The organism is Streptomyces umbrinus (genome assembly GCF_030817415.1).
GTDB classification, from domain to species: Bacteria; Actinomycetota; Actinomycetes; order Streptomycetales; family Streptomycetaceae; genus Streptomyces; species Streptomyces umbrinus_A.
The window spans coordinates 1-54,108 of sequence record NZ_JAUSZI010000002.1 but is presented as its reverse complement, the minus strand read 5'-3'; the positions used below and the strand labels follow the sequence as shown (position 1 = coordinate 54,108).

Here is a 54,108-nt window from a genome sequence, read left to right as displayed (position 1 = left end):
GAGGACGTGGCGACGTAGCCCTTGCGGCTGTCGTACATGTTGACCACGAAGCCCAGCATCGCGATGAGGACGTTCAAGTCCTCGGTGAGGTCCTGGATCTGCTCATAGAGCATGTCGTAGGCGTCGGCGGAGGAGTCCTCGGCCAGGACCGGGATCACGATGCCGGACGTGCTGGCTTCCTCGTTCTCGCGGGTGCGGCAGTAGTACAGCGCGGTGTCCATGGCGTAGCCAAGGCTCGGGGGGCAGTCGACGACGATGTAGTCGAAGTCCTGTTCCAGTGGTTCGAGGGCCTTCTCCAGCGCTGTTTCCTTGATGCGTACGGACCGGCTGGTCGCGAGCTTCGCATCGAGGAGGAACGCGTCCTTGCAGGCCGGCAGGAGCCAGAGATGCTCCTCGAAGTCACCGCCCTTTATCGGCACGAGCAACTCGTCCAGCTCTCCCTTGGCCTCTCCCAGCATGTGCTTGGCCAGGCTCGCGCTGTCGATGTCGAGCAGGGGATAACGGATCGGTACGCGACTCGGTTCGTTGAGACAGAACATCCGAGCAGTCTCAGGGATCTCCGGGCTTCTCACACACGTTCGGGCACGCCCGAAGAGATCCTCGCGTTCGATCGAGCAGTCGCCGCTTCAGGGACTGGCCGCCGCGGCGACGCGCGGCCGGCCCGTACCCCCGGCGAACTCGCCGGGGGTACGGGCCATTTGTGCACTCAGGGGGCCGGATCGACCAGCAGTCCAGGATTCAAGGCCAGCACCGGGGGAGGGGGCGCAACTGATGGCCGGTTTTGCCCACACCTTGCCAAGATCATTCTTGCTCGATTGGGTAAGCGGGAAGATGCCCTGCATGACGAACCCTCAAGACCTTCGGCGGAAGCGCTGGCTCTATTCCCCTATCACGTCGTGGCAGGCTCGCCGCCTCGCTAAGACGACGGGCATGGACCACGACACTGCATGGGAGGAGATCCGCACTGCCACACACCCGGAAGAGGCCGTCTACGTGCAGAGGAAGCGTTCGAGCGGGTCCTGACAGCCAACACCAGAGGACTAAGGGTTGTCCCGTAATTGATCTTTGGGTCGGGCTGAACGTGACTGGTCACTGTGTGTCTGGCCTGCTATCCGACGAGGCTGAGGTTGTGCAGGCGGGCAATGCCGAGCATCGCGTGGTGAACGCCGTCGCCTTTGAGGCGGCAGTCGCGGAGGACCTTCCAGGTCTTCATGCGAGCGAAGACATGCTCGACGCGGGCGCGAACCTGTTTGTGCGAGCGGTTGTGCTCCTGCTTCCACTCGGACAACTCCTCGCCTGGGGTGCGGCGGTGAGGCATGAGAAGTCCGGTGCCTGGATAGCCGCCGTCGGCCATCGTCAGGGTCTTGCCCACGGCGGCTCGCGCGCCGGATTCCTCCCACGCCTTGCAGTCGTTACGGTTGCCGGGCAGGGGCTCGCCGACCACGACGACCCGACGGGTGTCGGCATCGATGACGACCTGGTGGTTGGTGGAGTACCGGTAATTTTTGGACTGTTCGGCGATCGTGTGGTCGCGGGTAGGGACGAGGGTGCCGTCCACGATGAGCACCGTGCCCTTGCGGAACCGTCTGCGGGCCCGGAGTGCGAGCGACGGCCCGAGATGGTCGATGATGCGGTCGGCCGCGGACTTCGAGATGCCGAACAGCGGGGCCAGCTGGCGCAGCGTCAAGTTCGTGCGCCAGTAAGTGGTCACCAGTAGCACGCGGTTCTCCAGGGATAGGCCCCACGGCCGCCCCCGCCGCACCTTGTCGACACCTTCGCGGCGCAGCGCGGTCACCAACTTCCCGAAGCAGCGCGGGCTCAGCCCTGCGAACGGCGCTATCCAGGACGGCTCCGACGCCGTGATCACACCAGCCATGCCAAGATCATCCCACCCGTTGATTGTGTCGGTGGGAAGCAGCAACGTCTGACGGTGAATTCTGGGAACGCTTGAGCGTGCTTGGCGGCCGAAATGTCGGCGCGTTTCAGCAGCATCGTGGATCGGCTGAGGGCTGCGCGGGGCCGGATGTCAGACCCGCCGCATACGATGCCCGGTTATGGCCGATGACGCGCTCGACTACTCCCAGCCCGGACCCTTCACGAGCCTGGACGCGACGCAGCTCCAGCTCATCGAGAGCCTGCCGGAAGACCCCGTTGGCATCTGCGCCGCCGCGCAAGGTCTGGTCATTCAGCCTGTGGACGCCGCCGCGTTAGGGATCGGTGAGGCGCGGCTCGCGGAGAAGAACATCCGGCCGGTCAGCGAGCTGATCGCCGCCCTGATCGCCCTCGATCCGTCCCCGCTGCAGCGAGCTCGCACCCCTGAGACACGGGTGATCGGAACCTGCCGGCACTTCGCCACCATCGCCTCCTCATTCCTGCGAGCGAGGGGCATACCCTCGCGGGCTCGGTGCGGTTTCGGGACCTACTTCCTGGAGGGCTGCGGCGTTGATCACTGGATCACCGAGTACTGGGACGCCGACCAGCGGCGCTGGGTGCGCGTCGACACCGAACACCTCGGCAAGACGTATGTCGAGCGTCCCGAGAATCTCGCTGTTGGCGAGTTCCTGACCGGGGGCGAGGCGTGGGTTCAGTATCGCCAAGGTTCGGTCGACGGTCAGAAGTTCGGGGTGGCCGGTGTCGATTTCGCCTGGGGACCGGCCGAGATCAGCGGCAACGCTGTCCGCGACCTCGCGGCGCTCTGCAAGATGGAAATGCTGCCCTGGGACGAATGGGGCCTCATGACCAACGCTTATCAGGGCAAGACGGGGCCCGACTACGACCAGCTCATCGACGAGGTCGCCGATGCCTGCGCCAAAGACGATCCGCTGGACCTGACCAGCCTGTTCGCCCGGGAAGTCTTGGCCGTGCCCCACGACATGGTCGGATGACCAGATCCGGGGACTGACAGCGGAGCGCCGGCCACCGCGCCAGTCCCCACCTGCTCAGGTCGTGGCAGCCTCTGCCTTGGCCCTGGTCTGGGCCAGGCGGTAGGAGTCGGTGCCGGTCTCGATGATCGTGCCGTTGAAGGTGAGCCGGTCGACGATGGCGGTGCAGAGCCGGGGATCTGTGAACGTCTTGGTCCATCCACCGAAGGCTTCGTTGGAGGCGATGGCGACGCTGTTCTTCTCCTCTCGTTCGGTCAGCACCTGGAACAGCAACTCGGCGCCGTGTTTGTCGAGTTCCATGTAGCCGAGTTCGTCGATGCACAAAAGATCGACGCGTCCGTAGCGGGCGATGGTCTTGGTCAGCTGCTTCTCGTCCGCGGCCTCGACGAGTTCGTTGACGAGTTTGGTCGCCAGGGTGTACTTCACCCGGAATCCGGCCATCGCCGCCTCGGTCCCAAGCGCGATGAGCAGGTGGGATTTGCCGGTGCCGGAGTCGCCGATCAGACAGAGCGGCTGTCCCTTCTTCACCCACTCGCAGGTCGCCAGCGTGTGGACGACGGCGGCGTCGATGTTGAAATTGGCGTCGAAGTCGAACTCCCGCACCGACTTTTGCCTCGGGAAGGCCGCGGCTTTGATGCGGCGTTCGGAGCGGCGCCGTGCCCGGTCGTCGCATTCGGCCAGCAGCAGTTCGGCGAGGAAGGTGAGGTAGGACATCTGCTCGCGGGCGGCCTGCTCGGCCAGGTCCGGGAACTTCAAGCGGATGGTTGGCAGGCGGAGCATCCGGCAGGCGCCGACGACGGCGGTTTCGGCCGCTTGTTCGCTCATCCGGCGGTGGCTGGTGGCGTTCATGGCATCTGGTCTCCCGTGCTGGTGTGATTGGTGCGGCGGCCAAGAAGCTGGCCGTAGGGGGCGGGCGAAGGCAGGGGGCGGGTGTCGGGCGGCAGATGAGCCAGCCGGCGCGCGGTCAGGAAGGTCACCGTCGGCTCCCGCCGCAGAGGCAGCTTCGGTTCGGCGAGGGCTGTGTCGGCGTCGTCGGCTTCCTGGGCCTTGCGGGCCTCCAGGGCAACGGCGTCTGCGGTCAGCGCACCCACCCGCAGCGTGGCCGCGAGCCCGGTCACCAGGTCCTCGTGCGGGATGCGTCGGCCCAGCAGCAATACCTCGATGAGGGCCCGGGTGCCGTCCCGATCACCATGGGCCTTGCAGGCCGCAGCCCACCACGCGTCGTGGACGGGAGTGAACTTCCCTGCGGCTTTGGCCTGTTCGAGGGCGGTCGCCCCGGGCAGGGCGCCGGGCTTGCGCACCAGGGCTTCCAGGTAGTGGTCCAGCACCAGCCGTTCTCCGCCTTTGGCGATTAGCCGTTCGTGCCGGGCGATCTCCGTGCTTCCGTCGTAGACGATCAGATCGTTGGCGTGCAGCACGGCCCGCTTCGTCATCCCAGCACGGCAATCCCGACGGATCGCCGCGTACAGCTCGACCCTCGATCTCGGCGCCATCGACGCCCCCTCGCAGCACGGAGCACACCCATGCTCCCACCGCAAGCCCCCTGGTGTTGCCGAAACTCACCGACACCCACACGCCTCAATCCGACGCGTTCTCGGCGCTGAGCGACACCTGTTCCCCAAACTCACCGACATACCCACACCCGTGGTCTACAGGCTGGAGATGGTTGTCACTTGTGCCCAGTGTCCAAGAGTGCGTCACTTTCCGAGCGGATCCAGCACTGCTCGGCCAACATCTCAGCTGCGTCACCGCGGGCGAGAAAGGTCGCCCATGGCTCGGTGCCCTGTCTGCCGAGGCGTTCGATACGTGCGGCCTCGCGGGACTGAAGGGCGTCCAGCGCCTCGATCACAGCGACAGGCTGTTCACCGTAAGTAGTACAGAGCGCATGAAGCCGGGCCTGCAGGGTGCTGGAGCCAGTGACCGACGCCCGTCGCTGCTGCTCCATGGACCGCAGCGGGACGGCGTACCAGGCGAGTTGGGCCAAGTCGTCGATGGCGTGGCCGGGCGCGGCGAAGTCCCAATCGATGAAGCCAGCGAGCTGGCCACCATCCCAGATCGAGTTCCACGGCCCGAGGTCTCCGTGTCGGATCACCATGCCTGGCCGCCACTCTTCTTCCTGGCCCTGCCAGTGGGCATCGGCCGGCGGCCGGAAGGTCCGAACGGCATCGTGGTAGCCCCGCAGCCAGCGGCCCAGCTCACCGACTCCATGTGAGGAGCGCAAACCTTCTGGCCAGGGCGTGAATGCGGGCTCGCCGTAGAGCAACGACAGCACTTCGTCGGCGCCGTCAGTGCCCAACGCGCGGGGAGCCCTGCCGAACCCCACCTCCTCCAGGTGGCTCAGCAGGGCGTGTACGGCAGGTGTCCACGCGCCTGTCGGCCTACGGATCGTCGCGCCGATCCGTCGCACTGTCGTGACACTGCCGCGGTCAGTGGAGCCGTCCTCAATCACTCGGCCAGCGTAGTCCGGCTACCTCAGGCGGCGCCTTGAATATCAGTGCGCCAGACCCGCATCCCACGTCCGGCTGACAACACATGTGGTCATGCCGCCAGTTACGGGACAGCCCTTAGGTAGCGGCGCTCTCCTGAGCATTTGGCCTCAGCGCTCTGCAAGGAATGCGCGCCGGCTGCGGGCGTTTGGAGCCCGAGGAAGATATCGGGACGGCACGAACTTGCCGTCAGTCCCGATCATCCGGGTGGAGATCACGCCAAAGGACGCCGAAGCCCGGTGGATCTTCCTGGATCAGCTCGGCGAGTTGGCGGACGAAGGCCCGTTCGGCTTCGATGAGGGCAAGCTCGTATTCGTGTTCGATGAGGAAGAGGCGGTCCACCTGCTTGGTGCGCGCGGCGTCGATCCGGGTGCGGATCTCCTCACTCTGCTCGGCCAGTGTCTCCCGGCGCCGGCCAAGTAGTTCGGGCACCTCGCTGGGGGCCAGCACCACGATGAGTGCCAGCGCGGCCTGAAACTGGGGGTACTCCTTGACGGGGGCGGAGACGAGGTCGCGCATCCGGTCGCGGAGTTCAGCCCTCCCGGCCTCCGTGAGCGTGTAGGTGGTGCGCTCGGGGCGGCGGCCTTCGCGAGAGGTCTGTTGCGGGGCGATGTAGCCGTCCCGGTCCAGCTGTTCGACGACCATGTAGAGCGAGCTGTTGCGGTACTTGATGCTTTGCTGCAGGTTTCGCTCCTTCAGCAGCCGTCCCATCTCGTAGGGGTGCATCGGCCGCTGGACCAGGAACGCCAGTACGGCGAGCGCGAGCGGGTTGCTGACCTTGCGGCGTTCCTGGTCCATGACGCTCCTCGTTCTTGCCGGAGAGTCCGATTGAATCACCGTGGGCCGGCGGACCGGATCGACCGGTCCCTCAAATCCGCCTGCCGTCACTCGCCTTCAGGCAGGGTCAAGCCGAACCGGGTGGCCTTGATCTCGACGTCGACCGTGAGCAGGACGTTGCCCTCCAGGTCGATGCCCTTGCCAACGCCGTGAGTGGTGAGGGTGTCCCCGGCCAGCTCTGCCTCGTGCCGGGCCCGTACTTCCCCCTGGTACCGGTGGGGGCGGCCGTACAGGTCGACGGGCAGAACCTGCCACAGCCCGAAGGTGACCTGTGTGTCGCCGTGGTCTTCCCACCGTCCGATGGCGACGTGAAAGCCGTCAGTGAAGGCGGTGAACATCCCGCCGGGATGGAAGGCGAGCAGGGTCTGCTCGATCTCACCGTCGGAGCGGCTGACCGTCCCCCGCCAGGTGCCCAGTACAGGGTGTGTGAACAGGCGGAGCAGGTATTCGCCACCGTGGCCGGGGCGGGCCGTCGCGGCTTCGGCGTCGCCGGGCACGGCGGCACCGACGGCGGTCAGTCCCGCAGCCGCGGCTGTGGCTCGTCCCAGCAGCTTGCGCCGGTTGAGGTCGTTATTCATGGTCGTCTCTCCTGTCTGGGGTGCAGACGGTGCATTGCATCCGGCGGATCCCCGGCCGCGGCTCGGGCAACGTCGGGGGTTTCAGGCGTCGAGCACGATCCGGTCGCCGCGGGCACGGGAGACGCAGGGGTAGATGATGTCGCGCCGGTCGCGCTCGTCGGGCTGTAGTACGTCGTCGCGGTGTTCGGGGTCGCCGTCAAGCACACGGGTCGCACAGCTGCCGCAGATCCCGTCCTCACAGGAGCGGTCGATCGTGGGGTCGACCTCTTGGATGGCGCTGAGCAGCGTCCGGCCGACGGGTACGCGAACGGTCCGGCCGCTGCGTGCGAGTTCGGCCTCGAAGGGTGTGTCGGCCTTGCCGGTCGCCCGGTCGCCGGCGGCGAACCGTTCGACGCGGAGCGTGCCGTGCGGGAGCGCCTCGGGCATGGCCGCCCGAACCGCGTCGATGAGACCCTCCGGTCCGCAGCAGTACACCGCGGCCTGCGCAGGCGCGCCCCGCAGGATTGCGTCCAGGTCCGGTCGCGGCCGGGTGTCGGACGGCATGAGGTCCACGTGGCCGGGATACTGTTGGGCGAGTGCGTCGGCGAAGGCCATCCGGCGCAGGGACCGGCCGCGGTGGACGAGCCGCCAGTCGGCACCCGCCTCGGCCAGTCGGCGGATCATCGGAAGGAAGGGCACAATGCCGATGCCGCCGGCGATGAAGAGGTGAGCGGGAGCGCCGACGAGGGGGAAGTTGTTACGAGGCCCGCGGATCGCGATCCGCGCGCCGACAGCCAGCTGATGGACCTCGGCCGAACCGCCCCGCCCGTGTTCTTCGCGCAGTACGGCGATCCGGTACGTGTCCGCGTCAGCGGGGTTGGCCGGGTCGCCGTAGAGCGAGTACTGGCGCACCCGCCCCGACGGCAGCATCAGATCGACATGGGCGCCCGGCTCCCACTCGGGCAGCCGCTCCGTCCCCGCCGGCCGCAGGGTCAGCGCCACGGTGTCCTGCGCCACCTCGCGTACGTCGGTGACGGTGACCGGGATCTCCTGGGACCTCGTGCCCCGCTGAGCAGCCAGGACGCGGCGGCCCCGCCTGGTCCTGCCGCCCGGCTTGTACAGCGACAGCAGGGTGGCCAGCACCAGCAACAGGAAGGCGAAGCCGAACCCGGAGGCCACCACGACCGGCCCGCTGCCGAGCTGCGCGGCCGAGCCACCGGTCTCGGCGAGCCGCTCGGCTTCTACGACGGCCTCTTCCAACGTGCCGTGGATCCAGCTGAACGCCGAGAAGAGGATCACCAGAGAGATCGCGAGTTTGGCCGCGACCCAGTAGTACCGCACCACTCCCCACTGGGACGTGACGGCAAGTCCGATACCCGACAGGGTGGCGGCGAAGTTCAACCAGCCCAGCAGACTGACATCGAACGTCTCCATCAGCGCGTACGCCCCGGCGATGTACTCGACATCGTCGCTGGCCAGTGTGGTGATGCCGATCGCCGCCATCATCAGCGCGACGCCGGCCCAGCAGCCGGCGGCGATTACATGCACGGCCAGCAGGGCTTTGCGTGGCCGCCCGGCGAGTCGGCCGGCCAGCGATGCCAGCACGGGCGCGACGGCGTAGAGGCCGAGCAGAGCCGGCAGTTCCGCGATCACGAACGCCTGCGCCGTGGTCAGCGCCAGCAGCAGCCATCCCGGGACAAGCACGGCTCGGCGGGACGGGCGGGGACGGAAGGTCAACAGCAGGGCGAGCCCACCGGAGACCGCGGAACAGACGATCCATACCGGGGTACGCGCCTCCGCGAACCGGAGCGCGCCTGCCACCAGCGGCGGCAACAGGCCCGCGGCGAGCGCGAGTACGGCGTAGGAGTACAGCGTGATCAGTGCACCGCGGCTACCCATGGGCGGCCGCCGCTTCTGGACGGGGAGGTGGTCTGGCATCTGGTTCTCCCTCACTGGCTAGATAGTCGACATCGACTAGCCGACATCGACTATCAGGGTGAGGTCCACATCTCCCGCCGATCCATAGGGGATCCCCCTGACGCACCCCTGACTCGGCCCTGACGCACCCCTGATGCACCTCGGAGCCGGACGAGGCGGCTCAATTGGAGCTCACTGGCCCGTCAACTGCCGATGGCCAAGCGGTCGGACCGTCGCGGGCGCAGCGTACGAACGGTGTCGGGTGGCCTGCCGACGCTCGGCAAGCGCGGGTAGCCGAAGAACCAAGGGACAAGATCGTGAGACAGAAGTGCTGTGTCCTCTAAATGAGACAGCCGGAAAAGCCCAGGCCATCACAACGGAACAGGACATTCCGAATGCGGGCCTACACACGGGATTCGCCCCGCCGGGCCTGCAGAGCGTGCCGGTATCGGGGATCCACTGCACGCTCCTGCACGCCGTCGGCCTGAGCGTCACCGATGTCGACATGGACGCGCTCCTCGATGACGTCCGGGCCTACGCGCAGACGGTGCAGCCCTTCACCCTGACGTTCGACCGGCCCGCAGTGGGCAACGTCGCCGTGGAGATCAGCGGATGGCCGGGACGTGTGTTCACCGAGATTGTGGAAGCCCTCAGCCAGTCGATGACCCGCACCGGAGCCGCCTTCAAGGCCGCTCCGAGCCGCTATCCCCATGCAACCGTCGCCTACGCCGCAGACGGCGCTGAGGACGTCGACGCGACTACGCTCAAGGCCGCCCTGGCAGACATCGAGCACCCGGTGTCCACGACCGTGGTCGCGGACCGGCTGCACCTCGTTGAGCAGTGGCACGACGGTGCGCACATCAGGTGGGACCCGATCGCCGAAGTGCCTCTCGCGGGGGTAGCGGTATGAGCACGTTCCCCTCGGGTTAGATCGGCGGCGCCCGGCGTCTTCGCGGGCCGTCACCACTGAGCGCGGCCGGGCTCTCGCCGTAAGCTAAGGCGGCATTGCGCAGGCTGCCCCGCACTCGCCAGGTCGCGCGTGCGGGGCAGCCGGTCAGCGTGGGGTGAAGGTGTCGACCGTGAGGGCGCCGTCGTCGTTCATGCGGACCTGGTCGGCGAGTTGGGCGAGGACCTGCTCCGGCTCAAGGCCGGTGCGGGCGGCAATCGCGCGCAGCCGGCGGCTCACGTCGGCGGACAGCCACACCTGCGTCTTCAGCTCATCGCGGGCGTCCTGCTGTTCCATCTGCCATGCGGCACGACGGGCGAGGGCGCCCTCTCGCTGTGCGTCGCGCTCGCGTGCCCATGTACTGCCCTGGACGTCCTGCTCCGGGCTGTAGACGGGCCAGCCCTGAGCGTCCATCAGGGCGGTGATACGGCGCCATTCGGTATGCCGCGCCACCCGCTGCTCGGCGAGGTCCTCCGGGTCCCATTCGTACGGGCCACGATCACCGGGGGAGTCCAGCTGCCGCCGGACCGTAGCCCGGGCCACATCCTTAGCACTCCACATCACGCGCTCCCCTCCTGCGCCGCCCACTCCAGACCGAGACCGGCCAACTGGCCACGACGCTCCGCACTCAACTTCGCGGCCCTCTTGCGGGCGTTATCCAAAAATGCCCCGAGTTTGATCAACTCGCCGTTCACGTTTTCGACGTGCTTGCGTGCCGGACGCAGGTGGCCCTCGCGTGCGTGGAACTGGCGGGCGGCGGCCACGTTGGTGTTCCACCGCTCATCCTGCGACCGCCGCATCGGCCCGATCGCCTCGCCCTCAGCCGCGGGCTCGATGCCGAGCGTCTCCAGCAGGTACTGCTGCGCGGGCATCAGCCTGTCCCACTGCCTGTTCACAACGGCGGGCGGCATCCCTCACTGGGGTGCCGCCCGCCGTGGCTAGGGCGTCTTCTTTTGGGCTCTGGCACAGATCTTGGGGACCGGTCGCGGAGGGTCACCGCGGTGTTCGATTGCGAGGGATTGGTCTCGCGTGAGACCGCGTACGCCTCCGCGTCTGACAGGCGGTAGTGACGCTCCATCAGGTCTATGCGGACCCCCGCGGTCGTCGACCGGGGCCGGTGACGGTTTTGGTCATGCAGGCCGACTCATCGTTCTGGGACTCGCTGGTGTTCGACGGGATCGACGACGTGGACGTCGAGGCGGTGACCGCCGTTTTCGGCACGGTCGACATCGTGGCGAGAGGCCGGGCGGTGGGCGCAGCCTGTCCGGACTGCGGTCGGTTCTCGGAACGGGTGCACGACTCCTACCAGCGCAGGTTGAAGGACCTCCCGCTCGGTGGGCAGGGCGTCGTCATCCTGCTGCGGGTCCGGCGCTTCATCTGCTGCGACACGAACTGTCCGCGCCGCACCTTTGCCGAGCCGTTCGCGCAGCTGACCGCCCCGTACGCGCGCTTCACCACGCGGTTGAACCGCATGCTGGAGCGCGTCGGGCTCGCACTGGCAGGACGGGCCGGCGCCCGGCTGGCTGCCCAACTGGGCCTCGGCGCTGGGCGGATGACACTGCTGCGCAGGGTCATGGCGTTACCGGACCCGCAGTTCACCACGCCGCGTGTACTCGGGGTGGACGACTTCGCCACCCGGCGTGGCCACTCGTACGCCACCGTGATCACGGACGGCGAACGCCACCGGCCCTTCGACGTCCTGCCAGGCCGCGAAGCGGCACCCTTGGCAACGTGGCTGGCGGCCCACCCGGGAGTTGAGGTGATCTGCCGTGATCGCGCCGGCGCCTACGCCGAGGGCGCTGCGCTCGGCGCCCCGCACGCACTCCAGATCGCAGACAGGTATCACTTGCTGCAGAACCTCGGCCAGGCCGTCGAGAAGTGCGTCGCCGCGCACCGCGACTGCCTGCGTTCCATCGCACCGCAGCCGGACCAGGCAGCCACCGAGAGAAACGCTGACGCGGCCTTTGCCGTCGAGCGGCACTCGCTCCCTTTGCCCACCGGCCGGCGGGCCGAGCGGATGCGCGCCCATCACGCCCTGGTCCACGGCCTGTTGAGCGAGGGGATGGGTCTCCGCGCCATCGCCCGCCACCTGGGCTGGGGACGGCACACCGTCCAGCGGTATGCCCGCGCCGCCCGCTGGCAGGACATGGTCACCGGACGCCACACCCGCACCAGCCGCCTCGACATGCACCAGCCCTACCTGCAACGGCGCATCGACGAAACTGACGGCAAGATCACCATCATCGAGTTACGCAAGGAACTCGCCCACCGCGGTCATCCGGTGCCCTACAGCAGCCTGCGAGACTGGGCCCGCAGCCGCCTGCAGTGGCCCGACGCACCCGCCCCGGCCGCCGCTGCGCCCTCGGTCCGCACCGTCGTCGGCTGGATCACCCGGCACCCCGAAACCCTCACCGAGGACGAGAACCGGCTGCTCAAGGCGGTGCTTGACGCCTGCCCGGAGCTGGAGCAAACCCATGAACTCGTGCGCGACTTCGCCCAGATGCTCACCCAGCGCACCGGCGCTGACCTGCCGGACTGGATCAGCACCGCCCGCGCCGCGCAGTTGCCCGGGATCACCGGCTTCGCCCGCGGACTGACCTCCGACCTCGAAGCCGTGATCGCCGGACTGACCCTGCACTGGAGCTCCGGCGGCACCGAGGGCGCCGTGACACGCGTGAAAAAGATCAAGAGGCAGCTCTACGGCCGAGCCGGATTCGAACTACTCCGCAAGATGATCCTTCTCCAGTGACCCTCCGCGACCGGTCCCCAAGATCTGTGCCAGAGCCCGAATGAAGCCGCCGTAGCCACCCGCCGCTTGTCTTGTGGCATGCCTGAAGGGTGGAGACGACAAGCGACAAGCGACAAGACAAGCGGCGGAACCCCTGGCCGCCGCCGTGAGCGCCTTTCGGCGGCTCGTCGTGCCCGGGAAGAAGGGATCGGCACGCACGGGTGGCTTCGTTCACTCCCCGCCGCCAGGCGTTGCTGCTTCTCTGGGACCGGCCGAGATCAGCGGCAACGCTGTCCGCGACCTCGCGGCGCTCTGCAAGCAGGAAATGCTGAACTGGGACGAATGGGGCCGCATGCCGGAACACTTGGCCGTCCTACGGCACGGCCGGATGAGCCCATCCGGGGACTGGCAGCGGAGCGTCGGCAACCGCGCCAGTCCCTGTCGGCTCAGGTCGTGACAGCCGGTTCTGCCTTGGCCTGGGTGGTGGCGAGCCGGTAGGAGTCGGTGCCGGTCTTGATGATGGTGCCGTTGAAGGTCAAGTGGTAACGGCTGAGAAGCGGGCCTCGCGGCAAGAGGCGCGAGACCCTCCTCTTCACGGGGCAGGCGCTTACAGGGCGGGGGCGGGTACCACTGGCACGCCGAAGGCGGTGCCGGCGTCGAAGTCCTGGTTGCACTGCAAGGCCTGCAGGTTGACGCCAGTGGCGTCAGACGATTTCGCCGCGCAGAAGTTACCGATCGACTGGGTGTTGTCGTCGGCGTGCGCGACCCCGCCGCTGAGAGCCATGCCACCGACCATGACCGCTAGGGCTGCGGTCTTCTTGAGCTTGTTCATCACTTCTCCGATTTCCTTACAAGCACGATCATCTTTACCAAACGTGCCCAACTGGTCACAGATATAGCATAGACCCCCTTAATTCCCCCACTCCCGACTCACCTACTTAAAAAGAGAAATAGCTAATCAAATGCATATAAGTGGGCCCGGGTGGTCACGGCCCGGGTCGACGTCGACGAGCACCAGGAGCAGCCCGAGCGGAGCACCGGCCCCGTGAAGGACTGGGAGCGGCCCGGCCTCCCGGCCGACTGCGCCCCCGGCCGCGCGCCCGAGCTGCTCACCGACACCCAGGTGAACGCCCGCATCGACTACGGCTTCACCCAGGAATGGACCCAGCGCCGTATCGGTGAATTCGCCGGACGATCTGCCACGGTCGTTAATCGGCGGAAGAAGGAGTGGGAGCGGGTGGCGTAAATCTCCGATTCACCGAAACACCCTCGGGCGGTTTTTCGTCCGGGGGTGTTTCGTGTTTACGGCTGGATTCCGTTCGGGTTGTCAACGGTGTTCCGGTCGACCGATCGAATTCGCGCGGGACGGGTGACGGGACGTCAGATCGGGCCCGCGCACGGTGTGCGGGCTCCGGCCTGCCACGGGCAGGTCCCGGCGGGGCTCGTCCGGGTGGTGCGCAACATGGTCCAGGGTCCGCCTGTTTCGCGTGTACGCGCTGCTCACAGCGCGGCGATCCGATCACGGTGGGGGCGGGACCGCCTTCGCGGGGCGATGCGTCAGGAGGTGGGAGGCGTGGCCTTTGCGTAGGCCGCATCGACATCCGTGTACCTCGACCTAGTGTCTCGTGATTCCGTCGGCGTTACGTGATCTTGCGTGTCTCGTTGGTGCTGGCATGGAGCTTTCCGTGGAACAGGCCGCCGAGTTGCGGGAGTTGGTGAACAGCCGGGATGTTCCTGCGGATTTGGCCACGCGAGCCCGGATCGTGCTGTGGTCGGGCGAGGGGCGGCGACGCAAGGACATTGCCGAGTTGCTCGGGGTGTCGCTGCCGACCGTGGACCGCTGGAAGACCCGATATTCCCAGCGCGGGCTGGCCGGGCTGGAAGGTGATCGCCCCGGTGGGGCCCGGGACCAGGTACCGGCACGGGTACGGGCACGGGTGATTGCTCTGACGCGTATGACGCCGCCGGCCTGCACCGGACTGTCGCACTGGTCGACGCGCGAGTTGGCGAAGTACCTGAAGCGGACCGAGAACGTCAGCGTGTCCTGGCACTACATCGCGCGGATCTGGCGTGAGGAGCAACTCAAGCCGCACCGTAACGGAACCTTCAAGATTTCCAAGGACCCCGCGTTCGCGGAGAAAGTCGCGGACGTGGTCGGCCTCTACCTCGCCCCGCCCGGTGGCGCAGTCGTGCTCTCGATCGACGAGAAGACGCAGATCCAGGCGCTGGACCGAACCCAGCCGGTGCTGCCGGTCACCTTCGCGGCCACCGAGAAGCGCACCCACGACTACGTCCGGCACGGCACCACGAACCTGTTCGCCGCCCTCAACGTCGGCACCGGTGAAGTCATCGGCGAGTGCAAGCCGAGCCGGAACGGAAAGAACTTCCTGGCCTTTCTGAAGAAGGCGGTAAAGCCACATGCGGGGAAGGAGATCCACGTCGTCCTGGACAACCTCTCCACCCACACCACACCGGACGTGAAGGAATGGCTGGCCAAGAACTCCCACGTCCACTTTCACTTCACCCCCGTCGGGTCTTCCTGGATCAATCAGATCGAGACCTGGTTCGGAATCCTGACCCGGCAGTCGATCCGCCGCGGCACCTTCGCCAGCGTCAACGTCCTGATCTCGCAGATCCGCAACTACATCGACTCCTGGAACGCCGAGGCCAGGCCCTTCACTTGGACTGCAACCGCCGACGAGATCCTGGCGAAGGTCCGCCTCGTCCAGACCAACATCAAGAAGCTCGTCGCAAACAACTCAAAGTGATGCAAACAGGATCACGAGACACTAGCCTCACCGCAACCGCGGAGCATCCGAGCCTTGTCTCCATCCTCATGGCAGCCAACCGGAAGCCGTGGTCTGCCCAAAATGACCGAGAGCTGCGGCTGTCGAAGGTCGGCTGGGTGCTGGGCCTCGTCTTCGCTGTCGCGGTCTTGGTCGCGGGTGGCATCTTCTGGGGCTTGGTGGTGCTGCTGGACTTCCAAGAGATTGACAGCACTGCAAAGCTCAATGCGAAGACGCTGTTCGACTTGGTGAAGCTCTCCTTCGGCGTGGTCGCCGGGGCCGGCGCGCTCGTCGCCCTGGTCGTCGCCTACCGCCGCCAGCGTGTCGACGAAGCCGGCGCCCACCGCGAAGCCACCCGCCTGCACACCGAGCGCTTCTCCCAAGCCGTCGACAAACTCGGCTCCGACTCACCCGCCGTCCGCCTCGGCGGCGTCCACGCCCTGGCCGGACTCGCCGACGACGCCCCCGACAACAACCTGCGCCGCTGGTCCCCAAGGCCGGGAATGACGGACGAGGACCTTCAGACGCTGCTGAGCGGCGCCACCAAGTAGGGGGTCCGGGTAGGAACGGATCAGGGAACCGGTGTTGCTGACAGAAGTTGATAGGCGCTGATCCGGCCCCCAGAGACGACATCGCCCGGGAACGCTGAAGCGCTCCGGGCAATGTGCGTGAGCGGCAGCGACAACGTTACCGGGAGAGCCGCAGGTCCCAGCCGTCGCCGGTGCGGTTCAGGGTGGGGGTGTAGGCGGCGGGGCGGGCCAGTCGGCTTCCCGTGGGTGAGATTGCCGGGCGACCTGACCATCAGCGGCAGCATGGGAGTGGAGTGAACCTGCTGGTCATGGGCAGATCTATCACCCGCGGGCGAGGCCGTTCAGGAAGTGAGGACCAAGGTGGCGTTATGGCCGCCGAAGCCGAAAGAGTTGCTCAGGGCCGCCAGTGGTCCTTGAGGAAGTTGGCGCGGTGATCCGGTCACTAGGTCCAAGCCGATTGCGTCGTCGGTCTCTTCTGCGTTGAGGGTCGGGGGCACGACGCGGTGGTAGAGGGCCAGCAGGGTGGTGATCGCCTCGACGGGGCCGGAGCCGCTCTGCAGGTGTCCGATCATGGACTTGGGAGCCGAGACGGCGATCTGGTCGGTGTGGGCGCCGCACACACGATGTAGGGCGCGGGCTTCGGCGAGGTCTCCGGCCGGTGTGGAGGTGGCGTGGGCGTTGACATGGGCGATGTCGGTGACCGACAGGCCGGCGTCGGCGAGCGCCCGGGTGATGGCTTTGGCCGCACCGAGTCCCTCGGGCTGCGGCTGGGCGATGCGGTGCCCGTCGACAGACATTCCGATACCGAGGATCCGGCCGTAGACCCGGGCACCGCGGGCGCGGGCATGGGCCTGCGACTCAAGGATCACGATGCCCGCGCCCTCGCCGAGCAGGAAACCGTCCCGGCTCTTGGCGAAAGGGCGGGAGGCACCCTGCGGGTCGTCGTTACGTCGGGAAAGGGCACGCATGGCGGCGAACCCGCCCAGGCCGAACGGGTGGATCGGAGCCTCGGCGCCGCCGGCGATCACGACGTCGGCCCGGCCCAAGCGAATCATGTCCGCCGCCAGCCCGATGGCCTCGGTCCCCGAGGCACAGGCGCTCACCGGCGCATGGGCACTGCCCTGGGCGCCGTACTGGATGGCTATCTGCGCCGCCGAGCTGTTGGGCAGCAGGGAGGGCACCGCGTAGGGCGACATGTGCTTCCAGCCCTTGGTCTGGAGCGTCTGATGCGCAGCGAGCATGGTCTCTACGCCGATGGTGGAGGAGACCGCGACCGAGAGCCGCTCGGTGTCCAGCTCCGTAGCGGTATCGAGGCCGGCGTCCGCCCAGGCTTCGTGTACGGCCATCAGCGCCAGCTGCGTGACGCGGTCCATCCGGCGCGCCTGCGCGGGCGGGAGGGCTGCCGCGGGGTCCACGGCCGCGGGTGCGGCGATCCGCACCGGCAACTCATGGGCCCACGGTTCGTTCAAAACCCGGGCTCCTGACCGGCCTTCCAGCATGCCCTGCCAGCTGGAGGTGACGTTGGCGCCCAGGGGCGTGACCGCTCCGAGTCCGGTGACCACGACATCCGACGCTCCGGCGGAAGCTTTCTCTACCACGATCTTCCTCATTCAGTTATCTGTTTGACCAAAAGGGTAAAGCTACCTGAACGTCGCAAAATGGGGGCTGTCAGGTGGAGTTGGGTCGCAGTCGTCTTCCGCAGTTCGTAGGTAACTGACAGAGGCGAGTGCATTTGTCGTGTACATGTCCTTACGGATCTTCGGTGGAAGATCGAAGCCGAGTGCACCGACACACCCGCCCACACCTGCGTTCCGCTGTCAGCCCCGTACAGCGGGCACAGTAGCCCGGCTCGGCCGCTGAGTGTGCCGGTCGTTTGACCCACAAGGGAACGGCCGCCGCGAACACCGGAGTACGGGCAAGGCGGCGGACCAGACCGCCTCTGGTTTACAGCCGCGACCTTGTTGAGCTCGACTGCCGCTACCGCTGGGACCACGAGAAGTCGCCCTACGGGTCCGTCAGATCCGTGGCTCGCAGCGAAAGCGCGGGTCACCGCGGAGTGCGGAGGGTTGGGTACTGGGGTTGTTGGTTCGACAACCTTGCGAACTGCCGGGTCCTGTTCACGGTCTACGAGATGAAAGGCTGGGACGCGATGCCGCAGAGCTCACGGCCCTCGCCGATCACCTGACCGAGCACGGCCTGGTGCTGGAGATGCTCGCAGGCCCCCTGCCCGGCATCTACGACCCCACCGGGCCGGGCAAGCTCTTGTTCGGCTTCTTCGCCGCGATGACGGAGACAGAGCGGGAGAACATCCGCGAGTCGACGTTGGAAGGGCTCGACACCGCGGCCCGCAAGGGCAAGCACGGCGGCCGGCCGCCCGTCATCACCGACGACATGCTCCACACCGTGCTGCGGCGCCGCGCGGGCGGCGAGTCCGTCGAGCAGATCCAGCCCGACCTGATCATCCCCACCGGCAAGCGCAAGGGGCAGAACCCTTCGGTAGCCAGCGTCTACCGAGCGCTCGCCGAGCACCCCAAGCGCGAGGCGTACCCCGAGGCCATCGAGCAGGCCCGCGCCGACTTCACCACACTCCAGAACGCGGACGTCCCCCGGCCACGCGCGGACGCCGTGATGCCCAGCACACGACCATGATCGTTCTCACCGATACTGGCTGTTCCACTGGTCCCCAAGGCTGTTCCTGGAGCGGGACGAATGAGAGGGAGGCCTGCGGATGCACACCGCGCTCTACCAGCGCATGCCGAGTTCATCGAGGGCCGCACGCCGCTCTGGGCTGAGCTTGGCGGCCCGACGCCGGCTGTTGTCCACGAATGCCCCGAGCTTGATCTCCTCGCCTTCCACGGTCTCTTGATGACCTCGTGCGGGGCGCAGGTGCCCTTCGCGTGCGTGGAACTGGCGGGCAGCCGTCAGGTTGGTGTTCCACCGTTCGTCCTGTGACCGCCGTACCGGCCCGACCGCCTCGCCCTCCGCGGGCGGTTCGATGCCGAGGGTCTCCAGCAGGTACTGCTGCGCGGGCATCAGCTTGTCCCCCCCCGACCCGCTGCCCGGCGATCCACGCCCCCAGGTCCTCGCCCTGGACGACCAGCTCGCCCGCCCCCGCCGGGAGGCTGCCGTCGGCCTTCACGTGTGGCAAAGGGCTTGGGTTCGTAGGGGTGGTAGCACAGACCGATGCGGGGTCTGGCCTGTGGTGTTGGGGTTCACTCGGTCGGTTGAGGCTTCTGGGGATGCTTCAGGATTCCTGAAAACGAGACGGTATCCAAGAGGGAGAGAGCAGGCCGGGGGAGGGGTGGTGGATGTGGTGTTGCGGGTGCCGCGAGGCGGAACCGACGGCCGGGATCATCGACGCGCAGTCGGTGAAGGCCGCCGCGGCGGTACCCGCCGGTTCACGCGGCTACGACGGAGGCAAGCAGATCAACGGGCGGAAGCGGCACATCGTGACCGACTGCCTCGGCCTACTGTCTGAAGAACTGCCTCAGGGCCACCGGCCGGGACACCAACGTGGCCTGACGACTGGCCACGTTCAAGCGTACCGGCCCGGCCGCGCACCGGAGAGTACGCGGAAACCGGGGCACGCTGGGCACGCTGGCAACTATCTCTGCGCAGTCCGACGTGCCGGTGGCGTGAGCTGAGGCTGGAGGTCAGTGCCCGTAGCGGTGCACGGTCTCCGGGTGGATGACGACGCGGAGTGGGTCAGCGGCCAGCATCATGGCGAGGTCGTGGGCCCGGGCCTGGTCGTCGAGGTCCCAGTAGCGAGCGGCGAGGCGGGAACACAGGTCGTGCGCTCCGTCGGCCGCCATCGTGGTGCGGCCGACGACGGACACCCAGCGCTCACGCTCACCTACCGGGGCTGCGACAACGATCGAGGCGCGGGGGTCGCGGTGCAGGCGCCGCACCTTCAGCGAGCCCGGCTCCGTGAAGAACTGGATCGTCCCCTCTGCGGTGGCCTCGAACCACACTGGCCGGGGCTGTGGCGGCTGCGTTCCCCCGGCCACGGACAGGAACCCGTGGAGGGGGCGTCCGAGGAACTCGAGGTCCTCGGCGGTCAGCCGGCTGGTGGCGGTGCTCATTGCGGTCCTTTCAGAAGATGCTGGCGTGACGGTGGATGAAGGTTTCGCTCCGTTCGCTCACCGCGATCACGGCGGGCTGACAGCGCGGACCGGATGCGCGGCGGCAACCGTTGGGAGACCACCCCGGCGCGCAACACCCCCACCGCCGGAGTCCGGCGCAGCCGCTGGACGGCCGCCCGAGAGGTCATGGCCGCCAGGCTCCCGCTGCCGCGGCCCGCACCACGTAGTCCTCGAAGTTTCGGGGCGCTCGCCCCAACACGGTGGCGATACCGTCCGTCGTTTCGGCAATCACCCCGCGCTCCATCAACACGAACATCTCGGCGACGTGGTGCGCGTCGTCCTCGCCCCACCCCTCCGCGACCAGCGCCGCGGTGTACTCGGCGGGGGAAAGCCGCTTGTAGGTCATGGGCAGTCCGGACGCCCGGGAGATCAGCTCGACGGCCTCCTCGAAGGTCAGCGCGCGCGGCCCGGTCAGCTCGTAGATCCGCCCGGCGTGCCGGCCGGGCTCGGCCAGCACCGCGGCCGCGGCGTCGGCGACGTCCTCCAGGTCGATGAACGGCTCGGGGACAGCACCGGCCGGGAGCGCCAGTTCGCCGGCGACCAGCGGGGCGTGGAAGAGGTCCTCGTCGAAGTTCTGGTTGAAGTTCGACGGCCGCAGGACGGTCCACTCCAGTGCCGAGCCGCGCACGGCGTCTTCGGCCGAGCGCATGTCCAGGCCGAACGTGGAGTCGCCCCAGGCGTCGGCGCCGTGCCCGGAGAGCAGGACAAGGCGCTGCACGCCGGCGGCCTCGGCCCGCGCCACGAACTCGTGTACCGGTCCGGGCACGGGCGGGGGTACCACGTAGGCGGAGGTGATGCCCTGCAGGGCTGAATCCCAGCCGTCGGGGTCGGACCAGTCGAAGCGGGTCCGGCTGGATCGGGAGGCGGCGCGCACCTGCGTGCCGCGCAGCCGCAACCGGGCGGCGACCCGTCGGCCGGTCTTGCCGGTGGCGCCGAGGACGAGGGTGGTGTCGTTGCTCATGGCAGCGATTCAACGGCGTCTGCTCGGACGAATACATAGGTGAAGAGCCGGATTGCATGTGTGATCGTCTAACCTCGGTGGGGTGGACGCGTTCGGTGACCTCTTCCGCGGGATGCGGGCCCAGGGCTCGTTGTTCGGCAACTCGATCCTGTCCCCGCCCTGGGCGTTGCACTTCGTGGACGGCGCGCCGCTGACGTTGTGCACCGTCCTCGGCGGGGCGGGCTGGATCGTGCCGGAGCACCGCCCGCCCGAACAGCTCCGCGCCGGCGAGACGGTCATCGTGCGGGGCCCCGCACCGTTCACCTTCGTCGACGAGGTCGGCACCCGGGCCGAACCGATCGCGTGCGGCGAGCACTGCGCGACGCCCGAGCAGGGCGGGACCCGGCACCGGCTCGGCTGGAACGACTGCGACGGCGACGCCGGCGACGGCGCGACGACGCTGATCGTCGGCGCCTACCCGGTACGCGGGGAGATCAGCCGCAGGCTGCTGGACGGGCTGCCCGTCGTGCTGCACGTCGTATCCGGCGGCGGGACCGACGCCGTACTCGACCACCTCGCCGCCGAGGTCGCCACCGACACCCCGGGCCAGCAGGTGGTCCTCGACCGGCTGCTGGACTGGATGCTGGTGTGCGCGCTGCGCGAGTACTTCGACCGGCCCGGCGGCGAGCCGCCCGCCTGGTACGCCGCCCAGCGGGACCCGGTGGTCGGCGACGCGCTGCGCCTGCTGCACGCCGAACCAGCGGCCCCGTGGACGGTGGCCTCGCTGGCCGACCGGGCCGGAGTGTCACGTTCCACGTTGGCGAAGCGGTTCGCCGACCTGGTCGGCGAACCGCCGCTGACCTACCTCACCCGCTGGCGCATGACGCTCGCGGCGGACCTGCTGGCCGAACGTGAGGCGGCGACCGTCGCGGAGATCGGCCGCACCGTGGGCTACTCCGACGCGTTCGCGTTCAGCGCAGCGTTCAAACGGATCCGAGGCGTCAGCCCGAGCCGGTTCCGGCGCACCGGTACGGTCGTTCCCGAGCGGCCGACCGTCCCGCCCCTGCGGCCTCCGGGCACCGAACTGCCCGTCGTCCCCGCTCCTCCTCCCGGCGTTCGTGTGCGGTCCTGATGCCAGGACCGTAGACCTGGTATCAGGATGCGATGCTCTACCCGACTTCGGTCGATGACGTGCTGATCAATCGCCTCACCACCGATCCCGAGCCCCGTAGCAAGTGGCCTCCTGCCACGCCGTGGTCCGCAGCGACGCCGACACTGGCCCTCCGTGCGGGTGGCTTCGGGGGTGCCGGGCGCGGGGCTCCTACCCGAAGGGACAGGCTCGTACGAGCGGGCCGGCGGCGACGAAGGCGTTGAGTGCGGCCCGGGTAACGCCTGCGTGCCGGTCTCGGTCGGCCCGGTCGGGGGCCTTGTGGGCTGAAGCCGACGTCGACGGCTCAGGCCACGAGTTCCAGGATGCGCGGGTCGTCGGTGAGCACTTGGAGTTCGGTCAGCGCCGGACACCCGCGGTTTCGACGGCGGGAAGTTGATCAATGGCAGGAAGCGGCACCTGGCCGTCGACATGCGCGGCATGGCCCTGGCAGTGATGGTCACCAAGGCCTCGCCGCACGACAGTATCCCCGCCCGCGACCAGCTGTTCCGCCTGCGTCTGACCCATCCCGAACTCGCCGTCGCCTGGGCGGACTCCGCCTACGGCGGAACCCTCGTCGACTGGTCCCACACCTTCCTCGGCATCACCCTCAAGACGGTGCCCCGCCGAAAAGACCAGGACGGCTTCGCCGTCCTCGCCAAGCGGTGGCGAGTCGAGCGCGCCATCTCGTGGATCATGAGAGCCAGGAGAAACGTCCGCGACTACGAGCGACTCGTCTCCCACAGCGAGGCCCACATCACCTGGACCTTCATCACCCTCATGGTCCGCCGCCTCACCCGCCCTCCCCGGCCACCGCGCACCACGCCACACCCCGTCGAACCGGTGAAAGCGGTCCGCAAGCCCAAGCCCATACGCCTCCGGATGCAGCAGCCACAGACGATCCGACTGGCCCCCACCACCTTGCGCTGACCGCGGTCACCGGGGGCCGCGCCGGCAACGAGGCCTTGGGGGGTTCCGATGAGCTGGCCGATCATCACCGACCAGGCGTCAGCGACTGCACCGAAGCCCCGCAGGTGTTACTCGTCGAGGAACTGAATGGCGTGCTTCAGGAACCGCTCGGGGTACTGGAACTGCGCTCCATGCCCGGCATCGGGGTAGATCAGCAGTTGAGCGTTGGGGATGTTCTGGGCGAGGTGCCAGGAGTTGATCGAGGCGATCATCACGTCGTTCTCGCCGTTGAGGACGAGCGTCGGCTGGGTGATCGCGTTCAGGGGGGCGTAGGGATTCTTGCCCGGCAGCGGTTCCGCATAGGCGACAACCGCTTCGAACTGCGCCTGTGCGACTGCGGGCGAGGCCGGCGTGTCCTGGTCGGCCCGCTGGTGACGTCGCTCCCAGAAGGCCCGGCCCGCTTCGATCGCGGCTTCCGAGCGGCCGAAGAACAGGAAGAGGAAGTCCTCCAGGGTGTGGACCGGGTTCAGTGCGTGGTCAGGCACCTTGGGGTCACTCGTCGGGTCCCCTCCTCGGAGGCCGGTGCCGAGCAGGAGGAGCTTGCGCACCAGCTGGGGGTGGCGCAGCGTGACCTCCTCCACCTGGTAACCGCCGATCGAGAAGCCGAGCAGATCGACCCGCTCCAGTCCCAGCGCCTGGATGACCGCGGCGATGTCGTCGGCCATGTCCTCGATCCGGTTGCGCGGCGTGCCGGATGACGAGGCGATGCCGCGCCCGTTGAACAGGATGACCTCACGGCCTTCGGCCAGGCCGTCGGTGAGCAGGGGGTCCCAGTGGTCCATCCCCCCGCGGAAGTGCTGGACAAAGAAGATCGGGACGCCGGAGGGCTTGCCCCAGCGTCGGTAGGCGAATCGGTCGCCGTCGACCTCGATGTACTGAGTCGGTGCGGTCACATGCGTGTCGCTCACGTCCTGGCCCTTTCTGTGGCGGGTGAGCAATACAATGACGATCGTAATCTAAAAAGTCAACCGCTTTGATGTCGATCCACATCTATGTACGCTGGACTGCCGCGCGTCGACCGAAGAAGGGTGTGGGCTGGACATGCGGGTCACCAAGGCACAGGCGAAGCAGAACCGGGCGCACATCGTCGCGACGGCCGGCAGGCTGTTCCGCGAGCGCGGCTATGATGGTGTCGGCGTGGCGGACCTGATGGCAGCCGCCGGGTTCACCCATGGCGGGTTCTACAAGCACTTCGGCTCCAAGGCCGACCTGATGGCCGAGGTGTCCGCGAACGGGCTCTCACAGACCGCGGCACAGGCAGAGGGCCGGGACGCCACCGAGTTCGTCGAGCGCTACGTCACGCGGGAGCATCGTGACGGCCGCGGTGACGGCTGCACCATCGCCGCCCTCAGCGGCGACGCCGCACGTCAACCGGGGGACATCCAGAAGGAGTTCGGGGCAGGGATTGAGAACCTGCTGGCGGCTCTCCAGGTCGCCTCCCAAGGGGACACGCTCGGGGATGCGGACGGGCGCGCGGCCCGCACCACGATGATCGACATGCTCGCCCATTCGGTCGGCGCGATCGTGTTGTCGCGGGCATGCCCGGACGGTTCTCCGCTGGCGGACGAAATCCTCGATGTCTGCCGCAAGGAAATTCTCGCGTCACTGGCACACGGCAACAGCGACCAGCCGGCGGCAAGGAGCCCAGAAGCCTGACCGCAGCCGATCGACGCAAGCCCACGACGGGTGGCGCCGCCAGATGGCGGAACATGGCCGGGAGCTCATGGATGAGGCACTTTCCAGGCCCGCCGTGTACGAGCGGCCATCGAGTACGTCGAGGGCCTGCACTCCCAAGTGCTCGATGACCTCGGCGAGAGTGCGCAGCCGGATGCCCGGCGCGACGGTGCAGCCCCATTGCGCCAGCAGCGGCCGCACCTCGCCGATGGCGCGCGTGATGGTGGAGCGGTCCACACCGAACCAGCAGGCCAGCACGTCATGAGTGGTGCCATGACGCAGATTCACCAGTGTGGCCAGGAGACAGTCGACGAAGACGAATTGTGCTTCGCTCCGGCTCCTACAGCCCGCCGTCGCGGCCGAGATGCGAGGCGAGCCTGATGCTGCTCGTGCCACAACTGCCCCATCTCGGCGATGAGTTCAGCAATCACATCCGGCGACAGCCCAGTGACCCGGTACTCCGCCACGATCAGCTCACGCGCCCCAGAACCGCCCGCCCCTGAGTGGCCTCCACGTCCTGACGCTCCGAGCTCAGAAATCACAAACAGGCACTAACAAACTTCCCGTCTATCGCTCCACGGCGGTTGCCGCGTCGTGACGCTCCGAGGTCCGCCACCCCACAAGCCATCCGTTACAGAACGTCACTGATCACCGGTTCTGAAACAGCTTCTCATCCTGCTGCACCGACCCGCCTACTACGACCCGCAGCACCGAACCGGCCGCTACGACCGCTCACCCGATCCCAAGCTGTACCCCGCGGACCTGTGAAGTTCCCCCCGCGAACTGGACAGCGGGTGTTTACGCTGCCGGGGCGAGGTTCTGCCTGAGCAGGGATCTCGTTTCGAGCGGGGTGACGTACCCGTAGTCGGGGTGCCGACGGAGTCGGCTGCGGTTGTACTCGACCTCGATGTAGCGGAAAACGTCGGCCCGGGCCGCCTCGCGGGTCTCCCACACGGTCGTCCCGATCTCCGCTTTCAGGATGGCGAACCAGCTTTCCGCGGCGGCGTTATCGTAACAAGAGCCGACGCGTCCCATCGACTGCCTCATGCGCAACTTGCCTATTTCGGTGCGGAATTCGTCACTCGTGTATTCACTGCCGCGATCCGTGTGCATGATGCAGCGGTACTCCAGGCCGCCACGCCCGGCCGCCATCCGCAGGGCAGCGACCGGCAGCTCGGCGCGGTGGTGGTCGGCCATCGCCCAGCCGACCACCTCCCGCGTCGCGAGATCGATGCAGGTCGCCAGATACAACTTGCCTTCCAGCGTGACAAGTTCGGTCATGTCTCCGACCAAGCGCATCCCGGGCCGGGGTGCGGTGAAGTCCCGGCCTTTCAGGTCGAGCGCGAACACCGCCCGCTTCGCCTGCCGGGTCAGGCCCCGACGCCGGCGGCGGGTGATCCCGGCGATCCGGTGTTTGCGCATCAGCCGCTCGACCTTCTTGGAGTTCACCGCCCGCCCGGCCCGCCGCAGGGCGGCGTGGACACGCGGGGCCCCGTAGGCACCGCGAGATCCGGCATGCAGCACCCGGATCTCGCCCACCAGCACCTCCTCGGCCCGCTCCCGCACCGCCCGGGCCGGCCCTGCCGCCCTGTGCGCGTAGTAGGTGGAACGGGACACCCCCAGCACACGGCACAGAAACGCAACGCTGTGACCTGCGAGATTCCCCTCCGATGCCTTCTCCGCATCGATGAGGTGACACCGTGCCGCGGTGCCTACCTCATCTTGTCCTGAGCGAAGAAGGCGGTCGCTTTTCCCAGAACCTCGATCGTGGCCTCCTGCTCGCGGACCTTCCGCCGCAGCCGGACCAGCTCCTCACGCTCCGCAGTGGTCAAAGCCCCGGCGGGCCCCTCACCGCGGTCGATCTTCGCCTGCTTCACCCACCCGCGCAGCCCTTCCGGACTCACGCCCAGATCCCTCGCCACCTCGGTGACCGTCTTCTCCGAGGACAACGCCAAGGCGACCGCGTCCCGCTTGAACTCGGCCGTGTACCGCTTACTCATGTTGCTCTTCTGGCTCACTACCTGTGACTGCTTCCTCCGGGACCATCCGTCCCAGTATCAAGCTGTCCGACCGGCAGGGGGAACCTCACTGTTCCCGCGGTACGGGCTGCCCGAGCCAGCCGTGCAGTGCGCCGAGCTCCTCGTCCCGCACAACCGCCACGGCCGGACTGGGTCCGTCGAGGTGGGGGTGGAACTCGCTCGCGCCCGCTTCTTCGACTTGGTTCCCGAGCCTGTTGGCTGACTCTGGCACCACTCCGACGCAACCCACCGGACGATCGGCGAGATCACGCGCGAGGCGTGCTAAGCTTGATCTTTAAGCTGCTACTGTCGAACGTTTCTCGTACGCGTTCGCTCGGCCGGGTAATTCCCGCATGTCAGGGCGGCCTTCGCCTGATCCTGTGTTCCGGATCAAGAAACACACGAGACCAGCGCGAAGGCCGTGGACATGAGTGTGCTGCAGCTTGAGGACCGGCGGGACGCATTCGCCTGGGCGTCACACTTCCGGGACATCTTCCATGCATGCCTGACTGCGCGGGGCGACGCGCTCTTCGAGCTCACCGACGCGCTGCTGTGCGTTGAGGGACCGGTGACCACACCAGTCGACCTGACCCTGACCGCCGAGCACCGGCGCGGGCACGGCGCCATGTACGACGCGCTGAACCGCGGCCGGATCGACACTGTCCGGCTCGGCCGACTGCTGGCCGCGCTGCCGCAGCCCACCGCCGCGCACGGACGTCTCGTGCTGGCGGTGGATGTGACCAACTGGCTGCGCCCGGACGCACCTTGCAGCCCGGAGCGTCTGTTCTGCCACGTCTACGGCCGCAGCGGCCGCGCCTCGGACCAGCTCGTTCCGGGGTGGCCGTACTCCTTCGTCGCCGCACTGGAGAGCGGCCGGACCTCGTGGTGCCAGCTCCTGGATGCCGTCCGGCTCGGCCCCCACCGACGACGTGGCCAAGGTCACCGCCGTCCAACTACGCAGGGTCGTGGAGCACTTGATCGCCCAGGAGCGGTGGCGGGAAGGCGATGCGGACATCCTGATCGTCTGTGATGCCGGCTACGACGCCCCGCGCCTGGCTTACCTCCTTGATGACTTGCCTGTGGAAGTACTGGGACGACTGCGCTCGGACCGCGTGATGCGTCGTCCCGCGACACGGACGACCGCGTTGCCGCAAGGCGGGAGGATCCCCAAGCACGGTCCGGAGTTCCGCCTGGCCAAGTCGGAGACCTGGGGCGAGCCGGACGCTGCCACAGTGCAGGCCACCGAACGCTACGGACTGGCCCGGACCATGGCCTGGGATCACATCCATCCACGGTTGCGGCACCTGTCCGCGTGGATCGACCACAACGGCGAACTCCCCGTACTCAACGGCACGTTGATCCGGCTCGAAGTCGACCACCTGCCTGGCGACGCTACCCCTGTTCCGGTCTGGCTGTGGTCCTCCAGGACGGGTCTGACCTGCACGGATATCGACATCCGCTGGCAGGCATTCTTGCGCCGCTTCGATCTTGAGCACACCTTCCGGATGATCAAAACGACGCTTGGCTGGACCCGCCCCCAGCTCCGCAGTCCCGAGGCCGCAGACCGCTGGACCTGGCTCGTCATCGCCGCCCACACCCAACTCCGGCTCCTCCGCGCTGCCGCTGCGGACCTCCGGCGTCCCTGGGAGAGGCCCGCCGAGCCCGGCCGCCTCACCCCGGCCCGAGTTCGGCGAGGGTTTCGGAACCTCCGCCCGCACTTGGCATGCCCGGCCCGGGCCCCGAGACCTTCTGACCCCGGCCCCGGCCGTCCTCTCGGGTCCAAGAACAGACAGCCCGCCACCAGGCACGACGTCGGCAAAACCGTAAAACGGGCCGACACCTTCGGAGAGCACGTTCGGTTGAGGACTTAAAGATCAAGCTCAGAGAGCTACAGATCAGAGGCTTGGGACGGAACGGGTCCGAAGTTCAAAGAAGTGGGGATCACAGCCGCGGGTTGAGTTTTGGCCCGTTCGTTGAGCCTCGAGTCTGATGGTCTTGACCTTGCCCGAAGGTGAAGGCCGACAGTGTGCAGGGCAACCAAACCAGCGATCTCCGTGCTCTTGGCTCGGCCGGAGACTGGACGAGGAGACCTTGTATGGAATCGCGCTGCGTCATTCTCGACATCGGCGGAGTCCTGGAGATCACACCCTCAACGGGGTGGATGCATCAATGGGACGATCGGCTCGGACTGCCGCCCGGGAGCGTGGACCAGCGACTGGACGATGTCTGGCAGGCCGGGGCCGTCGGGACGATCAGCGAGACGGAGGCGCAGGTGCAGGTCGGTGCCCGGCTCGGCCTTGATGCCATGGAGGTCGAGTCCTTCATGGCCGATCTGTGGACCGAGTATCTCGGGACGCCGAACACGGAGTTGATCGAATATGTCCGGGGGCTGCGGTCCCGCTGCCGACTGGGCATCCTCAGCAACAGCTTCGTGGGCGCCCGCGAGCTGGAGACAGCGATGTACCAGTTCGACGAACTGGTCGAGCAGATCATCTACTCCCACGAAATCGGCGTCTGCAAGCCCGACAAGCGGGCCTTCGAAATAACGTGTGCCCGCCTGGAAGTACGGGCGGCAGACTGTCTCTTCATCGACGACTACGACGTCAACATCGACGCCGCCCGTGCCGCAGGCATGCAGGCTCACCTCTTCGAGGGCAACGAGCAGACCATCGCCCGCATCGCAGCTCACCTGGACGGTGCGGCTTCACTCGGCAGCCCTCATGAGGGCATCAGCCAACCCGGGCCTGTTCGGCGCGTGCCCGCGTCTGAGCAAGACGGTAGGAATCGGCTCCGGTCTCAATGATGGCCGCGTCGAAGGTGAGCCGGTCGACGATCTCGCCTAGCTCGACCACCTCATCGCCCGCCGTACCGCCGCTGTCGACCTCGGCGTGCCTGCCTTCCCCGACATCGCCGGACGTCACGTCACCACCGAACCGGAGGCTGCTGCCCGGGTGCGTCCCAGGGCCCATAATGTCGGGGATTTCGGATCACGGAGGAGCTCATGAGTGCCATAGACGCCTACCAGCGCGCCGCGGGCCAGGCAGTAACACTATTACGGAAGCCCGAAGTTGCCGCGGCATGGGAACAGCCCAGCGCGTTGACCGAGATGACGGTCGGCGGCCTGGCCAGCCACCTTGCCTATCAGATCTTCAGTGTCAGCTTCGCCCTCGAAGAGCCCGAGTCCCAGGAGACGCCGATTCCGCTGCTCGAACATTACGCGCGAGCTGCCTGGATCGATGCACCGCTCGACGGGGAGGTCAACGCCGGCATTCGGGTCAAGAGCGAGGGCATCGCTTCCGAGGGGGCGCTGTCGTTGGCTGAGCGCGCTCGAACCGTTCTGGCTGAGCAGCAGACCAGACTTGTGAGGCGTTCAGGCAACCAAGTCGTGTTCATGCCACAGACAGGATGGGCGCTGACTCTCGACGATTTTCTCATCACGCGGATGTTGGAGCTCGCCGTCCACATGGACGACCTCGCTGTCAGCGTGGGAACTGCCTCACAAGAGCTCCCGGACGCCGCTTTCGACCCCGTGCTCGTGTTGCTAGCCCGACTCGCCGCCCGACGGCACGGCCAAGCTGCGTTGCTGAGAGCGTTGACCCGAGCCGAGCGAGCGCCCATGGCAATCAACGCTTTCTAACTCATCGAGCCCGGGCACAATTCCCATACCCACACACAGCAGTGATCATTTCGTAGTTCAGAGAAGGGCTCTTCACCGACGAGTTCATCGAAAGGAATCGGCGCGTACGGCAGCACTTGCTGAACGCCACCACTGGAGGGTCAACGGAGCCTCTCGCTGAGGCCATTCGAATGGCAAGCGCCACGTCCGCAGCGTTGGACCAGTATCTCCGGGCTGCGACCTCGCTCTTCATCAACAGACCAGAGGGCTTCACGCTGGCGCTCGACGAGGTCTGACTTCAGGGATGCACCAAGCGGGAACGCTGTGTTCCGGCGCTTGGCTCAGCCGCTGGCCAACTATCTGCGAGTCACACCCGTGAGCGGGCCGCTCTCCGGCTCGGGTGCTGTGCCTCTGCCGAGGCGTCGGAGTCGGCCGGCCCTCGATGGGCACATGCTCACTCCGTGGTGCGGGTGTTGGTGAAGCGGACGCCGGTGCCCCAGTTCTCCCGGGCGGTGGTCATGCACCAGTGGCACAGGGGCAGGCCTCCGCTGCCGTATCTGTGGGTGTTGCGCTGGCAGCCGGAGCAGGGTCCGACCATGCTGCTGGAACAGGTGAAGGTGGACGGGTCCGGTTCACTGATCGGCGGCGGGAAAGTACTGGTCATCAGGGACGTCTTCCAGGGGATGGGTGGGCGGATGGCAGTGGGTGAGACGGATGGCCGGGCCGGTCAGTGCAGGGCTGTGGCGAGGGCCGGTCGGGTGGGTAAGTCGAGGATGTCCAGGGCGGTGTCGGGCTGGCAATGGCTGCAGGCCCGCACTCCTGAGGCGAGGAGCCGGCGGGCTTCGTCCCGGCCGATCGGACGCCGTCGTTTGCCCGCGGCGTAGCAGCCGCCCATGTGGACTTCGGCGGGCGGCCGTCCGTCGCCGATGCCGAGTTCGACGCACCACTCCGGCTCCGCGGGCCGGGCCTGCCGTCCGTGCTGCTGCTCGGCTTCCCGCTGCTGAAGGGCGGCGATCTTGTCGTCGATGCGCTGCAGCCACATGGCATGCCAGGTCCTCAAGGCCAGCAGTCGTCCCAGGTCAGGGGGCAGGTCGTCCAGCATGGTCCGTCCCGGGGATCTTCGGCTGTGGGGGCTGCATCTCTCGCGTGTTCGAATATTAGTTCTATATGGTGAGTGTAGTGGAGGTGGGTGCCATGGCGGCGGAAGCGGTGTCGGGAGATCAGCGGGTGTCGAGTGTGATGCATGTGCGCTGCCCCGACCGGTTGCCGGAAGAGACGTACCGGCAGGTCCTGGAACTGCTCGCGGACCTGTCCCCGGTCGTCCAGGCTCTGCCCCCTACGGCGGCCCTGGTGGAGCTGAAGGGTGGCCTGCGCTACCACGGCACCGATGCCCGCCACCTCGGAGAGGTACTGCGCGTAAGGACCCTCTCCCGCCTCGGCATCGACGTGCGAGTGGGCGTCGGTCCGACGATCACGGTCGCGACCACCGCCTCCGGCCGAGTCGACGCCCCCGGCGGCGTCCTCGCCATCGACCCCGACCACGTCGCCGACTGGCTCGGTCCGCTGCCCGTCGAAGCCCTGCACGGCATCGGCCCGAAACAGGCGGCGGCGCTGCACGACTACGGCGTGCACTGCGTGGGACTGCTGGCCGCGGTCCCGCCGGCCACCGTGCAGCGCCTGCTCGGCGGCCGTGCCGGACGGGTGGCCGCCGACCGGGCCCGCGGCATCGACCCCCGCCCGGTCGCCCCGCGCGCCCTGCCCGCCACCACGAGCGTGCGCCACACCTTCGCCCAACACACCCTGGACGGCGCGCTGGTCCGCGCGGCCCTGCTCGACCTGGTCGTGCAGCTCGGACGCCAGCTGCGCCACCGCGGCCAGGTGGCCCGCGGCCTGACCCTGGTACTGCGGTTCGCCGGCGGGGCCTCGTGGGAGAAGACGCGCCGTCTGCCGGAGGCTTCGGCGCATGATGACGACCTGCGAACCCTGGCGTATCGCATCGTCGATGCTGCGGGCTTGCAGCGTGGCCGCCTGACTGGGCTGGTCCTCAAGGGCGAGGATCTGGTCGACGCCGACAAGGTTGCCCAGCAGATCAGCCTGGACCAGGCGCGGGAGGACCGTCTGGTCGCTGAGGCTGTAAGCGATCGGATCCGCGCGAAGTTCGGGCCCGGTGCGATCGGCCCGGCCGCCACGTTCCTGCGCGTCTCATGACCCGGCATCCGGCCCGCAGGTGGAGGTGAGAGGGATGCTGCTTGATCCGCCCGGCTGGCCGGGCTGTGCTCAAGGGCTGCCGCACTGGCCCTACCTCCAGGCCGTCGATCAGGCGCTCACCGGTCGCGGGATCCCGCCCGGCGCGGTCTGCATCGATCGGGCTGGCCGCGCGCACGGCGACACCATGTCCATGGACCTGGTCTGGGACGTCAGCCGCACCGCCGGTCCGGGAGGCCTGCGGTTCCACTGGGATGAGGACACTGGCTGGTCGTACGCCACGGTCCGCCTCCTCCGCGACAGCGCGCTCCCGCACCGCCCCCTGGCCCCGCTCCACCGCGTCTTCGCGATGCCGGAGGCGGTAGCGGAGATGGGGGAGAGCCTGGTGCGGTCCTGGCGTACACCCGCCGGCGAGTACGGCGCGGAGTGGGACCAGGCCCGCGAGGTGCGCGCAGCGATTGACGCGTTCCGGCAGTTGGTCCGTTAGCCGGCGCCGCTGACGTCCGTCTGCTCGCGGTGGTGTTTCAGGGCCTGCTTGTGTAGTTGCTGAGCGGATCTGTCAGCTGGTCCTGGCCGGGTGGCGTGGCCGCGATCCGCAGCGGCGCCGTTTCAGTCGTCAGCGGTTCGTCGCTTTGCGCTGCGAGGGCTGACCACCAGGCGGAGCCGTCTTCGATGGAGCGCAGGAGGATGCCTTCCCGGATGGCCCAGGGGCAGACCGTGGCGGTGTCGATTCCGGTCAGTTTCATGACGGTATGGCCGACGATTGCTCCGGCCAGGCTCTGGCCGGAGCGCGGCTCGGAGATCCCCGGGAGCTGCGCGCGTTCGGCGGCGGGCAGCGTCGCGAGGGTGTCGATGCAGCCGCCCAGGTCGGAGCACGTCACGTGGCGGGGGACGAAGGGGCCGTGGCGTCCGGGGGCGGCGCCGGCCAGTCGCGCCAGCTGCTGGATGGTGCGCGAGGTGGCCACTGCCGTGCGCGGGCCTTCCCAGCGGATCCGCGCGGCGACATCGCGCAGCTGGTGGCGGACCGTGCGGCGCAGCGCCTTCATGCTCCGCGCGTTGGGCGGGTCCTCGGATTTGAAGAATTCCCGGGTCAGCCGGTTCGCACCGAGCGGCAGCGAGGCCACGAAGTCCGGCAGCCGACCGCGCCCGAAGGCCACCTCCAGCGAGCCGCCGCCGATGTCGAAGAGCGCGAGCGGGCCTGCCTGCCAGCCCATCCAGCGCCGTGCTCCGAGGAAGGTCAGTTCGGCTTCCACCTCGCCCGGCAGGGTGCAGATCTGCACACCGGTCTCACTGCTGATGGTGCGCAGCACCTCCAGACGGTTCGGCGCGTTGCGCACCACGGCTGTGGCGAAGGCCAGTGGCGCTATGGCACCCCACTGCTGCGCCGTCCTGTCCGCCGCGGCGACTGCCTTGACCAGCTGTTTCACGGACTCGTCGGGGAGGTGTCCGTCTGCGGCGACCAGTTGCGAAAGACGCAGCTTCCACTTGGTGGTGTGCACGGGCAGCGGCACCCCGCCGTCCGCGTCCGCAATCACCAGCCGGACCGTGTTCGAGCCCACGTCCACCACGCTCATCCGCATGGCGTGAAGGTACCCGCCCAAGACACGGCCAGTCGATGAGCCCTCCCGGCCAGTGCCCCCGCACCCCGGTCCCGCGAAAGGCGAAACAGGTGCCGTACGTTCATGCCCGCCGCCCGGCGGCCAGTGCTGTTGCCAGCGGCTCCTGGAACTTCTTGGGCAGCGGTTCCTGCCGGGCCGTCGTGGCGACCACCGCTTCGGCCACCTCGCGCAGTTTGGTGTTGCTGTTCTGCGAGACCGCCACCAAAATCTCCCACGCCTCGTCGGGACTGCAGGAACAGGCCGTCATCAGAATGCCGCGCGCCATGTCGATGGTCGGACGGCTCTCCATGGCCCTTCTGAGCTGCTGGGCTTCCCTACGCCACAGCTCCACGCTCTCGCCCGCAGCAACGTCGGCATCATCGTCCAGGCGTGAGTGGAAGCCATGACAGGCACTGGCATTCACCGGAGCGCCTACGCCGGATCGGCCACGCGGGGGACCGGCGCGTCGGGGGGATCGCATAATCCACGCCTTCCCTTCTCCCGGCTGGCAACACCCCGCCCGGAGATGACCTCGGCGCAGGGCCTGTTTGCGTTTCCCAGCGCATGGCCCGCACCCCAGTCAGCCTGCTGCGTCACGCGCTCATTGGACGCTCCCAGCCCCTGAGATGGGCTGTCTGCCCGGCGTGCTATCACCACCGGGCACCGGCTTTACTGCCTGACGGTTTCGTGACAAATCGTCGCGGTATCTGGGTACGCGTACCGGCATGATCTCAGATGTAGAATGGACGACTTTCTTCCCCGCGGCTCTGTTGCTTGCCGCTACGCCTGGGGCAAATCAGTTACTGGCCTTGCGTAATGGTTTGCGTTACGGATGGGTGTCTGCCGTCAGTGCCTCATTGGGGCGCTTTACCGCGTTTGCGTTGATGGTGGTCGCGGTTGCGGCGGGTTTGGAGGCGGTCCTTACGGCATCCGAGCTCGCCTTCAATGTGATCAAGTGGTGCGGTGTTGTCTACCTGGTGTGGTTGGGGCTGAGGACTGTGCTCACCGCGGTGCGCCACGGCGGGGGCCAGCCGGATCAGAGGGCCGCCGGGCGCCCTGCGGAGGGCGACGGACGTCGGCACGACGGCCCGTCGGCGTGGCGTCTGGCGCGGCAGGAATTCGTGGTGGCAGCGTCGAATCCGAAGGCGCTCATTTTGTTCACGGTTTTTTTGCCGCAGTTCCTGACCCGCGACGCCGGGGGTGCAGCTATTCCTTTGCTGGCCCTCGGCGTTGCTTATATCGGTGTCGAGTTCTGTTGTGCTTTCGGTTATGCGGCGCTGGGGAGCCGTTTGAAGAGCATGGGGATCACCCGGCGGGCTCGGCGGCTGCTGGATGCGCTGACGGGGGCGGCGATGCTGGGCCTGGCCGGCTGGCTGGCAACCGAGCAGCACTGACAGGAGCGCCGTCAGCGGTTGCCGAGCGGGAGGATCGGGATGCCTTCCCGGCGGCAGTAGGCGGCAGGGCGCCGGACGGCCTGGTGCAGACCCGGACCGGCTGGAGCGTCATGGTCACCGGCCGGACCACCCGGATCACCGACCCGCTCGAAGTCGCCCGCTACCAGAAGCTCCTCATCCCCCGGATCGACATGGACATGGACCCCGTCGTCCGCATCTCAGCCGAGATTGTCACCGGCTACCGCCTCGAACACTGAGGAACGCTCCATCAGGCGTCTGCGGCAGCCGCATCAAGGCCGGGCGGTCGTACCCCGACCACGAGCCCGACCACGGCCGGGACGGTGCTGTCAGCCCTGAAATATCGGGGTTCTAGAGTTTCGTTTGTGACGAAAATGCGGCCCGAGGACGGGCAGGGCAAGCCAGGCCGGAGTACCGACCGTGAGACGCCGACCACCGGCGAGCGGCTGGTGGAGCGCACCTGCGCGTGGTGCGGTGAATCGGTCGCGTACAGCGCCCGGGGCCGGCCCCCGCGCTACTGCAGTGCTGTGCACCGGCGACGCGGCTGGGAGCTGCGCACGGCGCAGGAGCGGGCAGAGCGTCCCGTGGACGACGGGGGCAGGGACCGGGCACCGGTGCGGGAGGTCGTCCAGCGCACCGTGGTCCTCCAGGAGGCTGCCCAGGCCCGGCCGGCGCCTCGCCCGGCACAGCGGCTGAGCGGGCAGCCCTACACCCTGCCCGAGGATGCGGTGGAGTGGGTGGAGGCACTCGCGGCCCTGCGGCGCGACGTGACCAACCCGCGGATCTACCCTTTCCGTGAACAGGTCGCCCGGGCCTGCGAGCGGACCGCCCTGGCGCTGCGTGCTGGTGTCCCCGAACCGGGACAGCCGGAGTCTGGCGCCTCGTGATGTGGGGTGTCGTCCCGGCTCACCGGCCGGTGGTGGCCGGGACCCCGACCATGACCCCGACCATGACCCCGACCACGGCCGCGGGCATGCCCCGGCTTGCCCCATCCACGGCTGGTCAAGGGCTTGCCCAGAGGGCCGGGCAAGCCCCCGGCGGCGGTTCGCCCGACGGGGGCACGTTCCTCACTGACGGTGCACTCACGGCCCTGCTGAAGGGCTTCGATCACCTTGGCGACATCGGTTCTGGCGACTCCTGACCCGGGGTTGCTTCCCTGGTGGGCTCCACCGTTGCCTGGAGGGGTGCGCCCGCCGTTGCACCGAGAGGTGCACCGAGGGTTGCACCCCGGCCTCCCCGGAAGCACGGGTCGCGCCAGGTCACACAGTGTGGGCAAGAGGTCCTCGTACGCCGACACCTCTTCCTGCGCGGCAGCCGCAGGAGAGGGAAGCCGCCTCGCAGCCGCCGATGCCGCCGATCAGGGTCAGGGCCTGTGCCAGACGACCCGCCGGTCGGGGTCTTGTACGGGGCGCCATACGGGCGCGGCGGGCCCGTTGTGGAGCAGGTCGACCAGCGAGGCCGCCAGGATCGGCACGTCCTGCCGGAAGTCGGTCAGGGCCAGGTCTGCGGCGGCGGCCTGGAGAGCGACGATGCGGGTCTCCACGCCGGCGGGTCCGGTGCCGTCCAGGACGAACAGCAGCCCCGCGGGAAGAGCGGGTAGCGTTTTCGCCAGTCCTCCAGCGCCGGCTCCTGGTTGAAGGCCGGCCGACGGCGCCCCGGAATTGTGGGCACGTAGGCGTGCAGGCGCGCGTAGGCGGTGACCTTGGCGGCCAGCCGTTCGGGACCCATGGTGGCCCGGTCGACCTCCACGAACGCCCGCAGCATCGAACCCTCACCTCCCTCCGGGCCACGGCGGTAGTACAGGAGCGCGTCGGGTATGACGGCCTCGCCGTTCCCGATCGGGTGGTGGACCTCGGGGATCCAGTCCAGCGGCCGGCACACCTCGCCACGGCGCCGCGCGTCCTGCAGGAAGGCCAGCGCGGTCTCGGTCACCGTCAGCCCGTGCCCGGCCCGCAGCCGCACCGCAGTCCGGTCGGACACCTTCCTCGGCGGCCGCCGCCCCCGCAGCTCCGGCCACTCACCGGCGACCTGCACCCCGTACCCGGTCGGGAACCACACCCGCATCCGTCCGGCCTGCGGCAGGGTGATCCGGTCGACCAGTCCCTCATCGCGCAGTTTGGTCAGCCGCCGCCGTGTCTGCTCGATCCGCACCCTGGGGGCAAGGATCAGGTGCAGCTGCTCCGTGGTGGCCATCCGGTACTGGACCAGCACCGCCAGCGCCAGCCGGTCACCCGCGCCCGCGTCCACGTTCGTCATCACGGGTTCGCCCGCTTCCTGTCCGGTACAGCGCCGTTGTGGCGCCGCGCGTACCGGAAAGGCCAGCAGCCGGCCCCGACCACAGACCCGACCATCAAGGCCCGACCACGGTCACGATGCGACAACGCCTCCGTGGACCAGGCCGGTATCCCCGCCGACAACCCGGCCGACAACCGTCCGCACCCCCTGGCACACACCCCCGCGAACCCGCAGGTCACCACGCCCGCCCGGTCGTGGTCGGAAGGCCGACATCCCCTCTACGCCCCCGAGCCCCGCCCCACAGCAGGAAGAAAAAAGGAAGTGGGTGGGTGGGACAGGCCCCGGGCGGCGGGCGAGGGGATCGGGCGCCGCCGGTGTTGCTCGCGCGCGACGGCGGGGCCGCGCGCGACGCCCGGCGGACAAGCCGCCCCGGGACCGGTGAAGCCGGGAGTCGAAGCGAACAGCGCGCGGACGGCTGAGCAGACCGACCGCTTGACCGCTCCATCCTCAGGTCGTGCGCTCGCGCCGACAGCATGCCAGAGAGACGATGGAGACGTAAGACCAGCGTCCCCGAAGGAAGACCGTCATGGTGCGCCGATCACTTGCGGTGGCCGCGACGGCGCTGATCCTGCTGGCAACTGGCGGCCTAACGGGCTGCGGCTCCGACAGGAGCAACGCCGCCCCTCCGCCATCGCAATCACCCACACACGGCGCGGAAGAGGAGAAGGACGCCCGGTTCCTCACGATTGTCGAGCAACAGGGAGTTCTCTCGGCTAAGCCCGACATGAATCTGGTGAAGCTCGGCCACTTCGTCTGCCAAGACGACCTGGGAATACTGAAGGTCGATCCAGGTCTGGCAGCCGCTGAGCTCGTGTCGGAGGATCACTCGCTGAGCCAGGCTGAAGCCGAGATCGTGCAACAAGCCGCGATCAAGGTGTACTGCCCGGACATGGCCCCGTAGGACGTTGCCGCTACGATCGCGGCCCAGGTCGAGCTGTGCCAGCCACCAGGCTCTGCATGTTCATCCGCACCTTGATCAGCAGTTCAAGGACGGGCTATGAAGGGTTCGACGGACAGGGTGCCGTTGTCGTCCATGCATACGCGGTCGGCGAGTTGGGCGAGGACCTGCTCTGGGCTCAGGCCGGTGCGGGTGGCGATCGCGCGCAGCCGGCGGCTGGCGTCGGCAGGCAGCCACAGCTGCGCCTTCAGCTCATCGCGTGCGTCCTGCCGTTCCATCTGCCATGCGGCACGACGGGCGAGGGCGCCTTCCCACTGTGCGTCGCGTTCCCGTGCCCATGTACTGCCCTGGATGTCCCGCTCCGGGGAGTAGACGGGCCAGCCCTGAGCGTCCATCAGGGCGGTGATGCGGCGCCATTCGGTATGCCGCGCCACCCACTGCTCGGCGAGGTCCTCCGGGTCCCATTCGTACGGGCCACGATCACCGGGGGAGTCCAGCTGCTGCCGGGTCTCCCGCTCACGCCGCTCCGCTTCCGCGACCTTGTCCGCGACCTGCGCCACGCTCAAGCCTTCGCCCTGCCGCCGTACCGCAGCCCGGGCCACATCATCGGCACTCCACATCACGCACTCCAGTTCATGGGTGACGGCAGCCGGCGGGTTCAGCGAGAGGCCCGGCGGTGTTCTGGTGGATGGTTGTGGAGGCGGTGAGTGCGTGCGCGGCAGAGCGTAGGGCCCATTCCAGGACGTCGGGATGGTGGAGGGCGCCGGTTCCGTCGGGCGGGATGATCCATTCCAGATGGCCGGTCTCCCGGTAGGGCGGGGGAGCGGGAATCCAGCTGCCCTTCCCGACATGGCGGACCCCCGCTCCGACCCACTGGGCAGCGGGGCCCGGGGGCAGGAGGAAACCCACGCGGTGGGCCTTGCTGTGCCGCAGAGCGGGCCCGGGGAGGTGTAACGGGTCATGCCAGAGCATGTCGAGGGCAGACAGGCCGAGTTCTTCCGGGACGCTGAGGACATTCCAGTAGCGTCCTGCCTCCAGCAGAACGAACCCGGTCCCGTGTTCCCACTGCCGTTTGCACGCCCGGGGATCGGCGGCTGCCGCGGCGAGCCACTCGACACTGCGCATCCATGCTGGATTCCACATGTCCTGTCCTGAGCCTCGTCGGCTGCTGCTGGCCAGGCCTGGCCAGCAGCAGCGGCTGAGCTGGGCGGCATACGCACAGGTCAGCTCGCTCTGATCATGCTGGTCGATGCTCGAAGCCGACAGGAAGGGTGGCGCACCCTGGCGCTTTCCGTCAACAGCGATCAACCAGCAAGAGGCGATGAACGGCCCTGCACAAAGCAGGACCGCAGGCTGTGGCGCACTGGGCAGCGCGGAGTGCAGCGTGAGCGGTCGGTGCGACGGATCCGGGAGCAGCCGCCGGGCAGGAACGCCGGGTGTCAGGGGCGGATGTTCAGGACTATGGCCACGGTCGCAGCGATGATGGTGGCCGCGGCCACAACGACCAGCACCGTTCTCACCGCCCTCACCCGTCGAACTGTCCAGGACGCGGGGGTCGGCCCCGGCAAGACTCTCCAGGGCACGGGACGCTTGCCTGCTGTCGGCATCCGACGGGCTTGGTTGTCCGTCTCCCGCAGCTGCACGCACCATGCGCAGGTGTCCTGCGCATGGCCGGCACGCCGGGCGCCGGGACGCGGATCGGAACAGTCACCGAAGGCTCCCACGGCTGCTCAACGACCGACTCCCGGCAAACGGACGAAACCTCACCCGTTTGCCCCGGCCTCCCTGTTCAGCCCGGCCTATCGCAGGAGCCTGGCACGGCGTCGCCTCCCCAGAAGGAAGCACGTCCACCCGAGAACGACGTGATGTTGCCTGCCGTCTGCTGGTCACACGAGGTGATCAGCCGCCGATGGAGCCGTCAGCGTGACGTACGGCCGCAGCCGCAACCGAAGCGGCCCTCCCGGAGGTCTGGACCGGTAGTCCGCAAAACACCCGGTTGGGAGACAAAAGATGACCCCCTGGAGCAACGAGAACCTCAGTTCCCGCGCCTACACCGACCCCTACGCCGCTCCGGACCCCCATGACGACACCTGGCCGACGCCCGTCCAAGCCGGTGATGACCTGGACTATTTCCTGCCGCCGCCCAACCCGGCCGAACGCCTCGGCCGCGTCCTCGCCCCGCGCGATGAGCGGCGCCTTGCCCTGAACGTGGCCCTCACCGCCGCCGGTATCCCCCCGATGCCGGAAGACCGTGCGGTCATCGACCAGCTCAGCGCCCTACCTGCAGACGTCAACACCGTCCTCCAGCGCTGGCTGCACCACGCCCTGTGACCCGGGAAGAGCCGCACCCTTCAAGCGACCGCGGCCCCTCCGATGATCACGGTGGGGCTACCAGCGCATGCCGAGGGCGTCGAGGTCGGCGCGTCGTTCCGCGCTCACTTTCGCGGTGCGGACATATTCGGAGCACGCCGTTCGCGTCGGTCCGGGTCGATGTTGGCTGCCGGTCTGTCAGGACAACCGCCAGATGATGAAGTATCCGCGACTCGTTCTCCCCTGCAATTCGGCCCGGACCTGCGCGATGAGATCTATGGCATCGTCCGTCAGCTGGGCACGGGCTTCGGCTCGTGCGGGCCAGGCGCTCCATGGCGACCCGGGTTCGATACTGACGTCGTCGACCTCGCCTTCCGCCTCCGTCCAGGTCACCAGCTGTGGAAGCCGCGGGCCGTCCGTGGCGACAAGCCCCATGAGCTTGCCGCGCAGGGCCGCGTACCGCACGTGGATGGCGTCGGAGGCGTAGAGGTCGAGAAGGTTGTCGACGTCTGGGTTGATGTTCCATTCCTCGACTGACAAGTACGGCTTGGCGACTTCGTCCAGTTCGTCGAGCGCAGCGAGCATTCGCTCGGCCCACTTGATTAAGGCGAGATACGGCTCGGCTCGCTTGTCGCGGAGGTGATGACAGCGATGGGGGTCGGCGGGGCGCTCCAATAAATCAAACATTCAAATATCAACGGATGTGGACCGGCAGGAATTGCACTGGCACGAACACTCTGCTGGCTCCCGGCAGGTCAGTATCAAATCTGTCCTCCGCCTATGTGCGGCTCGGAGGGGCTTGACCTTGGAGTCGGCTTCGGGTGCGGCTCACTTCCGGCCCGGTGTGCACGATGCCGTGGACGCCGGACGGTGCGCACCGCACCGCGCACCGGTGCACTCAGCGTGAAGGGCCCAAGTGCAAGTGCAGGAGGGAGAGTTCTCCCCTCAGTGCAGAGCATCGCGCACGCATAAGGGGACGATGCGGGCGGTAGTGAGCGGCTACAGCGACGCCATTTGGGCTCTGGCAGCGATCACGGGGAGCCGTCACGGTCCGTGAAGGGGCCGTTCGGTGTCACCGAAGCTGAGCCCTTCCACCGAAGGTTGCTTCATCCTGAAGGCTCAGCAAGCGGACAAGGGAGACAGGGATGATCGCGAGGGTGGCCGTGTGGGAACCGATGCCGACGGATGACCGTGACTGGGTGCTGGATGCCGCTGCCACCGTGCCGGGTGTCCATGGCGCGTATCACCTCATCGATCCTGCGACTGGCAACGGGCTGTCTGTCGCCTTCTTTGAGGACGAAGCCGCGGCTCAAGCAGCCCGAGAAGCGATCGAGAAACGCGCCGAGGAGATCGGCTGGAACAACGCCCCGCACCCGGCGCCCGCCTCCCAGACGATCTACAACGTTATCCGGCACGGGTAGCCCGGCAACCGGAGCGTGCGCGCTCAACATGCGACGGCACATGCTCGACCTTGGATGGCACGGGACGGGAGCTGTTCGATTCCGGACCGTGAGCCCAGGCACGCCCCGCCGTGATGCGCCGGGTATGACGCTCCATCACATCTTGGTGGATCGGGCTGAACCGCCCCGTCGGCGTCGACCTCCAAGACATGAACCAAATCGGGTCCGTGCCGGCTCCGTCAACGCGGCACGGACCCGTGCCGAATCTACCCGGCCTCCAGTCGGGGCATCCGCGAAGTGCGCGAGTGTGGTGTCCCATGTGTGGTTGATGACAGCCACCCGGTTCGGCGGGACGCTCGGCAGAAAGCCGATGGGGGACCGGTCGTTGAGCGCGGCCGGTCTCGCGCCGTCAGGCGAGCATCACGCAGACTGCCCCGCACTCGCCAGCTCGCGAGTGCGGGGCATCCCCTCGGGTCGGTCGATGGGGCGGACTGGCCCGAGCGGCCAAAGCTGAGGAGAGCTAAGCGTTGTCCCGTAAATGATCTACGGCATGCCAACTGGCCTGCGGGTTTCTTCGTCACCCGGCGAGGGTGAGGTTGTGCAAGCGGGCGATGCCGAGCATGGCGTGGTGGACGCCGTCGCCTTTGAGGCGGCAGTCGCGGAGGATCTTCCAGGTCTTCATGCGGGCGAAGGCGTGCTCGACACGGGCGCGGACTTTGCGGTGGGAGGCGTTGTGTTCCTCTTTCCAGTCGGGGAGTTCGGCCTTGCCGCGTTCTCGGCGGTGCGGGATGACCAGGCCGGTGCCGCGGTAGCCGCCGTCCGCGATGACCATTGTCTTGCCGACGGCGGCCTTCACGCCGGACAATTCCCACGCCTTGCAGTCGTTGCGGTTGCCGGGCAACGGGCGGCCGACGGCGACGACGAGCCGGGTGTCGGCGTCGATGACGACCTGGTGGTTGGTGGAGTAGCGGTAGTTCTTCGACTGCTCGGCGACGGTGTGGTCGCGGGTGGGGATCAGGGTGCCGTCCACGATCAGCACGGCGTCCTTGCGGAACCGTCTTCGCGGCTGGAGGGCGAGCGCAGGTCCGAGGTGGTCGATGATGCGGTCGGCGGCCGACTTCGACACCCCGAACAGTGGCGCCAGTTGGCGCAGTGTGAGGTTGGTCCGCCAGTAGGCGGCGACCAGCAGCACCCGGTCCTCCAGCGGCAGGCTCCACGGCCTGCCCTTGCGCACCGGGTCGGCGCCCTCGCGCCGCAACGCTGTGATCAGCTTGCCGAACTGACGCGGGCTCAGCCCGGTGAACGGGGCTATCCAGGACGGCTCCGACGCCGTGATTACACCAGCCACACCAAGATCATCTCACCTATGACCAGCAGTTACGGGACAAGTCTTAGGAACCGTCCCTCGGCAGGCTCGTGCTCGAGGGATGCGGCTCGACCGGCATTTCACTATTGATGCCGCTGGCGACAAAGCTGCCGATCGCGATGACGGCCGCCGCAGCGGTCACTGCCCAGAGCAGCCGCTCCCCTTTGAGGGTCGGAACCGGTGCATCAGCAGCCGGCGCAGTCCACTGATAAACGACAGAGCCGATCACGATCGCGGCGTATGCCACCAAGACAGTGGACAGGCCGACCGTTACGTTCACAAGGGCCCCCAACGGGTCCGGAGGCCTGCTCGTCTCGACTCCACATCCAGCGGGCAGGCCCCACATCCTCCCGGGCCCACCTCGGACCCGGTTCCACCTCTTCGGGGGAGTTGCCTGGGTCCGGACAGGACAAGGCCCAACTCTCCTGAAAAGAGGCGGGCCCGAGACCCGCATACACCAAAATTCGGATCCCCGTTGGGCCATGAACTCCAAGATCGCCACGCTTAATGGCGGTTTAAGATTGCTTCACACCTCCATAGGTGTCGCACTCGGCGTTCAGCGACGATGGCCCGCACTCACTGGGACCGTGGGTGCGGGCCATCGTCCTGATGCGCACGACCGGTCAGTGCGGGGTGAAGGCGTCGACCGCCAGGGCGCCGTCGTCGTCCATGCGCACCCGGTCGGCGAGTTGGGCGAGGACCTGCTCGGGGCTGAAGCCGGTGCGGGCGGCGATCGTGCGCAGCCGACGGCTCGTGTCGGCGGGAAGCCACACCTGCGTCTTCAGCTCATCGCGTGCGTCCTGCCGCTCCATCTGCCACGCGGCACGACGCGCGAGGGCGCCTTCCCACTGCGTGTCGCGTTCCCGCGCCCACGTACTGCCCTGGATGTCCTGCTCCGGGCTGTAGATGGGCCAGTCCTGACCGTCCATCAGGGCGGTGATGCGGCGCCATTCGGTATGCCGCGCCACCCAATGCTCGGCGAGGTCCTCCGGGTCACCGGCGTACGGGCCACGGTGATGGCGGGGGAGTCCAGCTGCTGTCGGGTCTCCCGCTCACGCCGCTCAGCTTCCACGACCTTGTCCGCGACCTGCGTCACGCTCAGCCCCTCGCCCCTGCCGCCGGACCGCAGTCCGGGCGATATCGTCAGCACTCCACATCACGCGCTCCCCTCCCGCGCCGCCCACCCCAGACCAAGGCCGGCCAACTGCGCATGACGCTCCGCACTAGCGAGCGCCAACTGCGACAACGAGTACTGGCAGTACGCGGGGGACGGCAACGTCCACATCTACTACGACACCGACTGCCGTAGTCCGAACGTCAAGTACGGCGACGGAGACGACTTCAACTGGAGCGACGGACTGGGCCACTTCGCATGGTCCGACAACGACGCGGTCAGCTCGGTGATGAATACGGGCACGTACTCCGGCGGCTGGGACGTGGTGAAGTTCTACGTCGACGCCAACTACAGCGAGGCACAGGGGTACAGCTGCCTGAAGCGCAGCGAGATCTACGTGGACGACCTCAGCCGCAACGCCAGCACTACTGGGCACACGATGAACAACTCGATCAGTTCGCACAAGTGGGTGACGCGGAGCGCCTGCGCCAAGTTCATGAGCTGACGCGGGCTGCCGCAGGGGCCCGGCCGAGGGCCGGGCTCCTGCGGCGGGAGACGTTGCGCTTCAGGCGGCTGGTTGTGCGTGACGGTTGGCGGGCAGGGCAGCGGCCTTTCGGGGTATTTTACACCGGCTCGTGTGAGCTGTTCATGCGTGAGTCAGTACGGCGCTGTCCTGGTGCGATGGATGCCGGGTGCCGTACGGAAGACTTCGAGTCGTCCGAGGTCTGGGTCGATTCCCTGCCGCGGTCGGGCGGCGGGTGTTTCGTTTCTCCAGTACGACCAATCCGCTCAGTCGGGTGACCAGCCCGTCAGCTGCCACACGCGAGGGCCCAGGGCCCGCTATCAACAGCACATGATCAAGAGTCTTCTTCGGGGGCCTCACGGCTACCGCGCTCGTCGTCCTTCCGTTCGCCGCAGTCCCGCCCGCCCATGCCGCGGAGACCGTCCCCCTCATCACCGCCATCGACAATCTGCCCCTCGGTACCGAGTCCAGAGAGGGCTACCAGCGCACGTCCTTCAAGCACTGGAACGCCGGAGCCAACCCCACCGATGGATGCAACACGCGTGCGGAGGTGCTGATTTGGGAAGCGATCGAAGCACCGGAGATCGGCGCCGGTTGCCGCCTTACGGGCGGGCGCTGGTGGTCGTACTACGACGAGACGTGGGTGACCTCAGCGTCCGGCCTCGACGTCGACCACATGGTGCCCCTGGCTGAGGCCTGGGACAGCGGCGCCTCCGCCTGGACGCCGCAACGCAGGGAGGCGTACGCCAACGATCAGGACGCCCTGACGTCTCTGGTCGCCGTCACGGCGCGCTCCAACCGGGCCAAGGCCGACAGGGACCCGGCCGAATGGCTGCCGCCCGCTCCCAGCGACGAAGTGCGCTGCAGGTACGCCGTGGAGTGGGCCGGCACCAAGCTTCGGTGGAGCCTGGCCGCCGACGAAGCTGAACTGGCTGCCCTGCAGAACCTTGCCGTCGGCTGCTCCACCCAGACCGTGACGTATGAGCCGGCCATGGTTGCCCGAGCCCCGCCGTCTTCGGGCGGCGGAGCTTATCCATGTGCCGGGATCATCGCCTCGCTTTGTCTGCGGCCCGCCCGCAGAGGCCACCGGGGCCGTTGCCAGAGACGCGCGGTGCTGCGGGACGCAGCCGAGGTGTCCGGGCTGGGGATGCGAGTCATCGCGAGCAGCGACGTGGCAGGCTGGCGTCGTGGATGACCGGATGATCGGCTGTTTCGCCTCACCTTGCAGTCCGGCGGCAGACCGGTCAGCTGGTGAGCAAGCAGCCCACGGCTGAGAGCACGTTCAGCACGTGGGTCGGCCAGTTCACCGGCGTCACAGGCTCGCGAGTCACCCTCACGGACGACGAGGCGGACGCCGTGCTGGATTCCTGGTCGGATGCGCTCTCGGCCCCGGCCGCATCACCCTGCGGTCGGCCGGGGCGAGCGTGTGACGGTCAGCCGAGTGGGATCTTGGCGAAGGACTCCCACTCGTACATCTGGTGGTCGCGGTGGATCACGATGAGTTCCGCCGTAGAGATGCGAGCCGCGGCGGGGGCCGCGTCGAGCCCAGTCAGGACCTGGGCGATTGGCTCGGTCGGCCCGTCCCCGGCGCTGTAGGCGACAGAGACGTGCGGGGTGAAGCCTTCGGCTTTCTCCGGAGCCTCGCCGAGGACGTCGGCGATTGCCTCCCTGATCGCCCCCCGGACGGCGCGGACCGGCCCGTCCGGCTCGACGTGCAGCAGCACGGCTTCGGGGTCGAGGACCGCTGGCCCGACTTGGAGGTCGAAGGCCGGGATGGCGGCGAGGCGTACGCGGGCTCCGTCGGTGATCGCGTGCACGTCTGTTTGCTTGGCCTCCCCGACGAAGCCGATGCCTTGCATGGTCAGGTGCAGCCACTGGTCGGGGATCGGGGTCAGGGCGTCGCCGAGAGGGGCGAGTGCGGACCGGTACTCAGCGGCGAGCCGGTGCACGTCGTCCTGGCCCTCGAACGTCAGATGCCAGGTGTAGAAGCGGCGGCCCACGCTCCAACCAGGCCGCCACCACCAGTGGTTGCGCATGGTGTCGGGTTGAGAGGTCATAGCCCGAGATCAAATCAGGCGGGGCCTTCTCCTGGCGAGAGTGCAAGGTGCCGTGGTGCGGAGTGCAGGCGAAACTTTTCGATGGCTGCGCGCAGCCCGACTCTCCCTGCCGCTGGTGCACGATTGAAGTCGACGGGGAGTTCGCCCAGGCGCCGGGTGACTGGTTCCATGCGGTGGTCCGGCGGGAGTGCGAGCACCGGGGCGAGTGCCTCGAATGCGCCCTCTGCCTCGCCTGTGGCGAGGTGCGCTGCCGCCTTACTGATGTGGATCTGAGCCTCGGTGCCGTATGCCCGTACTGGCTGCGATTTCAACAGGACGAGGGCGTTGTCCGCCGCACGCAAGGCGTCGACCGGGCGGCCGATCCTCAACTGGACAGCCGCGACGTAGTTCTCCTGGCGTGCAGGCTGGCAGGCGAAGATGCCGCCAACGTCGTCCTCGCCGGCCATCGTCTCGCGGGCATCGTCAGCGCGCGCGAGCGCTCCAAGCGCTTCAGACTCCGCTCCGAGCTGGGACCATGCGTCAGCTTCCTGGCAGGCCAGCAGCACCCCGACCGTTCCGGTCGGGCGATACGCGGCGCCCCGGCGGGCGTAGTGGACGGCGTCCCGCAGGCGCCCGTCCCAGAACGCGACCTTGGAACGGGTGGACAACACCCAGGCACGCAGATCGTTGTGTCCGGCGAGTTCCGCGCACAGCCATGCCGTGCGGCCCTGCGTGTCCGCGTCCCGCAACTGGCCGAGGTCGGAGGACATCCACGTCAGCAGCCCGCACAAGTAGCCGGCAACGACGTACAGGTCGGCAGCTTGCCGCGGATGCTGGTGCCCTTCGAGGAGAGAGAAGACGCGGTCGCGCAGCTGGCGAGTTCGGACGAAGAGAGGCAGCGGGTCGGCGGTGAGGTAGTCGGAGGCCAGTGCGCGGGCGTCGGCCATGACCTGTTCGAGCGCGATGTCACCGACGTTGGATGCCTCAGCCCATTGCGCCCAGGTCGCGGACTCGTCTGCGGCGAGGCGGACCAGTTCGCTGCCGCTCGGCTCCGGAACCGCGGTGGCGGTGATCCGCGTGGCAGGTGTCGGCTCGGGAGATGAGGTCGTGCCGCTTAGTAGACGCAGGTCGGCATCCGGCAGTACCCGCCGGTCGTCCAGATCGAGTAGATCCTCCACGCGGCAGGCGAAGGCGTCCGCCATGGCGAGGAGGACAGAAGGCGTGGGCCGACGTGCGGAAGGGCCCGGCCACTTCTCCCATTTGGCGAGGAGGGAAGCGTCAGCAGCCACGGCTTCGCCGCGGTGCTGACTACTGACCTGGGTGATGCGGTCCGCCGCTTCCTGGAGCGTCCAACCGCGGGCGTGCCGCCACGCCTCCCGAGGGCGCATCCCGTAGCGCGTGCGCATCTCAATGGCGATGTCCGTGATCGTACATCCGGCGGCGGTCATGTCGTAGCGGAGGGCGTCCCGGTCAGCCTTGGAACCGGGCTTGGGACGAGGGGTCATGGGCGGGCTCCCTGCGCGGCGTTGTCGACTCACCGTAGCCGCGCAGTCGTCCAAGAGGATTACGGCTGCCAAGAATTCGCACAGTCAGGGGTCCAACGCGCTGCCCAAGAAAGGGCGTTGCACCTGGTGAACGCCGTACCCGCTGTCCAGAGAATTTGGTCACTGCTGCCCGTGACGAAACGTGCCGTTCTTGGAAGCGTAGGGGCACGAACAACGGCCACACCGGGCGACGGTCCCGGCGAACCCGGCGACCGGCTGCCATGGCCCCGGGAGTGGCGGACGCTGAGTAGGAGCGCCGACATGGCGAAAGCTACATCCCCGACGAGTGAGAGCGAACCCGGGGCCAAGATGACGATCAGGGTCTACGCCGTGAGCCGCGTGGGCCAGATCACCGAGGACCGCGGCACGCTCAGCGTCCTGGTCGGCCAGGAGCCGCTGCCGACGATGGGCATCTTCCCGCCCTGCGACTGCCCCCGGTACCGCGGACAGAGGCTCTCGCTGTGAATGCGACCCAGCGCGAGGTCGACGCCCAGCTCTATGTCGCGGCGATGCGGCAAGACGCCGCCGTGCTGCTCGACGAGGGCGCTCCGCTGATCCGCTACGAGGACCTGCAGGTGGCCGAGCACCGGAACCGCGTGAACCTGGCGTGGCTCCTGCGGGAGGTCGATGCGGCGATCGCCGGGCGGCCGGAGGACGACGTTCAGGCGAAGGTCGCGATGGCCGGTATGAGCGAGGCCCTGCGGCGCCTGGAGGAGATCGAGGCGGTCGGCCTGGCCGGCGAGGTTCGGCGGGTGCGGCGCCTGGCCCGCTCGGTCCTCTCCCTGTGCGACCACCACGGCACCCTCACTGGTCTGCGGATGTGCGCTGTCTGCGACAAGCCCATCACGGCCGATCAGGATTCGGCGCCGTACGACATGTTCCGCACGTCCAGCGGCGGCCCGACGAGCGACGCGCACGCACGCTGCATGCCCCCGCTCCCGGACTGACGCACAGCACTGTGCCCCTGTGTTGAGGGGCCCCAAGGCGGCGCATCCGGGTCAGGGCCGCACACAGACCCCGCCTCACCGCAGGTCCCGGAAGGACTGAAGCGAGGCGGAAACGCCCGCCCCGTCGGTGGTCCCGGAAGGACTCCGACGACGGGCCGGGCTTGCTCAACCCTCGGTGGACGTCCAGTGCAGCCGGCCGAGGATCTCAGCCAAACGATCGGAGGACCCGTGAAGACCAGCACGTTACGGACCGACGCGGTGCCGGCGCTCTCCCGCATCAGCGAGGAGGAGCTCGCGGCCGTTGTCGCCACTGTGCTCCGCGATCACGACGACCTGGAACGGAGCACCGCCGAGCGCATCGTCGAGGAGGCGCTGAAGTTCGTGGCCGCCTGCGCCGCGTTCCCAGGCGAGCGCTTGCGGCCGTCCCGCGCTGTCGACAAGGGCTGGCACGCCCTCATCCTGCACACGCACACGTACGAGCGCCTGTGTTCCCGCCTCGGCCGGTTCGTGCACCACATGCCGGACCCGCCCGCTTCCGCGGACGCGTCAGCGGAGGCACTGGAGCGGACACCCGAGGTGATGACCACCGCCGGGTACGAGCCGGACCGCACGCTGTGGCTCCAGCCCTCGGGAGCTGCCGAGTGCTGCGATTACTGCCCCTTCCCGAAGGACAAATAGCGGCACTAGGGCCTGTGCGGAGTTGTGATCAAGGCTGTGATCCGAGGTGTCGGATCCAGAGGAGGCCGGCGCATAATTCGAGTCCGGCCTGGTAGCTTTCAGGCTTTTTGTCGTAGCGGACAGCGAGACCGCGCCAGTCCTTGATCTTGTTGATGGTGCGTTCGACGCTGTTGCGGAGCTTGTACAGCTGCTTGTCCCAGGTGACGGGCCGTCCGCCGCGTGAGCCACGGTTCTTGCGGTGGGCGGCCTGATCCTTCTTCTCGGGGATGACCGCTTTGATCCCGCGTTTGCGCAGGTGAGAACGGTTCTGGCGGGACGAGTACGCCTTATCGCCCGCGACTGCGTCGGGCCGGGTGCGGGGCCGGCCGACCGGGCCGGGGACGCGGATCCTGTTCAGGACGGGGATGAACTGCGGACTGTCTCCGGCTTGCCCCGCAGTGATCTTGAGCGAGAGGGGCAGACACTGCGGCACACAGGACAGATGCGCTTTGGTGGTCAGTCCGCCGCGGGAACGTCCCAGGTCGGCGACGGCGAGCCGGGCCCTGCGGCGACGCCTCACGCGCCGTCGTTCTTCACGCTCCGGGTCCGGTTGCCCGTCTTGGCCGGCGCCCCTTTTTCCGCGGCGGCCTTCTCCAACGCGTCCAGGATCCCGGGCTCCACGATCATCCCGGCAGCATCATGATGGGCCCGGACCGTGGTCGAGTCCACGCTGACCAGCGACAAGTCCACCAGGCCCCGCTTCGCCGCCTCGGCGATGGCACCCTGGAACACCGCGGCGAACACCCCGGCATCCCGCCACTGCCGAAACCGGCCGTAAACGGTGGACCAGTGCCCGAACCGTTCGGGCAACTCCCGCCATTTCGCACCGTTCCTGAACCGCCACACGACGCCCTCGAAGTGCGCCCGCAGGTTCTCCGGGTACGGCCCGTACTCACCGACCGGCAGAAACGGGGAGATGAACTCCCAATCGGCATCCGAAAGTTGAGGTCGAGACACCCCACCGTTTTACTCCAAGGCCCCCGACTTTCCCAGGTCGGGGGCCCACGAGATCACAACTCCGCACAGGCCCTAGGGCGTACGCCCCCTCTCAACGCCTGCCCCGCTGGTGATCCCGGAAGGACTCCAGCGGGGCGGGTCTGTAAACCCGCCGTGCCGGGCCCGCCCCAAGCAGGCCGAACTTCCGGGCGGCACAACGATCACCACCCATCGAAGGGACAGCTATGAGCATTCCCACTCTTGCCGAAACGCGCCCGTCGCCCGCGACAGGCATCCTCTCCGTCGAATGCGAGCTCACCGCCCGCTGCCAGCTCCAGTGCTCGCACTGCTGCACGCTCTCCGGTCCGAAGGCCAGCACCGGCAGCATGACGCACGACGACTGGCTGAAGGTCACCCGCTCCATCGCCGGCCTTGGGATCCCGGCCATCCAGTTCATCGGCGGTGAGCCCACGCTGTACCCGAGGCTCATCGAGTTGATCGAGTGCTCCCGCTGGCACGGCCTGACCGTCGAGGTGTACTCGAACCTCGCGCACATCCGCGGCGCGTTGTGGGAGACCTTGGAGCAGGACGGCGTACGCTTAGCCACCAGCTACTACAGCGACGATCCCGCGCAGCACGACGAGATCACAGGCGTATCCGGCAGCTACGACCGCACCCGCGCCAACATCGTTGAAGCCCTGCGGAGGGGTATCCCGATGCGTGCCGGGATCGTGCGGGTCCTCGAAGGGCAGCGCGCCGAGGAGGCCGAGGCTGAGCTGCGGCAGTTGGGCGTTCAGCAGATCCAAGTCGACCGCGCGCGCAAGGTGGGACGCGCCGCGGACCAGGCGGTGAGTATCCTGAGCGTCAGTGAGCTGTGCGGGCACTGCTTCCACCAGCGCGTGGCCATCTCGCCGGACGGCGAGGTGTACGGCTGCATCCTGTCCCGCTTCCTGCCCACCGGAAACGTCAAGACCGAGCCCCTGGACGCAATCCTGGCCGGGCGCCGCTGGAGGGAGGCACGTACCGCTGTCCCGGTACGGGTCGGGCAGGGCTGCACGCCGGACGACTCCGATGACTGCGACCCCTCCAAGACCCCGGCATGCAACCCTGCATACGACCTCGCTCCGCCGCCCGCCCTGGGAGTCTCCGAGTGAACTGGACCGCCCACGCCGCACACCTCGCCGACACGGTCACGCACTCGGGCTCACGATGGGTCGGCCCGGTGGCCAGCATCCCGCGGCACGAGTTCGTGCCGCGATGGTGGCACCGCGGCACCGAGGGCTGGACCCTCAACGCGGGAGAGGACGACCATCACCGATGGCTCGACACCGCGTACAGCGACCGCTCACTCATCACCAGCGTTGGCCCTCTTCACGCCGACCACGCCGCGCAGAATGACCACCCCGTCGGCCTGCCGACATCGTCGAGCACGCTGCCGAGTCTGCTCGTGCGCATGTTCCAGCACGCCCGCCTCGGCGCCCTCGACGAGCTGCTCGACGTCGGCACCGGCTCCGGCTACGGGACCGCCCTCGCCTGCCACCGCCTCGGCGACCTCCAGGTCACCAGCATCGATGTCGACCCGTACCTCGTCGACACCGCCCGCGAGCGCTTGGAGCACATCAAACTGTGCCCCAACCTCGTCACGCTGGACGCCACCGGCGAACTGCCCGGCGCCTACGACCGCATCGTGGCCACCGTCGGCGTCCGGCCCGTGCCCGCCGGCTGGCTCGCCGCCCTCAAGCCCTGCGGCCGGTTGGTCACGACGATCGGAGGCACATCGCTCATCGTCACGGCCGAGAAGCAGCAGGACGGCAGCGCCGTCGGTCGAGTCGAGTGGGACCGCGCCGGCTTCATGCGCACCCGGCACGGCGCCGACTACCCGCCGGGTCCATGGGAGATTCTCGCCGCGGCGCGGGAGCAGGACGGGGAGGATGTCACCACCGGCCCCTACCCGGTCGTCGACGTCGAGCAGGCGTGGGACCTGGCCTCGATGCTCGACATCACGGTGCCAGGGATCCTGTACGGCTACGCGGAAGACGCCGGGCTGCGCACGGCGTGGCTCGCGCACCCGGACGGCTCCTGGGCCCGCGCCACCGCCGTGGGCTCCGACCCGCCTACGGTTCACCAGCGGGGGAGCCGTCGCCTGTGGGACACCCTCGACGAGATCCGCGCTTACTGGCTCCAGCACGGCGAACTGCCTGTGCGCGGAGCCAGCGTACTGATCACGCCGGACGGCAGAACGAGACTCGCTCGCGGTGCGTGGAGGGCAGAGCTATAAGCACTTCACACACTGCGTGGGTCCAGCGCAGCCGCGCGCTACAGGCCCTGGCGCCTGGAGGTTCAGAAGGCTCCCTGTGTGGTGAGGCCCTCTGCTGTGCCCGCGGGGAGAGCCGGAGAGCGACTGCCGTCTCGCTAACTTCTCACGAACGGTCCGACATCGAGTTTCCGTCCCGCCTCTGACCTGCCCACTATCGGCACCTTCATCGCGTGCCCCCTGTCTGTTGGGCGTGCGTGAGCAGTTGCTGCACGCCCGACACTGGCCGCGCAGGCTCCGGCCCGGGGGCCGCCGGGCGGGGGCCCGACGGTGACTGTGCGGGTTGCCGGTGTGGCGGACGGGCGGCGGAGGCCTTCG

General features: G+C 68.1%; 57 protein-coding genes and 10 pseudogenes (1 of these 67 only partly in view). 29 read left to right on the top strand and 38 right to left on the bottom strand.

Annotated elements, in window-relative coordinates; genetic code table 11:
* Positions 1 to 539, bottom strand: the 5' portion of a protein-coding gene (locus tag QF035_RS00765) for a ParA family protein (protein ID WP_444968424.1). Its footprint begins 166 nt before the window's first position; 539 of the gene's 705 nt are visible here — the first part of the coding sequence; it begins with the start codon at positions 537 to 539; its stop codon lies off the left edge, out of view.
* 569 nt (positions 540 to 1,108) lie between these two features.
* Positions 1,109 to 1,876: a transposase gene (locus QF035_RS00760; RefSeq protein WP_307517442.1), complete on the bottom strand. Its 768-nt coding sequence runs from the start codon at positions 1,874 to 1,876 to the stop codon at positions 1,109 to 1,111.
* A 178-nt stretch (positions 1,877 to 2,054) separates the two neighbouring features.
* Between QF035_RS00760 and QF035_RS00755 the strand changes: the two genes are divergently transcribed.
* Positions 2,055 to 2,885, top strand: a complete 831-nt coding sequence (locus tag QF035_RS00755) for a transglutaminase-like domain-containing protein (RefSeq protein ID WP_307517441.1) — start codon at positions 2,055 to 2,057, stop codon at positions 2,883 to 2,885.
* 54 nt (positions 2,886 to 2,939) lie between these two features.
* Here QF035_RS00755 and istB read toward each other — a convergent pair whose 3' ends face one another.
* From istB to QF035_RS00725, 6 genes are all read right to left on the bottom strand, one after another.
* Complete coding sequence (gene istB, locus QF035_RS00750) at positions 2,940 to 3,731, bottom strand: IS21-like element helper ATPase IstB (protein WP_307517440.1); 792 nt, start codon at positions 3,729 to 3,731, stop codon at positions 2,940 to 2,942.
* Entirely contained in the window at positions 3,728 to 4,315 is a 588-nt protein-coding gene (locus tag QF035_RS00745; RefSeq protein WP_307517439.1) for a hypothetical protein, read from the bottom strand. The genes istB and QF035_RS00745 overlap by 4 nt, the downstream gene beginning before the upstream one ends.
* A gap of 236 nt (positions 4,316 to 4,551) precedes the next feature.
* Positions 4,552 to 5,331 (bottom strand): phosphotransferase, encoded by a 780-nt coding sequence (locus tag QF035_RS00740; protein WP_307517437.1) that lies wholly within the window; start codon positions 5,329 to 5,331, stop codon positions 4,552 to 4,554.
* A gap of 226 nt (positions 5,332 to 5,557) precedes the next feature.
* Entirely contained in the window at positions 5,558 to 6,166 is a 609-nt protein-coding gene (locus QF035_RS00735; protein WP_307517436.1) for a PadR family transcriptional regulator, read from the bottom strand.
* 86 nt (positions 6,167 to 6,252) lie between these two features.
* A complete protein-coding gene (locus QF035_RS00730; RefSeq protein WP_307517435.1) occupies positions 6,253 to 6,783 on the bottom strand; it encodes a hypothetical protein in 531 nt (176 codons plus the stop codon).
* Between the two features lie 81 nt (positions 6,784 to 6,864).
* Positions 6,865 to 8,700 carry a PDR/VanB family oxidoreductase gene (locus tag QF035_RS00725; RefSeq protein ID WP_307517434.1) on the bottom strand — a complete coding sequence of 612 codons (1,836 nt, stop codon included), beginning with the start codon at positions 8,698 to 8,700 and terminating at the stop codon, positions 6,865 to 6,867.
* Between the two features lie 418 nt (positions 8,701 to 9,118).
* Between QF035_RS00725 and QF035_RS00720 the strand changes: the two genes are divergently transcribed.
* Positions 9,119 to 9,589: a 2'-5' RNA ligase family protein gene (locus tag QF035_RS00720; RefSeq protein ID WP_307517433.1), complete on the top strand. Its 471-nt coding sequence runs from the start codon at positions 9,119 to 9,121 to the stop codon at positions 9,587 to 9,589.
* Between the two features lie 144 nt (positions 9,590 to 9,733).
* Here QF035_RS00720 and QF035_RS00715 read toward each other — a convergent pair whose 3' ends face one another.
* Both QF035_RS00715 and QF035_RS00710 read right to left on the bottom strand, forming a co-directional pair.
* Entirely contained in the window at positions 9,734 to 10,186 is a 453-nt protein-coding gene (locus QF035_RS00715) for a hypothetical protein (protein WP_307530820.1), read from the bottom strand.
* On the bottom strand, positions 10,186 to 10,497 hold the full coding sequence (locus tag QF035_RS00710) for a helicase associated domain-containing protein (RefSeq protein ID WP_307517432.1): 312 nt from the start codon (positions 10,495 to 10,497) through the stop codon (positions 10,186 to 10,188). The genes QF035_RS00715 and QF035_RS00710 overlap by 1 nt, the downstream gene beginning before the upstream one ends.
* A gap of 260 nt (positions 10,498 to 10,757) precedes the next feature.
* Between QF035_RS00710 and QF035_RS00705 the strand changes: the two genes are divergently transcribed.
* Complete coding sequence (locus QF035_RS00705; RefSeq protein ID WP_307517430.1) at positions 10,758 to 12,374, top strand: ISL3 family transposase; 1,617 nt, start codon at positions 10,758 to 10,760, stop codon at positions 12,372 to 12,374.
* 425 nt (positions 12,375 to 12,799) lie between these two features.
* Here the strand turns inward: QF035_RS00705 and QF035_RS00700 are convergent.
* A pseudogene (locus QF035_RS00700) lies at positions 12,800 to 12,892 on the bottom strand (IS21-like element helper ATPase IstB); the annotation flags it as partial.
* Positions 12,893 to 12,960: 68 nt separating this feature from the next.
* Positions 12,961 to 13,185: a hypothetical protein gene (locus tag QF035_RS00695; RefSeq protein WP_307517428.1), complete on the bottom strand. Its 225-nt coding sequence runs from the start codon at positions 13,183 to 13,185 to the stop codon at positions 12,961 to 12,963.
* A gap of 150 nt (positions 13,186 to 13,335) precedes the next feature.
* Between QF035_RS00695 and QF035_RS00690 the strand changes: the two genes are divergently transcribed.
* The 3 genes and pseudogenes from QF035_RS00690 to QF035_RS00680 form a co-directional block, all read left to right on the top strand.
* Complete coding sequence (locus QF035_RS00690; RefSeq protein WP_307517426.1) at positions 13,336 to 13,599, top strand: hypothetical protein; 264 nt, start codon at positions 13,336 to 13,338, stop codon at positions 13,597 to 13,599.
* Between the two features lie 427 nt (positions 13,600 to 14,026).
* Positions 14,027 to 15,121 carry an IS630 family transposase gene (locus QF035_RS00685; RefSeq protein WP_307517424.1) on the top strand — a complete coding sequence of 365 codons (1,095 nt, stop codon included), beginning with the start codon at positions 14,027 to 14,029 and terminating at the stop codon, positions 15,119 to 15,121.
* Positions 15,122 to 15,189: 68 nt separating this feature from the next.
* Positions 15,190 to 15,624: pseudogene (locus tag QF035_RS00680) on the top strand (pentapeptide repeat-containing protein); the annotation flags it as partial.
* Positions 15,625 to 16,010: 386 nt separating this feature from the next.
* Here QF035_RS00680 and QF035_RS00675 read toward each other — a convergent pair.
* The gene (locus tag QF035_RS00675; protein ID WP_307517422.1) at positions 16,011 to 17,267 is read right to left on the bottom strand and encodes a beta-ketoacyl-[acyl-carrier-protein] synthase family protein; all 1,257 of its coding nucleotides are present in this window, start codon (positions 17,265 to 17,267) and stop codon (positions 16,011 to 16,013) included.
* 481 nt (positions 17,268 to 17,748) lie between these two features.
* Between QF035_RS00675 and QF035_RS00670 the strand changes: the two genes are divergently transcribed.
* Complete coding sequence (locus tag QF035_RS00670) at positions 17,749 to 18,318, top strand: recombinase family protein (protein WP_307517420.1); 570 nt, start codon at positions 17,749 to 17,751, stop codon at positions 18,316 to 18,318.
* Positions 18,319 to 18,411: 93 nt separating this feature from the next.
* Here QF035_RS00670 and QF035_RS00665 read toward each other — a convergent pair whose 3' ends face one another.
* On the bottom strand, positions 18,412 to 18,702 hold the full coding sequence (locus tag QF035_RS00665; protein ID WP_307517419.1) for a helicase associated domain-containing protein: 291 nt from the start codon (positions 18,700 to 18,702) through the stop codon (positions 18,412 to 18,414).
* Positions 18,703 to 18,995: 293 nt separating this feature from the next.
* Here QF035_RS00665 and QF035_RS00660 point away from each other — a divergent pair.
* A pseudogene (locus QF035_RS00660) lies at positions 18,996 to 19,142 on the top strand (transposase); the annotation flags it as partial.
* A 180-nt stretch (positions 19,143 to 19,322) separates the two neighbouring features.
* Here QF035_RS00660 and QF035_RS00655 read toward each other — a convergent pair.
* The gene (locus QF035_RS00655; RefSeq protein ID WP_104780104.1) at positions 19,323 to 19,751 is read right to left on the bottom strand and encodes a pyridoxamine 5'-phosphate oxidase family protein; all 429 of its coding nucleotides are present in this window, start codon (positions 19,749 to 19,751) and stop codon (positions 19,323 to 19,325) included.
* A 184-nt stretch (positions 19,752 to 19,935) separates the two neighbouring features.
* A complete protein-coding gene (locus QF035_RS00650; protein WP_307049218.1) occupies positions 19,936 to 20,772 on the bottom strand; it encodes an NAD(P)H-binding protein in 837 nt (278 codons plus the stop codon).
* Positions 20,773 to 20,854: 82 nt separating this feature from the next.
* On the opposite strand from QF035_RS00650, the gene QF035_RS00645 reads away from it, so the two are divergent.
* Both QF035_RS00645 and QF035_RS00640 read left to right on the top strand, forming a co-directional pair.
* On the top strand, positions 20,855 to 21,883 hold the full coding sequence (locus tag QF035_RS00645; protein ID WP_307517416.1) for an AraC family transcriptional regulator: 1,029 nt from the start codon (positions 20,855 to 20,857) through the stop codon (positions 21,881 to 21,883).
* A 393-nt stretch (positions 21,884 to 22,276) separates the two neighbouring features.
* Positions 22,277 to 22,828: pseudogene (locus QF035_RS00640) on the top strand (transposase); the annotation flags it as partial.
* Positions 22,829 to 22,935: 107 nt separating this feature from the next.
* Here QF035_RS00640 and QF035_RS00635 read toward each other — a convergent pair.
* Positions 22,936 to 23,775 (bottom strand): alpha/beta fold hydrolase, encoded by an 840-nt coding sequence (locus QF035_RS00635; protein WP_307517414.1) that lies wholly within the window; start codon positions 23,773 to 23,775, stop codon positions 22,936 to 22,938.
* A 133-nt stretch (positions 23,776 to 23,908) separates the two neighbouring features.
* Here QF035_RS00635 and QF035_RS00630 point away from each other — a divergent pair, with 133 nt between their 5' ends.
* Entirely contained in the window at positions 23,909 to 24,523 is a 615-nt protein-coding gene (locus QF035_RS00630; protein WP_307517413.1) for a TetR/AcrR family transcriptional regulator, read from the top strand.
* On the opposite strand, the gene QF035_RS00625 is transcribed toward QF035_RS00630, so the two are convergent.
* From QF035_RS00625 to QF035_RS00610, 4 genes and pseudogenes are all read right to left on the bottom strand, one after another.
* Entirely contained in the window at positions 24,470 to 24,799 is a 330-nt protein-coding gene (locus tag QF035_RS00625; protein ID WP_307530818.1) for a hypothetical protein, read from the bottom strand. The two genes, QF035_RS00630 and QF035_RS00625, sit on opposite strands and share 54 nt — an antisense overlap.
* Positions 24,800 to 25,339: 540 nt before the next feature.
* A pseudogene (locus QF035_RS00620) lies at positions 25,340 to 26,239 on the bottom strand (IS3 family transposase); the annotation flags it as partial.
* Positions 26,240 to 26,253: 14 nt separating this feature from the next.
* Positions 26,254 to 26,541 carry a transposase gene (locus tag QF035_RS00615; RefSeq protein ID WP_123471932.1) on the bottom strand — a complete coding sequence of 96 codons (288 nt, stop codon included), beginning with the start codon at positions 26,539 to 26,541 and terminating at the stop codon, positions 26,254 to 26,256.
* Between the two features lie 85 nt (positions 26,542 to 26,626).
* Positions 26,627 to 26,791 (bottom strand): hypothetical protein, encoded by a 165-nt coding sequence (locus QF035_RS00610; protein ID WP_307517411.1) that lies wholly within the window; start codon positions 26,789 to 26,791, stop codon positions 26,627 to 26,629.
* 195 nt (positions 26,792 to 26,986) lie between these two features.
* Between QF035_RS00610 and QF035_RS00600 the strand changes: the two are divergent.
* A pseudogene (locus QF035_RS00600) lies at positions 26,987 to 28,430 on the top strand (NF041680 family putative transposase).
* A gap of 224 nt (positions 28,431 to 28,654) precedes the next feature.
* Positions 28,655 to 29,254, top strand: a pseudogene (locus QF035_RS00595) (HAD family hydrolase); the annotation flags it as partial.
* Positions 29,255 to 29,288: 34 nt separating this feature from the next.
* Here the strand turns inward: QF035_RS00595 and QF035_RS56180 are convergent.
* A pseudogene (locus QF035_RS56180) lies at positions 29,289 to 29,393 on the bottom strand (IS21-like element helper ATPase IstB); the annotation flags it as partial.
* Between the two features lie 167 nt (positions 29,394 to 29,560).
* On the opposite strand from QF035_RS56180, the gene QF035_RS00590 reads away from it, so the two are divergent.
* Positions 29,561 to 30,196 carry a maleylpyruvate isomerase N-terminal domain-containing protein gene (locus QF035_RS00590; protein ID WP_307517407.1) on the top strand — a complete coding sequence of 212 codons (636 nt, stop codon included), beginning with the start codon at positions 29,561 to 29,563 and terminating at the stop codon, positions 30,194 to 30,196.
* A gap of 433 nt (positions 30,197 to 30,629) precedes the next feature.
* Here the strand turns inward: QF035_RS00590 and QF035_RS00585 are convergent, their stop codons facing one another.
* Positions 30,630 to 30,839 (bottom strand): hypothetical protein, encoded by a 210-nt coding sequence (locus tag QF035_RS00585; protein ID WP_307517405.1) that lies wholly within the window; start codon positions 30,837 to 30,839, stop codon positions 30,630 to 30,632.
* A 63-nt stretch (positions 30,840 to 30,902) separates the two neighbouring features.
* Positions 30,903 to 31,277 carry a DUF6233 domain-containing protein gene (locus QF035_RS00580; RefSeq protein ID WP_307517404.1) on the bottom strand — a complete coding sequence of 125 codons (375 nt, stop codon included), beginning with the start codon at positions 31,275 to 31,277 and terminating at the stop codon, positions 30,903 to 30,905.
* Between the two features lie 92 nt (positions 31,278 to 31,369).
* On the opposite strand from QF035_RS00580, the gene QF035_RS00575 reads away from it, so the two are divergent.
* Together QF035_RS00575 and QF035_RS00570 are read left to right on the top strand one after the other, a co-directional pair.
* A complete protein-coding gene (locus tag QF035_RS00575) occupies positions 31,370 to 32,383 on the top strand; it encodes a DNA polymerase Y family protein (RefSeq protein WP_307517403.1) in 1,014 nt (337 codons plus the stop codon).
* Between the two features lie 34 nt (positions 32,384 to 32,417).
* Positions 32,418 to 32,867 (top strand): DUF6292 family protein, encoded by a 450-nt coding sequence (locus QF035_RS00570; RefSeq protein ID WP_307517402.1) that lies wholly within the window; start codon positions 32,418 to 32,420, stop codon positions 32,865 to 32,867.
* Positions 32,868 to 32,904: 37 nt separating this feature from the next.
* Here QF035_RS00570 and QF035_RS00565 read toward each other — a convergent pair whose 3' ends face one another.
* Positions 32,905 to 33,960 (bottom strand): Ppx/GppA phosphatase family protein, encoded by a 1,056-nt coding sequence (locus QF035_RS00565; RefSeq protein ID WP_307517401.1) that lies wholly within the window; start codon positions 33,958 to 33,960, stop codon positions 32,905 to 32,907.
* Positions 33,961 to 34,060: 100 nt separating this feature from the next.
* A complete protein-coding gene (locus tag QF035_RS55545; protein WP_373466589.1) occupies positions 34,061 to 34,288 on the bottom strand; it encodes an ANTAR domain-containing protein in 228 nt (75 codons plus the stop codon).
* Positions 34,289 to 34,703: 415 nt separating this feature from the next.
* Here QF035_RS55545 and QF035_RS00555 point away from each other — a divergent pair, with 415 nt between their 5' ends.
* The 3 genes from QF035_RS00555 (at position 34,704) to QF035_RS00545 (ending at position 36,277) form a co-directional block, all read left to right on the top strand.
* Positions 34,704 to 35,372, top strand: a complete 669-nt coding sequence (locus QF035_RS00555; protein ID WP_307517398.1) for a LysE family translocator — start codon at positions 34,704 to 34,706, stop codon at positions 35,370 to 35,372.
* A gap of 83 nt (positions 35,373 to 35,455) precedes the next feature.
* Complete coding sequence (locus tag QF035_RS00550; protein WP_307517396.1) at positions 35,456 to 35,629, top strand: hypothetical protein; 174 nt, start codon at positions 35,456 to 35,458, stop codon at positions 35,627 to 35,629.
* Between the two features lie 126 nt (positions 35,630 to 35,755).
* Positions 35,756 to 36,277 (top strand): hypothetical protein, encoded by a 522-nt coding sequence (locus QF035_RS00545; RefSeq protein ID WP_307517395.1) that lies wholly within the window; start codon positions 35,756 to 35,758, stop codon positions 36,275 to 36,277.
* A 476-nt stretch (positions 36,278 to 36,753) separates the two neighbouring features.
* On the opposite strand, the gene QF035_RS00540 is transcribed toward QF035_RS00545, so the two are convergent.
* The gene (locus QF035_RS00540; RefSeq protein ID WP_307517394.1) at positions 36,754 to 36,933 is read right to left on the bottom strand and encodes a hypothetical protein; all 180 of its coding nucleotides are present in this window, start codon (positions 36,931 to 36,933) and stop codon (positions 36,754 to 36,756) included.
* Entirely contained in the window at positions 36,882 to 37,646 is a 765-nt protein-coding gene (locus QF035_RS00535; RefSeq protein ID WP_307530815.1) for a replication-relaxation family protein, read from the bottom strand. Before QF035_RS00535 ends, QF035_RS00540 begins: the two co-directional genes overlap by 52 nt.
* A gap of 565 nt (positions 37,647 to 38,211) precedes the next feature.
* On the opposite strand from QF035_RS00535, the gene QF035_RS00530 reads away from it, so the two are divergent.
* Positions 38,212 to 38,586 carry a DUF732 domain-containing protein gene (locus QF035_RS00530; protein ID WP_307517393.1) on the top strand — a complete coding sequence of 125 codons (375 nt, stop codon included), beginning with the start codon at positions 38,212 to 38,214 and terminating at the stop codon, positions 38,584 to 38,586.
* 83 nt (positions 38,587 to 38,669) lie between these two features.
* Here the strand turns inward: QF035_RS00530 and QF035_RS00525 are convergent, their stop codons facing one another.
* Both QF035_RS00525 and QF035_RS00520 read right to left on the bottom strand, forming a co-directional pair.
* A complete protein-coding gene (locus QF035_RS00525) occupies positions 38,670 to 39,143 on the bottom strand; it encodes a hypothetical protein (protein WP_307530813.1) in 474 nt (157 codons plus the stop codon).
* Between the two features lie 73 nt (positions 39,144 to 39,216).
* Positions 39,217 to 39,726: a hypothetical protein gene (locus QF035_RS00520; RefSeq protein WP_307517392.1), complete on the bottom strand. Its 510-nt coding sequence runs from the start codon at positions 39,724 to 39,726 to the stop codon at positions 39,217 to 39,219.
* 867 nt (positions 39,727 to 40,593) lie between these two features.
* On the opposite strand from QF035_RS00520, the gene QF035_RS00515 reads away from it, so the two are divergent.
* Positions 40,594 to 40,914, top strand: a complete 321-nt coding sequence (locus QF035_RS00515) for a hypothetical protein (RefSeq protein ID WP_307517391.1) — start codon at positions 40,594 to 40,596, stop codon at positions 40,912 to 40,914.
* 177 nt (positions 40,915 to 41,091) lie between these two features.
* On the opposite strand, the gene QF035_RS00510 is transcribed toward QF035_RS00515, so the two are convergent.
* Positions 41,092 to 41,580, bottom strand: a complete 489-nt coding sequence (locus tag QF035_RS00510) for a hypothetical protein (protein WP_307517390.1) — start codon at positions 41,578 to 41,580, stop codon at positions 41,092 to 41,094.
* A gap of 458 nt (positions 41,581 to 42,038) precedes the next feature.
* Here QF035_RS00510 and QF035_RS00505 point away from each other — a divergent pair, with 458 nt between their 5' ends.
* The gene (locus QF035_RS00505) at positions 42,039 to 42,314 is read left to right on the top strand and encodes a hypothetical protein (protein ID WP_307517389.1); all 276 of its coding nucleotides are present in this window, start codon (positions 42,039 to 42,041) and stop codon (positions 42,312 to 42,314) included.
* A 556-nt stretch (positions 42,315 to 42,870) separates the two neighbouring features.
* Here QF035_RS00505 and QF035_RS00500 read toward each other — a convergent pair.
* The 4 genes from QF035_RS00500 to QF035_RS00485 all read right to left on the bottom strand — a co-directional run bounded on the left by QF035_RS00500 (position 42,871) and on the right by QF035_RS00485 (position 44,809).
* Positions 42,871 to 43,641, bottom strand: coding sequence for a transposase (locus QF035_RS00500; RefSeq protein WP_307517388.1), 771 nt, complete (start codon positions 43,639 to 43,641; stop codon positions 42,871 to 42,873).
* A gap of 43 nt (positions 43,642 to 43,684) precedes the next feature.
* Positions 43,685 to 43,906, bottom strand: a complete 222-nt coding sequence (locus tag QF035_RS00495; protein WP_307517387.1) for a hypothetical protein — start codon at positions 43,904 to 43,906, stop codon at positions 43,685 to 43,687.
* A gap of 376 nt (positions 43,907 to 44,282) precedes the next feature.
* On the bottom strand, positions 44,283 to 44,588 hold the full coding sequence (locus QF035_RS00490) for a hypothetical protein (RefSeq protein ID WP_307517386.1): 306 nt from the start codon (positions 44,586 to 44,588) through the stop codon (positions 44,283 to 44,285).
* Positions 44,588 to 44,809, bottom strand: a complete 222-nt coding sequence (locus QF035_RS00485; protein WP_307517385.1) for a hypothetical protein — start codon at positions 44,807 to 44,809, stop codon at positions 44,588 to 44,590. The genes QF035_RS00490 and QF035_RS00485 overlap by 1 nt, the downstream gene beginning before the upstream one ends.
* Positions 44,810 to 45,062: 253 nt before the next feature.
* On the opposite strand from QF035_RS00485, the gene QF035_RS00480 reads away from it, so the two are divergent.
* Positions 45,063 to 45,278, top strand: a complete 216-nt coding sequence (locus QF035_RS00480) for a hypothetical protein (protein WP_307517384.1) — start codon at positions 45,063 to 45,065, stop codon at positions 45,276 to 45,278.
* Between the two features lie 348 nt (positions 45,279 to 45,626).
* Positions 45,627 to 46,287 (top strand): annotated as a pseudogene (locus QF035_RS00475) (HNH endonuclease family protein); the annotation flags it as partial.
* A 442-nt stretch (positions 46,288 to 46,729) separates the two neighbouring features.
* Here the strand turns inward: QF035_RS00475 and QF035_RS00470 are convergent.
* Together QF035_RS00470 and QF035_RS00465 are read right to left on the bottom strand one after the other, a co-directional pair.
* Positions 46,730 to 47,353, bottom strand: coding sequence for a 2'-5' RNA ligase family protein (locus tag QF035_RS00470; protein WP_307517383.1), 624 nt, complete (start codon positions 47,351 to 47,353; stop codon positions 46,730 to 46,732).
* A gap of 14 nt (positions 47,354 to 47,367) precedes the next feature.
* Positions 47,368 to 48,837 carry a helix-turn-helix domain-containing protein gene (locus QF035_RS00465; RefSeq protein ID WP_307517382.1) on the bottom strand — a complete coding sequence of 490 codons (1,470 nt, stop codon included), beginning with the start codon at positions 48,835 to 48,837 and terminating at the stop codon, positions 47,368 to 47,370.
* Positions 48,838 to 49,137: 300 nt separating this feature from the next.
* On the opposite strand from QF035_RS00465, the gene QF035_RS00460 reads away from it, so the two are divergent.
* The 3 genes from QF035_RS00460 to QF035_RS00450 all read left to right on the top strand — a co-directional run bounded on the left by QF035_RS00460 (position 49,138) and on the right by QF035_RS00450 (position 50,501).
* Positions 49,138 to 49,341: a hypothetical protein gene (locus tag QF035_RS00460; RefSeq protein WP_307517381.1), complete on the top strand. Its 204-nt coding sequence runs from the start codon at positions 49,138 to 49,140 to the stop codon at positions 49,339 to 49,341.
* Positions 49,338 to 49,823 carry a DUF6415 family natural product biosynthesis protein gene (locus QF035_RS00455; RefSeq protein ID WP_307517380.1) on the top strand — a complete coding sequence of 162 codons (486 nt, stop codon included), beginning with the start codon at positions 49,338 to 49,340 and terminating at the stop codon, positions 49,821 to 49,823. The genes QF035_RS00460 and QF035_RS00455 overlap by 4 nt, the downstream gene beginning before the upstream one ends.
* A gap of 228 nt (positions 49,824 to 50,051) precedes the next feature.
* The gene (locus QF035_RS00450; protein WP_307517379.1) at positions 50,052 to 50,501 is read left to right on the top strand and encodes a glycine-rich domain-containing protein; all 450 of its coding nucleotides are present in this window, start codon (positions 50,052 to 50,054) and stop codon (positions 50,499 to 50,501) included.
* 28 nt (positions 50,502 to 50,529) lie between these two features.
* On the opposite strand, the pseudogene QF035_RS00445 reads toward QF035_RS00450, so the two are convergent.
* Positions 50,530 to 51,497: pseudogene (locus QF035_RS00445) on the bottom strand (IS5 family transposase).
* 224 nt (positions 51,498 to 51,721) lie between these two features.
* On the opposite strand from QF035_RS00445, the gene QF035_RS00440 reads away from it, so the two are divergent.
* Entirely contained in the window at positions 51,722 to 52,630 is a 909-nt protein-coding gene (locus tag QF035_RS00440) for a radical SAM protein (RefSeq protein WP_307517378.1), read from the top strand.
* Positions 52,627 to 53,754: a methyltransferase domain-containing protein gene (locus QF035_RS00435; RefSeq protein ID WP_307517377.1), complete on the top strand. Its 1,128-nt coding sequence runs from the start codon at positions 52,627 to 52,629 to the stop codon at positions 53,752 to 53,754. The genes QF035_RS00440 and QF035_RS00435 overlap by 4 nt, the downstream gene beginning before the upstream one ends.
* Positions 53,755 to 54,108 lie beyond the last annotated feature (354 nt).

What these genes read in the sequence shown, in the direction of transcription:
- QF035_RS00760 (WP_307517442.1), bottom strand. Translation starts at nt 1,876, where the DNA reads ATGGCTGGTGTGATCACGGCGTCGGAGCCGTCCTGGATAGCGCCGTTC.
- QF035_RS00755 (WP_307517441.1), top strand. Translation starts at nt 2,055, where the DNA reads ATGGCCGATGACGCGCTCGACTACTCCCAGCCCGGACCCTTCACGAGC.
- istB (WP_307517440.1), bottom strand. Translation starts at nt 3,731, where the DNA reads ATGAACGCCACCAGCCACCGCCGGATGAGCGAACAAGCGGCCGAAACC.
- QF035_RS00745 (WP_307517439.1), bottom strand. Translation starts at nt 4,315, where the DNA reads ATGACGAAGCGGGCCGTGCTGCACGCCAACGATCTGATCGTCTACGAC.
- QF035_RS00735 (WP_307517436.1), bottom strand. Translation starts at nt 6,166, where the DNA reads ATGGACCAGGAACGCCGCAAGGTCAGCAACCCGCTCGCGCTCGCCGTA.
- QF035_RS00730 (WP_307517435.1), bottom strand. Translation starts at nt 6,783, where the DNA reads ATGAATAACGACCTCAACCGGCGCAAGCTGCTGGGACGAGCCACAGCC.
- QF035_RS00725 (WP_307517434.1), bottom strand. Translation starts at nt 8,700, where the DNA reads ATGCCAGACCACCTCCCCGTCCAGAAGCGGCGGCCGCCCATGGGTAGC.
- QF035_RS00715 (WP_307530820.1), bottom strand. Translation starts at nt 10,186, where the DNA reads ATGTGGAGTGCTAAGGATGTGGCCCGGGCTACGGTCCGGCGGCAGCTG.
- QF035_RS00710 (WP_307517432.1), bottom strand. Translation starts at nt 10,497, where the DNA reads ATGCCCGCGCAGCAGTACCTGCTGGAGACGCTCGGCATCGAGCCCGCG.
- QF035_RS00705 (WP_307517430.1), top strand. Translation starts at nt 10,758, where the DNA reads ATGCAGGCCGACTCATCGTTCTGGGACTCGCTGGTGTTCGACGGGATC.
- QF035_RS00695 (WP_307517428.1), bottom strand. Translation starts at nt 13,185, where the DNA reads ATGAACAAGCTCAAGAAGACCGCAGCCCTAGCGGTCATGGTCGGTGGC.
- QF035_RS00685 (WP_307517424.1), top strand. Translation starts at nt 14,027, where the DNA reads ATGGAGCTTTCCGTGGAACAGGCCGCCGAGTTGCGGGAGTTGGTGAAC.
- QF035_RS00665 (WP_307517419.1), bottom strand. Translation starts at nt 18,702, where the DNA reads ATGCCCGCGCAGCAGTACCTGCTGGAGACCCTCGGCATCGAACCGCCC.
- QF035_RS00655 (WP_104780104.1), bottom strand. Translation starts at nt 19,751, where the DNA reads ATGAGCACCGCCACCAGCCGGCTGACCGCCGAGGACCTCGAGTTCCTC.
- QF035_RS00650 (WP_307049218.1), bottom strand. Translation starts at nt 20,772, where the DNA reads ATGAGCAACGACACCACCCTCGTCCTCGGCGCCACCGGCAAGACCGGC.
- QF035_RS00630 (WP_307517413.1), top strand. Translation starts at nt 23,909, where the DNA reads ATGCGGGTCACCAAGGCACAGGCGAAGCAGAACCGGGCGCACATCGTC.
- QF035_RS00615 (WP_123471932.1), bottom strand. Translation starts at nt 26,541, where the DNA reads ATGAGTAAGCGGTACACGGCCGAGTTCAAGCGGGACGCGGTCGCCTTG.
- QF035_RS00590 (WP_307517407.1), top strand. Translation starts at nt 29,561, where the DNA reads ATGAGTGCCATAGACGCCTACCAGCGCGCCGCGGGCCAGGCAGTAACA.
- QF035_RS00585 (WP_307517405.1), bottom strand. Translation starts at nt 30,839, where the DNA reads ATGACCAGTACTTTCCCGCCGCCGATCAGTGAACCGGACCCGTCCACC.
- QF035_RS00580 (WP_307517404.1), bottom strand. Translation starts at nt 31,277, where the DNA reads ATGCTGGACGACCTGCCCCCTGACCTGGGACGACTGCTGGCCTTGAGG.
- QF035_RS00575 (WP_307517403.1), top strand. Translation starts at nt 31,370, where the DNA reads ATGGCGGCGGAAGCGGTGTCGGGAGATCAGCGGGTGTCGAGTGTGATG.
- QF035_RS00570 (WP_307517402.1), top strand. Translation starts at nt 32,418, where the DNA reads ATGCTGCTTGATCCGCCCGGCTGGCCGGGCTGTGCTCAAGGGCTGCCG.
- QF035_RS00565 (WP_307517401.1), bottom strand. Translation starts at nt 33,960, where the DNA reads ATGCGGATGAGCGTGGTGGACGTGGGCTCGAACACGGTCCGGCTGGTG.
- QF035_RS55545 (WP_373466589.1), bottom strand. Translation starts at nt 34,288, where the DNA reads ATGGAGAGCCGTCCGACCATCGACATGGCGCGCGGCATTCTGATGACG.
- QF035_RS00555 (WP_307517398.1), top strand. Translation starts at nt 34,704, where the DNA reads ATGATCTCAGATGTAGAATGGACGACTTTCTTCCCCGCGGCTCTGTTG.
- QF035_RS00535 (WP_307530815.1), bottom strand. Translation starts at nt 37,646, where the DNA reads ATGACGAACGTGGACGCGGGCGCGGGTGACCGGCTGGCGCTGGCGGTG.
- QF035_RS00530 (WP_307517393.1), top strand. Translation starts at nt 38,212, where the DNA reads ATGGTGCGCCGATCACTTGCGGTGGCCGCGACGGCGCTGATCCTGCTG.
- QF035_RS00520 (WP_307517392.1), bottom strand. Translation starts at nt 39,726, where the DNA reads ATGTGGAATCCAGCATGGATGCGCAGTGTCGAGTGGCTCGCCGCGGCA.
- QF035_RS00515 (WP_307517391.1), top strand. Translation starts at nt 40,594, where the DNA reads ATGACCCCCTGGAGCAACGAGAACCTCAGTTCCCGCGCCTACACCGAC.
- QF035_RS00510 (WP_307517390.1), bottom strand. Translation starts at nt 41,580, where the DNA reads ATGTTTGATTTATTGGAGCGCCCCGCCGACCCCCATCGCTGTCATCAC.
- QF035_RS00505 (WP_307517389.1), top strand. Translation starts at nt 42,039, where the DNA reads ATGATCGCGAGGGTGGCCGTGTGGGAACCGATGCCGACGGATGACCGT.
- QF035_RS00490 (WP_307517386.1), bottom strand. Translation starts at nt 44,588, where the DNA reads ATGGACGGTCAGGACTGGCCCATCTACAGCCCGGAGCAGGACATCCAG.
- QF035_RS00480 (WP_307517384.1), top strand. Translation starts at nt 45,063, where the DNA reads ATGAATACGGGCACGTACTCCGGCGGCTGGGACGTGGTGAAGTTCTAC.
- QF035_RS00470 (WP_307517383.1), bottom strand. Translation starts at nt 47,353, where the DNA reads ATGACCTCTCAACCCGACACCATGCGCAACCACTGGTGGTGGCGGCCT.
- QF035_RS00465 (WP_307517382.1), bottom strand. Translation starts at nt 48,837, where the DNA reads ATGACCCCTCGTCCCAAGCCCGGTTCCAAGGCTGACCGGGACGCCCTC.
- QF035_RS00460 (WP_307517381.1), top strand. Translation starts at nt 49,138, where the DNA reads ATGGCGAAAGCTACATCCCCGACGAGTGAGAGCGAACCCGGGGCCAAG.
- QF035_RS00440 (WP_307517378.1), top strand. Translation starts at nt 51,722, where the DNA reads ATGAGCATTCCCACTCTTGCCGAAACGCGCCCGTCGCCCGCGACAGGC.